The sequence below is a fragment of the Xanthocytophaga flava genome (genome assembly GCF_030068545.1).
Lineage (GTDB): Bacteria > Bacteroidota > Bacteroidia > Cytophagales > 172606-1 > Xanthocytophaga > Xanthocytophaga flava.
The window spans coordinates 115,343-173,013 of the sequence record NZ_JASJOR010000012.1 but is presented as its reverse complement, the minus strand read 5'-3'; the positions used below and the strand labels follow the sequence as shown (position 1 = coordinate 173,013).

Annotated in this window: 50 protein-coding genes (1 of these 50 cut by a window edge); 14 read left to right on the top strand and 36 right to left on the bottom strand. The window is 38.4% G+C overall.

Features of this window, described 5'->3' with window-relative positions; translation table 11 throughout:
- The 5 genes from QNI15_RS18650 to QNI15_RS18630 form a co-directional block, all read right to left on the bottom strand.
- Window positions 1–102 carry the 5' end (the start) of an ABC transporter ATP-binding protein gene (locus QNI15_RS18650; RefSeq protein WP_313997489.1) on the bottom strand. The gene continues 759 nt to the left of window position 1, outside the view, so 102 of the gene's 861 nt are visible here — the first part of the coding sequence; it begins with the start codon at window positions 100–102; the stop codon falls past the left edge of the window.
- Between the two features lie 48 nt (window positions 103–150).
- Window positions 151–801, bottom strand: coding sequence for a DoxX family membrane protein (locus tag QNI15_RS18645; protein WP_313997487.1), 651 nt, complete (start codon window positions 799–801; stop codon window positions 151–153).
- Between the two features lie 219 nt (window positions 802–1,020).
- A complete protein-coding gene (locus QNI15_RS18640; RefSeq protein ID WP_314032959.1) occupies window positions 1,021–2,973 on the bottom strand; it encodes a sensor histidine kinase in 1,953 nt (650 codons plus the stop codon).
- A gap of 291 nt (window positions 2,974–3,264) precedes the next feature.
- Entirely contained in the window at window positions 3,265–6,219 is a 2,955-nt protein-coding gene (locus QNI15_RS18635; protein ID WP_314032957.1) for an FAD-binding and (Fe-S)-binding domain-containing protein, read from the bottom strand.
- Window positions 6,220–6,591: 372 nt separating this feature from the next.
- A complete protein-coding gene (locus QNI15_RS18630; protein ID WP_313997481.1) occupies window positions 6,592–7,038 on the bottom strand; it encodes a Rid family detoxifying hydrolase in 447 nt (148 codons plus the stop codon).
- Window positions 7,039–7,098: 60 nt separating this feature from the next.
- Here QNI15_RS18630 and QNI15_RS18625 point away from each other — a divergent pair, with 60 nt between their 5' ends.
- Both QNI15_RS18625 and QNI15_RS18620 read left to right on the top strand, forming a co-directional pair.
- Window positions 7,099–8,232, top strand: a complete 1,134-nt coding sequence (locus QNI15_RS18625) for a tetratricopeptide repeat protein (RefSeq protein WP_314032956.1) — start codon at window positions 7,099–7,101, stop codon at window positions 8,230–8,232.
- Between the two features lie 40 nt (window positions 8,233–8,272).
- Entirely contained in the window at window positions 8,273–8,872 is a 600-nt protein-coding gene (locus tag QNI15_RS18620) for an IMPACT family protein (protein ID WP_313997478.1), read from the top strand.
- On the opposite strand, the gene QNI15_RS18615 is transcribed toward QNI15_RS18620, so the two are convergent.
- Complete coding sequence (locus QNI15_RS18615; RefSeq protein WP_313997476.1) at window positions 8,860–10,362, bottom strand: hypothetical protein; 1,503 nt, start codon at window positions 10,360–10,362, stop codon at window positions 8,860–8,862. The genes QNI15_RS18620 and QNI15_RS18615 overlap by 13 nt on opposite strands.
- 190 nt (window positions 10,363–10,552) lie before the next feature.
- Between QNI15_RS18615 and QNI15_RS18610 the strand changes: the two genes are divergently transcribed.
- From QNI15_RS18610 to QNI15_RS18595, 4 genes are all read left to right on the top strand, one after another.
- Window positions 10,553–10,801, top strand: a complete 249-nt coding sequence (locus QNI15_RS18610) for a YiaA/YiaB family inner membrane protein (protein ID WP_313997474.1) — start codon at window positions 10,553–10,555, stop codon at window positions 10,799–10,801.
- Window positions 10,802–10,928: 127 nt separating this feature from the next.
- Window positions 10,929–12,281: an MFS transporter gene (locus tag QNI15_RS18605; protein ID WP_313997472.1), complete on the top strand. Its 1,353-nt coding sequence runs from the start codon at window positions 10,929–10,931 to the stop codon at window positions 12,279–12,281.
- Between the two features lie 207 nt (window positions 12,282–12,488).
- A complete protein-coding gene (locus tag QNI15_RS18600; RefSeq protein WP_313982961.1) occupies window positions 12,489–13,037 on the top strand; it encodes an inorganic diphosphatase in 549 nt (182 codons plus the stop codon).
- A 149-nt stretch (window positions 13,038–13,186) separates the two neighbouring features.
- Window positions 13,187–14,536 (top strand): lysophospholipid acyltransferase family protein, encoded by a 1,350-nt coding sequence (locus tag QNI15_RS18595; RefSeq protein ID WP_313997470.1) that lies wholly within the window; start codon window positions 13,187–13,189, stop codon window positions 14,534–14,536.
- A 3-nt stretch (window positions 14,537–14,539) separates the two neighbouring features.
- Here the strand turns inward: QNI15_RS18595 and QNI15_RS18590 are convergent, their stop codons facing one another.
- The 9 genes from QNI15_RS18590 to QNI15_RS18550 all read right to left on the bottom strand — a co-directional run bounded on the left by QNI15_RS18590 (window position 14,540) and on the right by QNI15_RS18550 (window position 25,529).
- Window positions 14,540–15,316 (bottom strand): Rossmann-like and DUF2520 domain-containing protein, encoded by a 777-nt coding sequence (locus QNI15_RS18590; RefSeq protein WP_313997468.1) that lies wholly within the window; start codon window positions 15,314–15,316, stop codon window positions 14,540–14,542.
- Window positions 15,317–15,441: 125 nt separating this feature from the next.
- The gene (locus QNI15_RS18585) at window positions 15,442–16,182 is read right to left on the bottom strand and encodes a GLPGLI family protein (RefSeq protein ID WP_313997466.1); all 741 of its coding nucleotides are present in this window, start codon (window positions 16,180–16,182) and stop codon (window positions 15,442–15,444) included.
- 53 nt (window positions 16,183–16,235) lie between these two features.
- A complete protein-coding gene (locus tag QNI15_RS18580; RefSeq protein ID WP_314032955.1) occupies window positions 16,236–19,043 on the bottom strand; it encodes a TonB-dependent receptor domain-containing protein in 2,808 nt (935 codons plus the stop codon).
- Window positions 19,044–19,427: 384 nt separating this feature from the next.
- The gene (gene ccsA, locus QNI15_RS18575; RefSeq protein WP_314032954.1) at window positions 19,428–21,953 is read right to left on the bottom strand and encodes a cytochrome c biogenesis protein CcsA; all 2,526 of its coding nucleotides are present in this window, start codon (window positions 21,951–21,953) and stop codon (window positions 19,428–19,430) included.
- Window positions 21,954–22,027: 74 nt separating this feature from the next.
- Window positions 22,028–22,468 (bottom strand): cytochrome c maturation protein CcmE domain-containing protein, encoded by a 441-nt coding sequence (locus QNI15_RS18570; RefSeq protein WP_313997460.1) that lies wholly within the window; start codon window positions 22,466–22,468, stop codon window positions 22,028–22,030.
- Window positions 22,469–22,511: 43 nt separating this feature from the next.
- On the bottom strand, window positions 22,512–22,736 hold the full coding sequence (locus QNI15_RS18565) for a CcmD family protein (RefSeq protein WP_313997458.1): 225 nt from the start codon (window positions 22,734–22,736) through the stop codon (window positions 22,512–22,514).
- A gap of 50 nt (window positions 22,737–22,786) precedes the next feature.
- On the bottom strand, window positions 22,787–23,482 hold the full coding sequence (ccsA, locus tag QNI15_RS18560) for a cytochrome c biogenesis protein CcsA (protein ID WP_313982947.1): 696 nt from the start codon (window positions 23,480–23,482) through the stop codon (window positions 22,787–22,789).
- A 289-nt stretch (window positions 23,483–23,771) separates the two neighbouring features.
- Complete coding sequence (locus QNI15_RS18555) at window positions 23,772–24,803, bottom strand: hypothetical protein (RefSeq protein WP_314032952.1); 1,032 nt, start codon at window positions 24,801–24,803, stop codon at window positions 23,772–23,774.
- A gap of 54 nt (window positions 24,804–24,857) precedes the next feature.
- On the bottom strand, window positions 24,858–25,529 hold the full coding sequence (locus QNI15_RS18550) for a heme exporter protein CcmB (protein ID WP_313982945.1): 672 nt from the start codon (window positions 25,527–25,529) through the stop codon (window positions 24,858–24,860).
- 188 nt (window positions 25,530–25,717) lie between these two features.
- Between QNI15_RS18550 and QNI15_RS18545 the strand changes: the two genes are divergently transcribed.
- The 4 genes from QNI15_RS18545 to QNI15_RS18530 all read left to right on the top strand — a co-directional run bounded on the left by QNI15_RS18545 (window position 25,718) and on the right by QNI15_RS18530 (window position 29,538).
- Complete coding sequence (locus QNI15_RS18545) at window positions 25,718–26,749, top strand: vWA domain-containing protein (RefSeq protein ID WP_313997454.1); 1,032 nt, start codon at window positions 25,718–25,720, stop codon at window positions 26,747–26,749.
- A 300-nt stretch (window positions 26,750–27,049) separates the two neighbouring features.
- A complete protein-coding gene (locus QNI15_RS18540; RefSeq protein ID WP_314032951.1) occupies window positions 27,050–27,745 on the top strand; it encodes a CoA transferase subunit A in 696 nt (231 codons plus the stop codon).
- 26 nt (window positions 27,746–27,771) lie between these two features.
- Entirely contained in the window at window positions 27,772–28,431 is a 660-nt protein-coding gene (locus QNI15_RS18535) for a 3-oxoacid CoA-transferase subunit B (RefSeq protein ID WP_314032950.1), read from the top strand.
- A 141-nt stretch (window positions 28,432–28,572) separates the two neighbouring features.
- Entirely contained in the window at window positions 28,573–29,538 is a 966-nt protein-coding gene (locus QNI15_RS18530) for a methylenetetrahydrofolate reductase (protein WP_314032948.1), read from the top strand.
- A 23-nt stretch (window positions 29,539–29,561) separates the two neighbouring features.
- Here the strand turns inward: QNI15_RS18530 and QNI15_RS18525 are convergent, their stop codons facing one another.
- Window positions 29,562–30,494 (bottom strand): DUF2167 domain-containing protein, encoded by a 933-nt coding sequence (locus QNI15_RS18525; protein WP_314032946.1) that lies wholly within the window; start codon window positions 30,492–30,494, stop codon window positions 29,562–29,564.
- A 169-nt stretch (window positions 30,495–30,663) separates the two neighbouring features.
- Here QNI15_RS18525 and gldC point away from each other — a divergent pair, with 169 nt between their 5' ends.
- A complete protein-coding gene (gldC, locus tag QNI15_RS18520) occupies window positions 30,664–31,008 on the top strand; it encodes a gliding motility protein GldC (RefSeq protein ID WP_313982934.1) in 345 nt (114 codons plus the stop codon).
- A 51-nt stretch (window positions 31,009–31,059) separates the two neighbouring features.
- Here the strand turns inward: gldC and QNI15_RS18515 are convergent, their stop codons facing one another.
- Window positions 31,060–32,178 (bottom strand): TerC family protein, encoded by a 1,119-nt coding sequence (locus QNI15_RS18515; RefSeq protein WP_314032944.1) that lies wholly within the window; start codon window positions 32,176–32,178, stop codon window positions 31,060–31,062.
- A 184-nt stretch (window positions 32,179–32,362) separates the two neighbouring features.
- Here QNI15_RS18515 and QNI15_RS18510 point away from each other — a divergent pair, with 184 nt between their 5' ends.
- Window positions 32,363–33,103 (top strand): glycosyltransferase family 2 protein, encoded by a 741-nt coding sequence (locus tag QNI15_RS18510; protein WP_313982931.1) that lies wholly within the window; start codon window positions 32,363–32,365, stop codon window positions 33,101–33,103.
- A 51-nt stretch (window positions 33,104–33,154) separates the two neighbouring features.
- Here QNI15_RS18510 and QNI15_RS18505 read toward each other — a convergent pair whose 3' ends face one another.
- The 10 genes from QNI15_RS18505 to QNI15_RS18460 form a co-directional block, all read right to left on the bottom strand.
- A complete protein-coding gene (locus tag QNI15_RS18505; protein ID WP_314032942.1) occupies window positions 33,155–33,901 on the bottom strand; it encodes an endonuclease III domain-containing protein in 747 nt (248 codons plus the stop codon).
- Between the two features lie 117 nt (window positions 33,902–34,018).
- Window positions 34,019–35,689: an ArnT family glycosyltransferase gene (locus QNI15_RS18500; RefSeq protein ID WP_314032939.1), complete on the bottom strand. Its 1,671-nt coding sequence runs from the start codon at window positions 35,687–35,689 to the stop codon at window positions 34,019–34,021.
- Window positions 35,690–35,774: 85 nt separating this feature from the next.
- On the bottom strand, window positions 35,775–36,632 hold the full coding sequence (locus QNI15_RS18495; RefSeq protein ID WP_313982925.1) for a 2OG-Fe(II) oxygenase: 858 nt from the start codon (window positions 36,630–36,632) through the stop codon (window positions 35,775–35,777).
- A 107-nt stretch (window positions 36,633–36,739) separates the two neighbouring features.
- Complete coding sequence (locus QNI15_RS18490) at window positions 36,740–37,393, bottom strand: phosphatase PAP2 family protein (RefSeq protein WP_314032937.1); 654 nt, start codon at window positions 37,391–37,393, stop codon at window positions 36,740–36,742.
- Between the two features lie 120 nt (window positions 37,394–37,513).
- Entirely contained in the window at window positions 37,514–37,951 is a 438-nt protein-coding gene (locus QNI15_RS18485) for a response regulator (protein WP_313982921.1), read from the bottom strand.
- A 1-nt stretch (window position 37,952) separates the two neighbouring features.
- Entirely contained in the window at window positions 37,953–39,437 is a 1,485-nt protein-coding gene (locus QNI15_RS18480; RefSeq protein WP_314032935.1) for a sensor histidine kinase, read from the bottom strand.
- 397 nt (window positions 39,438–39,834) lie between these two features.
- Window positions 39,835–42,543: a malto-oligosyltrehalose synthase gene (gene treY / locus QNI15_RS18475; protein WP_314032933.1), complete on the bottom strand. Its 2,709-nt coding sequence runs from the start codon at window positions 42,541–42,543 to the stop codon at window positions 39,835–39,837.
- A 55-nt stretch (window positions 42,544–42,598) separates the two neighbouring features.
- Window positions 42,599–44,455: a malto-oligosyltrehalose trehalohydrolase gene (gene treZ, locus QNI15_RS18470; protein WP_314032931.1), complete on the bottom strand. Its 1,857-nt coding sequence runs from the start codon at window positions 44,453–44,455 to the stop codon at window positions 42,599–42,601.
- Window positions 44,456–44,579: 124 nt separating this feature from the next.
- A complete protein-coding gene (gene glgX, locus QNI15_RS18465) occupies window positions 44,580–46,784 on the bottom strand; it encodes a glycogen debranching protein GlgX (protein ID WP_314032929.1) in 2,205 nt (734 codons plus the stop codon).
- 154 nt (window positions 46,785–46,938) lie between these two features.
- The gene (locus QNI15_RS18460) at window positions 46,939–47,754 is read right to left on the bottom strand and encodes a helix-turn-helix transcriptional regulator (protein WP_313997432.1); all 816 of its coding nucleotides are present in this window, start codon (window positions 47,752–47,754) and stop codon (window positions 46,939–46,941) included.
- A 146-nt stretch (window positions 47,755–47,900) separates the two neighbouring features.
- Here QNI15_RS18460 and QNI15_RS18455 point away from each other — a divergent pair, with 146 nt between their 5' ends.
- A complete protein-coding gene (locus QNI15_RS18455) occupies window positions 47,901–48,314 on the top strand; it encodes a nuclear transport factor 2 family protein (RefSeq protein WP_314032927.1) in 414 nt (137 codons plus the stop codon).
- Between the two features lie 297 nt (window positions 48,315–48,611).
- Here the strand turns inward: QNI15_RS18455 and QNI15_RS18450 are convergent, their stop codons facing one another.
- Window positions 48,612–48,866 (bottom strand): hypothetical protein, encoded by a 255-nt coding sequence (locus QNI15_RS18450; protein WP_313982911.1) that lies wholly within the window; start codon window positions 48,864–48,866, stop codon window positions 48,612–48,614.
- 298 nt (window positions 48,867–49,164) lie between these two features.
- On the opposite strand from QNI15_RS18450, the gene yiaA reads away from it, so the two are divergent.
- Window positions 49,165–49,590 (top strand): inner membrane protein YiaA, encoded by a 426-nt coding sequence (yiaA, locus tag QNI15_RS18445; protein ID WP_313997427.1) that lies wholly within the window; start codon window positions 49,165–49,167, stop codon window positions 49,588–49,590.
- Between the two features lie 111 nt (window positions 49,591–49,701).
- Here yiaA and QNI15_RS18440 read toward each other — a convergent pair whose 3' ends face one another.
- The 8 genes from QNI15_RS18440 to QNI15_RS18405 form a co-directional block, all read right to left on the bottom strand.
- Window positions 49,702–50,703, bottom strand: coding sequence for a c-type cytochrome (locus QNI15_RS18440; protein ID WP_313997425.1), 1,002 nt, complete (start codon window positions 50,701–50,703; stop codon window positions 49,702–49,704).
- Between the two features lie 136 nt (window positions 50,704–50,839).
- Window positions 50,840–51,298, bottom strand: coding sequence for a lipocalin-like domain-containing protein (locus QNI15_RS18435; RefSeq protein WP_313982905.1), 459 nt, complete (start codon window positions 51,296–51,298; stop codon window positions 50,840–50,842).
- A 103-nt stretch (window positions 51,299–51,401) separates the two neighbouring features.
- Window positions 51,402–52,745 (bottom strand): glycosyltransferase, encoded by a 1,344-nt coding sequence (locus tag QNI15_RS18430; RefSeq protein ID WP_314032925.1) that lies wholly within the window; start codon window positions 52,743–52,745, stop codon window positions 51,402–51,404.
- Window positions 52,746–52,786: 41 nt separating this feature from the next.
- On the bottom strand, window positions 52,787–53,212 hold the full coding sequence (locus tag QNI15_RS18425) for a hypothetical protein (protein WP_314032923.1): 426 nt from the start codon (window positions 53,210–53,212) through the stop codon (window positions 52,787–52,789).
- Window positions 53,213–53,480: 268 nt separating this feature from the next.
- Complete coding sequence (locus tag QNI15_RS18420) at window positions 53,481–54,242, bottom strand: LytR/AlgR family response regulator transcription factor (RefSeq protein ID WP_313982899.1); 762 nt, start codon at window positions 54,240–54,242, stop codon at window positions 53,481–53,483.
- Window positions 54,223–55,275, bottom strand: a complete 1,053-nt coding sequence (locus QNI15_RS18415; protein ID WP_313997422.1) for a sensor histidine kinase — start codon at window positions 55,273–55,275, stop codon at window positions 54,223–54,225. Before QNI15_RS18415 ends, QNI15_RS18420 begins: the two co-directional genes overlap by 20 nt.
- Before the next feature lie 112 nt (window positions 55,276–55,387).
- Complete coding sequence (locus QNI15_RS18410; RefSeq protein WP_314032921.1) at window positions 55,388–56,455, bottom strand: sensor histidine kinase; 1,068 nt, start codon at window positions 56,453–56,455, stop codon at window positions 55,388–55,390.
- Complete coding sequence (locus tag QNI15_RS18405; RefSeq protein WP_314032919.1) at window positions 56,452–57,576, bottom strand: sensor histidine kinase; 1,125 nt, start codon at window positions 57,574–57,576, stop codon at window positions 56,452–56,454. Before QNI15_RS18405 ends, QNI15_RS18410 begins: the two co-directional genes overlap by 4 nt.
- Window positions 57,577–57,671: the final 95 nt, after the last annotated feature.

Genomic DNA, 57,671 nt, shown 5'->3' with positions numbered 1-57,671 from the left:
AAGCAATCCATATACAGCTCCCTTAGGCAACGTAAGACTCAGATCCGTAAACAGTCGTTTTTTTCGGTTATACCCAAACGTAACACTTTGAATGTCAATCATAGATTATATAGAGTGTAGTAAAATTTCAGTAGAATACACTAGTTAAATTTATAAAGGCACTTCCGATGCTAAAGTATTGTGTACTTTATTTTGCCTCCAATGCAACACAACAGCCACAATGCCCAAACCAATCAGCAGCACAATACCCAGATTGATCAGATACATTGAAATCAGTTCACTCACAGGCCACAGCATAGCACCTGTCAACAGAATTATAAAAGCTACTCCATTACCCAAGTCCAGTCGCCAATCATTTCTCTCTATAGGATGATTCATCAAGGGTGCCGGATTATCAGAAAGAATGAATTTCAGTTTATGAAAGTCGTATATAAGTAATAGAATAGTACAGAACAGAAAGAAACCAACTACATAAGGTGTCCCCTGCCACTTCAGCGAAATCACTACAACCAGAATATTTACCAGCATAGGCATTGCCATAACAGCTCCCAGCGTAGCAAAACGTTTAGATATCAGCAGAAAGCCAATAGTCACCTGACTGAAAGCTATAAATCGTGCATACATTCCTAAACCATACTTAGCCAGTTCATCTTCCAGAAAAGGAGGGCCCATTGTATTTGGGAAGGTATTATGAGTCAGCTTCGCTAATCCGGAAGTCAAAAAAATTAACCCTAACCAAAAGCGAATAGATCCAATAGTGAATCGTATCAGTGATTGTCTTGAAGGGAATCCGATTATCATAGTGTATTACTTAAGTAGTACACTACAAATGTAAAGATTAAGAAATAAGAAAAGCAAGGGCATACTAAAACTTTTCGATAAAATGTGTTGAAAGGTAGATAATGAGGTTGAACTTGAGACGCAATATGTAAAGGTAGTTAGCTATAAATAGCCTATACAACAAAAAAGCATGAACAGTAATCGTTCATGCTTTCGAAATTCCTTAGTATACTACTATAGTTATTGTACCTTAAAGTTAGGCATCAACAGTCGAAATGTAGTTCCCTTACCAATTTCACTATCTACAGAGACACTTCCTTCCAATCGTTCAATAGTTTGTTTTACAATATACAAACCTAATCCAGATCCATCAGACTTAGGAGTTGCCCGGAAGAACATATCAAAGATGCGGGCAATATATTGTTCTTCAATACCCATCCCATTATCTTCGATGATAATTTTTGCCTGCTGCTCAGTAACTATAATCTGAAAACGCAGAAAGTTAGAGTCAGCATGCGGGTTCAGGTATTTTGCTGCATTGGAAATAAAGTTTTTAAGAATAATACCAATACGCAGTTCATCACTATGAAACTCCACTTCTTTGTCAATATTTACTTCGATATGCAGTTTTTCCAGATTAGGAAGGTAACGAAGTTCATCCGCACAATCATGAATAATTTTCTCGAAGTCGATGGGTTTAATAATAATTTCAGAGTTCAGTGTTCTGGAATGATTCAGGACAGATTTGATAAAGTCATCCAGCTTACTTACCCTATTCTCAATCAGTGACAGATAATTACGCAGTGTGTCCGGATTATCGTCCATCTTGGTCAGATTGATCAGTCCCAGAATGGAAACCAGCGGAGCTCTCAAATCATGTGATACTTTGTATACGTAGTTGTCTAGTTCATGATTACGCTTTTTCAGTTCTTTCAATGTGTGTCGCAATACATCTTCGGTCTTCTTCTGGTCTGTGATATCGTATCCGGCACAGGTAATTCCTTTTATTTTCTGGTTTTTATCAAAAGTTGGCTCAATTGTCAGCAATAGATAGACTTTTTTTCGTCCAAAGCTAAGATTGATTTCCTGAGCAGTTCCTTCGCCTGTTTCCAGCACATGTTGTTTAATGGCAGTCAGTTGTTCGGCTTCTTTTACCGGAAATATTTCAGTATCCGTCTTGCCTAATGAATCAGAGAAATGGTATTGCGATAGATTGGTATTATCATAAATCCAGGTATAACGCAGATGAATATCCTGGTTAAATACAACAATAGGAGCTTTGTTTAGGGCTGCTTTGAAACGAGACTCACTTTTACGCAGATCATCCGTTATTTTTTCACGTTTGTGAGCCTCTGCCACCAATAGATTATTAATACGCCGGATTTTTGCCATCCGGGACAATGAGATATTGGCAAATTCATTTTTTATTTTATTCAGCTGGCCATAAATAGCTGTTAGTTCATTGCTATTGGCCATTAACTCACGGTTGTTGGAGTGCAACTCTTCGTCTTTCTGCTTTAATTCTGCACTCAATGTTACCAGTTTGCCTTCGTAATAATCTTTGTTTCGGAATTTATTCCGGATCAGAATAAAACTCCCGGATATCATCAGCAGATAAGATCCGAGTACCCAGTAAATCGCCTGTGTTGTACGATGCACTGAAGAAACGTATTCTCGGTTTCGTAAAGTCAGATGATTTCGTTCTTCTGCAATAACCTCCTGCAAAACATGCTGAATATTATTCATGGCAGCACGGTTCTGAGGAGACTTATAAAGTGATTCCAGACCGGAGAGATTGTTATTATTCTTTAACAGAATAGCATACTGCATCAAATCAATCTTTACAGATGCATTCTTTTTTAGCGAGTCGATCAGTAGTCGATGATGAGTATTGGAATTAGTCAGATAATACAAGGAATCAATGTATCCTCCCACAGAGTCTATACTTCTATAATAAGGCTGCAAATCTATGCTATCATTGCTGACCACATACTCTCTTTGTCCATTCTCAGCCCTGTTTAACAGAGATAAAACTTTCTCAGCCGTATAAATGATCCGGTTGGAATGAAAAACCTGTGCAGCCTTCTCCAAAGCTACTTTGTGGTTTTGGTATATGCTAAATCCAATCCATGCCAAAACCAGTGTACTGATAATAAAAGCTGTGTGGACGATTGGTTTGGAATAACGCATCATCAATTTAAATTAGAACTTCTGCTGGTTTTATTTGAAGTAAAATTAGCTCAGAATTTTAACAAAAAATCTTGTAAAAACAACCCCTGATTATAAAAAGCCTGAAATAATTTCTGTAAGATTTTGCCAAAGCAGCCAATCATCAGACATAACACACTGATTTTAAATGATTTACACCACAAAAATAATATCATCTTAGTTTCAAAATAACTAAGTGATACTCAATATATTACTATCTGAGGGTGCAATAAAGGCAAATATCCTGGAAATTTATACTATCCTATATGATATTTATCAGACAAGAGCCTGATACAAAATCTCGACAGGATGCAGAGCCTTTCTATGTGTACCATCATGAATCTGGTGTCGACAGCTGGTACCTGGCGCTGCAATAATCACATCCTCAGGCTGTTTACGAACAGTCGGGAATAAAACCAGTTCGCCGATTTTCATCGAAATGTCATAATGCTCTTTCTCATATCCAAATGAACCCGCCATGCCACAACAGCCAGATGGAATCAGATGTACTTCATAGTTTGCAGGCAAGGATAATATTTTCTTGGTTGGAACCAACGATCCTACAGCTTTTTGCTGACAATGTCCATGTAGTTTGATCAGGCGTTTTTCCTGGGTAAACTGATTTCTCTTTAAATTACCTTTATCTAACTCTTTGGCCAGAAATTCATCAATCAGGAAAACATTTTTAGCAAGTTTTTGTGCATCAGCCTGCATACCTTCACTCACTAATTCCGGATACTCATCCCGAAACGTAAGTATGGCAGATGGCTCTATACCTATTAGAGGAGTTTCTTCTGTGATTGTGTTTTTCAGCAACTGTACATTTTGCTCGGCAATCTCTTTCCCCTTACGTAATAACCCTTTGGATAGATAAGCCCGTCCACTCTCTACATGTTTAGGGATAATAACCTCATATCCTAACTTTTCCAGTAACAGAATACCCTTTTTACCAATTTCCACATCATTGAAGTTGGTGAACTCATCACAGAAGAGATAGACTCTTCTACCAGAAGCAACCGTCTTCCGCTTGGAATGCCAACTCTTCAGCGTAGTTGAGGCCAGCAGTGGCATAGTACGATCCGGGTGAAAACCAACTATGTTATTGGCAATACGACGTAAGGAAGGAGTTTTGAAGACAAGATTATATGCCCAAGGCATAACTGAAGCAATACCTGAGAGCTTGGAGAAGTTTCCAATTAACTTACTACGCATGGGCACACCATTGGCATCGTAGTAATGCTGCAGAAACTCTGCTTTGAGCTTACCCATATCCACATTGGATGGACATTCGGACTTACACCCCTTACAACTCAGACACAAATCCATTACCTCTTTAATCTCCTCATGGTCAAATGGATTTTCTTTGGTTGAGTTAGTCAGGAACTCTCTCAGAATATTGGCGCGAGCGCGAGTAGTATCTTTTTCATTACGGGTGGCCATGTAGCTTGGACACATGGTTCCTCCGCTCAGTTGTGTTTTGCGACAGTCACCTGACCCATTACACTGTTCAGCATGACGCAGTATTCCCTGTTCCCGTGTGAAATTGAAGATGGTCTTGATTTCAGGATTCTTCTGACCTGGAGTATAGCGTAGAAACTCATTCATAGGAGGGGTGTCTACAATCTTTCCCGGATTAAAGATATTGTCTGGGTCCCAGGTCTGTTTGAGTTGCTTGAATAATTGGTAATTCTTTTCTCCAACCATCCAGGGAATAAATTCACCTCTCAGGCGTCCATCGCCATGTTCACCACTCAGTGAACCATCATATTTTTTTACCAGTAAGGCAATTTCTTCTGCAATTTTCCGGAACAGTTGATTGCCTTCTTCTGTTTTCAGGTTAATAATCGGACGCAAATGCAACTCTCCTGAACCAGCATGTGCATAGTGGACAGAATACAAACCATACTTTTCCAGAATTTGATTAAAATCACGGATATAGTCAGGCAGGTCATTTACATCAATGGCGGTATCTTCAATAACAGCAACAGGCTTGGCATCACCAGGCATATTAGTCAATAGACCCAATCCTGCCTTACGTAATGTCCATATCTTTTTGGTGTCTTCCCCATATAGAACAGGAAAATGATAGCCTAGTCCAGATGCTCTCATTTCTGCCTCCATTTCAGCTGCCAGTCTAGCCACCTCATCCTTGTCTTCACGAGCAATCTCTACTACCAGGATAGCTCCTGGATCGCCTTGTACAAAGAATCTATTTTTACTCTGTTCAATATTCTCCTTAGTACATTCCAGAATATAATGGTCGATCAGTTCACTAGCTGACGGATTGTATTTCAGGGCAATCAGGTTGGCTTTCAGTGCTTCATCAATGGTATTGAAGTGTACACAAACCAAACCGGCTACTTTAGGAGGCAGAGGTAATATGTTTAGTTTAATCTCAGTCAAAAAAGCCAGTGTCCCTTCTGATCCAGCAATCAGTTTGCAGAAATTGAAAGCCGGACTTCCTGGTGTAAAAGGTTCAGTTTCGAGCAGTAAATCCAAAGCATACCCTGTGTTACGGCGTGCAATGCTGCGTTTAGGAAACTGAGACCGGATTTCCTGTGCATTCTCTTCATTTGAGAGTATTTCCTGTACCGAACGATAAAGTTTAGTTTCCAGATCGTCTTTTGGCTTAAAGCCACGAGGTACAGTGCCTGTAGCAGGGACACCCAGGCATTTTGCTTCAAATTCGTCTATACTCAACTCATGAAAATCTACTTCCGACCCATCACTCAGCAATGCTTTCGCTGAAATCAGGTGTTCACGAGTACTACCATATACAACAGAGTTTGACCCACAGGAATTATTACCAACCATCCCTCCTATCATTGCCCGGTTGGCAGTAGAAGTTTCCGGTCCAAAATACAACCCATACTCTTTCAGAAATAGATTCAACTCATCACGCACTACTCCTGGCTGTACCCGTACCCACCGTTCTTCGACATTTATTTCCAGAATCTTATTCAGATACTTGGACATATCCACTACCAATCCACTACCTACTACCTGTCCGGCAAGAGATGTACCAGCAGTACGTGGAATCAAAGCTACTTTTTCCTTACGGGCAAAAGCAATCAGCTTTTTAAGATCTTCGACACTTTTGGGAATAGCTACTGCCAGAGGCATTTCACGATAAGCAGACGCATCAGTGGCATATAGGGTACGAATGGTATTATCAGAATAAAATTCGCCTTCTATTTGTGCAGACAGGGAGCGGAGTTTTTCGGTAATCATTTAGTCAGAAATCTGGAGACAATGGTAAAAGTGAGTAGATTCACTTATGAATCACAAATTTAAAACAGAATGTTAAAAAAATAGATTTCATCGGGAATAATATTCGGCAGACACGGTTGATACCCAAATTACATGGTTATGTCCTATAACTTTCTCAGTTTTGTATTATTTGCCAGTAAGGCAGGTGCACCATTTTTTATACCTCTACCTTCTGCCATATATGTCCACTTTGAAAATACGTCCATTGCGTTGATTAATTCAAAGCCTGAGCAAGGCTTAATTTGTTTCAACGCAACGGACGTTGCTTTCAATATAGGTCCGAACGGACGTTCGAACCAGTTCCCTTCTATTCAAAGAGATTCATTTTCTTCTTTACTTCTTTAGCACAGCGACTACGGCAATCTCTACATTGGCTCCCCCTGGCAGGCTTACAATACTGATTGTGGTACGGGCAGGCGGATTAGTACTGAAATACTTGCCATAGATGGCATTCATCTTTGCAAAATCATTCATATCCTTCAGATAGACTGTAGCATTCACTACATTCGTCAGATCCAGATTGGCGGCCTTTAAGACAGCCTTGATATTCTCAAGGGTCTGAGTTGTCTCCTGTTCAATGCCACCTTCTACCAGTTTACGGGTTTTTGGATCTACACCTGTCTGTCCTGCACCAAAGAAAAATCCATTGGCAATCACTCCCTGACTATATGGACCTACAGGTAGTGGGGCTTCTTCTGTTTTCACAATTTTTTTTTGTGCAAATACCGCTGATGTACTTAGAACAGTAATAAAGAAAATCAGAAAGGGAATCTTTTTCATAGGTTTGTACGTTGGGTTTTGTTATAGAAATACAATTTATATTGCTTAAAATCATCTGAAATGATCAGACTGTCTCAAAAGTATTATTTTTTTGTAATTATATTCTCATTCCTGTTATCTCCTGTACAGGCACAGATCCTTCAGGATAATGAAGTTCAGCAGTGGATTCATGAAGGACTTGACAAAATGTACAATTTTGAGTTTGCAGAAGCCAACCCCATCTTTGAGAAAATTCGCCAGCGTTATCCGCAGCATCCTGTATACCCCATGTTAAAATCACTGGAAACAACCTGGAAGAATATTCCGATAGGAGAAAATAAAAATGTGATTGCAACCCACAGAGCCTATCTCAACGAAGTTATTAAACGGGCTGAAGTGCTGCTTGATAAAAATGATAAAGATCCGGAAGGAGTATTTTTTGCAATGGCAGCTCATGGATTTCTGGCATTAAGCCATTCAGAAAGCGATGAAATGACCTCCGCAGTCAATGAGGCTCGCAAAACATATGGACACTTGAAAGACGGCATGAAGATGCTGAATCAGTATGCCGATTTTTATTCTCCGGTAGGCGTATATAACTATTATGTTGTGAAGTATCCGGAAACACATCCTGTTGTCAAGCCTTTTATGATTTTCTTTGCAGATGGTGACAAAGCATTAGGATTGAAACAACTGGAAATTGGTAGTCAGAAAGGTATCTTCACCAAAGTGGAGGCACTTTTCTTTCTGCTTCATATCTATATAAAACATGAATATCAGGCTGGTAAGGCCTTAGCCTGTACCCAACAACTTATTACCCGTTATCCTAATAATATTATTTTTGCCATGCGTCATGCTGAAATGCTGCTTGCCAATGGCCGATATGATGAGGCTGAACCCTTTATAACACAGGTAGGACAAAACAAGGATAAAGTTTTTCAAAGTACGGTTGCAGTTTTTAATGGCATTATACAGGAGAAACAAACAAAAAATCTACCTCAGGCAAAGATCTATTATCTAAAGGCTACTACTATGAATGCGCTTAATGTGCGTTATAACAATGACTTTCTGGCTATGGCCTATGCAGGTTTGGCACGGATTGCCATAACTGAAGGAAAGAAAGATATTGCAAAAGCCAACTACAAAAAATGTCTGGAACTTGCAGAATATGATAGCACTATTGCAGAAGCCAAAAATTATATGAAGAAGAATTAGAACTCGTCGGAAACTATCCAAACCTGAATATAAAAATAGTATGTCAGATACCTATCTTACCATTGCTGCACCATCGGAAGGATTATACAAAGAAAAAGGAAGCAAGTTTCTGGCATTTGCGTATCCGGCTCGCACAGAAGATGAGGTTAAAGATCATCTCACCCAACTTCGTAAAACATACTTTGATGCCCGACATCATTGCTATGCCTATATTTTGGGTGCTGACAAAACCAAGTACAGAGCAAATGATGATGGAGAACCCAATCACTCAGCCGGCGACCCAATTCTGGGTCAAATCCGTTCCCGCAATCTGACAGATGTACTGGTGGTAGTAGTGCGTTACTTTGGTGGAATAAAGCTGGGAGTTAGTGGTCTGATCCAGGCGTATCGTACCTCAGCTTCTGAGGCATTGGAGACTGCACAGATTATAGAAAAGATTGTGACGATGCCTTTTTCCATACAGTTTACCTATGAACAGATGAATCAGGTAATGAAGCTTCTGAAAGACTATGATGCAGAAATTATTTCGCAGGACTTTCAGTTGATTTGTCAACTTACAGCTGCAGTTCGTAAAAATCATTACGCTGAACTATTGGATAAATTTACCTTCCAACAAATAGAAGTTCTTCAAGAACTTTGAACCAACTCAAGCAACACATCATAGTATTTACGTTTTAACCATTTAGCTTTTAGCCAGGCATAAAAGTGCATAGCCTGCAAATCTTCCTGCTCTACAGGTAAGAATACAAAAGCAGCCTCTACTTTCTGATGGAATACATCATCCGTAAAAGTTTCCGGATGCTCTACCAGCTCTTTCACAAATTGCATATACATCCGGATATTACGCGAACGCTTAAGAAGCCCTTCAAATGTAGTCTCTATAGACCGGATTTTATTTACAACCAGATCTATATTTCCAAACTCATACTGAATAATCAATTCACTCAGATTTTTTCGTAACACCCATTCCATTCCCATTTTCTTCTGACACCACTGATCTGAGTGAGGAATAGTCAGCAGCAGGCGACTTGCTTTACCATACTCCTCTTGTTGAAAATAGTAAAAGGCCAGGTTGATCTGTGCATTCAACTGATCCTTAACAGATAGCAATTTACTCTGTTTCTTCAGCAACTCCTCAAGCAATACTATAGCAGCATCTCGTTTGGTGTCATACATATAATTGGCTGCCAGTAACATTACATACTTCGGATAAAATTGTCCCCAATAACTTTTCTGAGAATCCTGTAACAAAGCATACAATTGTGTCAGATATACTGTAGACTCATCAAATTTCCGATTACGATACAATGTCTGCGCAATCATATACAACATCCGAAGCTGGATATATCCATGTCTTAATTCAAACGTAGTTGCGTTGTACTGTTGAATAACATACGGTTCAAATGCATAATAGTCCTTCCGTACCAGTACTACACTTCGGGCAATATTGACTAGTTTATACAACATTGCCGGACGTTTGCTTATAACAGTGGTCAACTGATACTGCGCTAGAATGGTTGATATAATAGATTCAAAGTCAGGCACTGCCCCGGTTTGTCGGGCCTGACTCAACTGTTTGGTAATCAAAGCTTGTGCAATCACAGCCCGTTCTTCTTCTTCACAGAGAGGTTTATTCTGGTTACGCTTTTCTATAATAGATTCCAATGGATCGGCAAATTCACTATCAGATTTTTCAAGTTGAAAATGGTAGAGAGTATTTAATAAATCAAAGTGATCATTTCGTATAGCTATCTTTTCAGCTTTACGAAGCATATTCCATGCTGTTTTTTCTACTCCCCGATCAAACAGATATCTTGCCAAAGCCAGTAACTCAGACACTGAAGCTGTTGCGGATAAGTCAAACTCTCTACTCTTCAGCAAAATAAAATCTGCCAGTTGTCGCATCAATCTCTTTCGCAATGCATGATAGGCCACCAGATTAGGTTTCTTTCCATACAAATACATAGGGATGGATTTCTCCTTGTCTGGCAGCTTTTGTTTTTCTGCGAGCAATCGAAACAAGTCGATATCCTTTCGCTCTTGCTTTGATTTCAAACGCTGCAGGTAAGCCGTGAAGTCCTTCTGATGTTCTGAAGGCATAGCCTCTATGATACTTTCCAGATTGTCCATGTAATTACAAGTAAAACACGAATATAAAGTAATAGTTTTAAAGTCCTTTTTACAATTAATAACGTATTGTATATCAATTACTTAAAATCATTTTATAGAATCTTAAAAAGTCCTTTTTACAGAGAATTCCGTTTGATTTAGGGTATCCGCGCAGTATATCTTTGAATCGTTAACTAAAAACACACACAAAATGGAATCTAAAAACACAGTAGTCAATAAACCCACTCCAATGTACCGTTTTCAGGTATGGTCATCTTTTGTTTTATCTTTCTCATTGATGGTAATTGGTATTTATCATCTGCCAGTAGAGATATGGATCAAAGGATATTTGGTTATGGGTATTATATTTACCGTTGGTTCTTGCTTTACGCTTGCTAAAACGATCCGAGATGACTTCGAATCGGAAAAAATAGAAGGCAAAAAGTATGAGAATTCCTGAAAAAGATGCTTCTTATCAGTCTTATATATCTTAGTGTCAGGTTCCTCCGCAAATGGAGGAATTCTTCTGACCCAGGAAATACATCTTTGACAAGCAAGACAGAAGCAAGGAGTTAAACTATCCTGATATGAAAACAATCCAACTGCCGGAAAAAAACAATCCTAAAGTGCTCAATGCCTGGTGTAGTTATGACTGGGCCAATTCAGTCTATAATCTGACTATTACCTCAGCTATCTTTCCCATCTACTATAATGATGTTACTTCAAAAGCGCCTCCAGAAGGATTTGGAAAAAATGCAAATGGGGAGACAATGATTGATTTTTTGGGTTTGACATTTGACAGCCAGGTATTATACTCTTATGCTATCTCAGCCTCATTTCTGGTAATTGTTTTTCTGGCTCCTATTCTGTCAGGTATAGCAGATTATAGTGGAAAGAAAAAGCGTTTTATGCAGTTTTTCACCTATCTGGGATCAACAGCATGCTTAGGACTTTTCTTTTTTAAAGGTCTTAATATTGAGTACGGTATCCTATGTGCCTTTCTGGCTAGTATAGGGTATGCAGGCTCACTTGTATTTTACAATGGTTTTTTACCTCAGATTGCCACACCTGATAGGATGGACAAAGTTTCAGCTCGTGGTTATTCGATGGGATATATTGGCAGCGTTATCCTGTTAGTGCTTAATCTAGTCATGATATTCTTTAATGATGTGTTTGGGCTTGAAACAAGACTAATTGCAACACGTGTGTCTTTTCTAACAGTAGGTATCTGGTGGATTGGATTTTCACAGATTGCCTTCTATTATCTGAAAGATATTCCTACCAATCATTCCATAAGTACGGGATTACTAACTAAAGGATTTGACGAACTAAAGAAGGTATTTGCAAAAGTAAGAGCTTCCCAACATACATTCCGGTACCTGTTAGGTTTCTTCTTCTGGTCGATGGGAGTACAAAGTATTATGCTAATGGCCCCCTTTTTTGGAGAACGGACTATTGGAATGGAAGGCACAGAAATGATTGCGATTGTTTTGATCCTGCAATTAGTAGCTATACCTGGAGCTATTGCCTTTTCACGAATCGCGATGAAAGTAAGTAATACAACAGCTATACTAATTGCCATTATACTTTGGATAGGCATTTGTGTAGCAGCTTATTTTATCACAACCAAAACAGAGTTTTATATCTTGGCAGGTTTCGTAGGAATTGTGATGGGAGCAATCCAATCGGTATCACGAAGTACCTATGCTCAATTGATCCCTCAAACAACTACAGACACCGCATCGTATTTTAGTTTGTATGATGTTACTGAAAAACTAGCGATTGTTATTGGTACCTTTACCTATGGACGTGTACTGGAAATCAGCCACAATGTACGTCTTAGCGCATTGAGTATGGGAATATTCTTTATAGCTGGAGGTATATTTCTTGTGTTTGCACGCCTGCCTCGCCGGGTAAGCGATGCGGTAGCAAGTAATTAAAAGATGAAACTACTTTGCAGATACCATAGAAACAAGAGATATTTGCAGCCTGAAATGCAAAACGGTATCTAAAAAATATTTTTGCAAAGGACTAGCTATAAACGAGAGCATTAGCAAATGTGTCTATCGGGAGGCTGTTTACCATTTCAGGCTTTTTGCTATCAATAACAATCAGAAATTTCACAATTCCACATTAACCATCAAAACATGAGTAACCAATCGAATCCTTGGCATGCTGTATCTTATGGCTCCAATTCGCCTGTAACTGTAAACGGTATCATTGAAATCCCTAAAGGAAGCAAAGCCAAATATGAACTGGACAAAGAAAGTGGTCTGTTGATTCTTGACCGTGTGTTATTCTCCGCAGTACACTATCCTGCCAATTATGGATTCATTCCACAAACCTATTGCGACGACCATGATCCTCTGGATATACTGGTTATCTCTCAAGTTGATTTCCCATCTCTGTGTCTGGTAGAAGCTAAAGTAATTGGCGTAATGCGGATGATTGATCAGGGAGAAGCAGATGACAAAATTATCGCTGTAGCTCAACATGATGTGTCTGTTAATCACATTGATGACATTGACCACTTGCCTCCACACACACTGGTTGAAATGCGCCGTTTCTTTGAAGACTACAAGAAACTTGAGCATAAAGCAGTTGTGGTAGAACACTTCCTGGGCAAAAAAGAGGCATATAAAATAATCGAAGATGCCATTGCTCTGTATCGCGAAACATTCGGACAACCTGCATAATTTAGTATTCAGCTTGTAAATCCCAAATGATTCACAGGAAATAAGAATATCACACATTCACCCATCGTTCTTATTTTCTGTGAATTCTACTCTCGCCCAACATATCTCTCTTTTTATACTTTGAAGTAACCGTCAACCTCACTACTCACGTGTACTTCCTACTCAAACTCATCGCCCGCCTTGCCCTTAGAGTCTTTTTTCGTAAGATTCATGTTCAGGGGCTTACTGAAATTCCTGTGAATGTACCTTTGCTGGTTGCAGCCAATCACCCTAATACCTTCATGGATCCCATCCTGATTGCTGTATATCTCAAACAGAACATTTATTTCCTAGCTAACGGCTCTATTTTTAAAAATCCTGTAGTTGCTTGGTTTTTAAAGAAACTCCATATGATTCCCATATACCGAAAAAAGGATGTAGGAGCAGGTGAAAAAGTAAACAACAGTGCTACCTTCTCCAAGTGTTTCGAATTTTTACGTAAGAAAGGCACACTGTTAATATTTCCGGAAGGAACCAGCGAGCACGAACGTCGGCTAAGGCCTCTCAAAACAGGCACAGCCCGCATTGCATTAGGCGCTGAGGCTTCTGCCAATTTTGAACTAGGTGTAAAGATTCTGCCAGTAGGATTAACCTATACTGATCCCAAACATTTTCAAAGCGAAGTTTTTGTACACTTTGCTACTCCTATCGATGTACAATCCTATAAAGAATACTATCAGCAAGATGAGTTTGCTACAGTGGATGCCTTAACAGAGGATCTTCGCCAGCGACTTGAACACCATACTATTACTACCAGCAATGAAGAACATGACCTGCTGGTACATAATATTGAAAAGTTATATAAGAACCGATTAATTGATGAACTGGAAATTTCTGATGATCCCTCTAAGGAGAATTTTCTGATTACAAAAGGGATTGCGGAAGCTGTGACTTATTATGAAACTACTCAGCCTCAACGCTTTTTAGCGATCAGACAAAAAATTCAGGAGTATGTCAATCTGCTTAACAAGCTGGGGCTGGATGAAGAAACCATAACCCGGAAAAACCAATTTGTACACCGGCTTACACGGGGAATATTTCTGGTGCTGGGCTTTCCAATCTATTTGTATGGACTGATATTCAATTATCTGCCTTATATCCTACCGTCCAAAGTTGCAGGATGGATCTCAAAGGACGTAACCTATAGGGCACCGCTGATGATGATTACCGGAATAATTACATTCACTGGATTTTATATAACTGAAATATATTATTTCTATCAGAGGCTACCTTTACTCTGGCCAACTATCCTTTTCGCTCTGAGCCTACCTGTCAGTGGATTTATCTGCTGGTATTACTGGTTATTGGCTGAAGACTCCTATGAAAGCTGGTCATTCCGGATGCTATCTCAGAAACGCAAAACACAGATTACTCATTTACTTACTGAACGTAAAGAAATCTTTGTCTTACTGGAAGAAGCGAAACAAGAATATCTTGGTACGATAAAAGCCGAATCATAGGAACTATCCTTTGCCCATATCCTGTATACTTTCTGTCAATAACCTATAGATACGTTGTTGTAATGGCTGATCTTTCAGATAGCGTACGTGATTAGCAATTGTTTGTTCGTCGCCTCGTATAGCAGGTCCGGTTTGAACAGTAGCAGGATTATCAACGGCCAATGCTTTTGTAAACGTTTCTTCGATAAGGGGTTTGAGCAGAGAAAACTCTAACCCTTCACGTTCCACAATGTCACGCGCTACAGCCATCAGGTGATTGGAGAAGTTACAGGCAAATACAGCTCCAACATGCAGTATCTTCCGTTCGTCAGAGCTAACCAGGTATACCGTTTTACTGATACTTTGTGCCAGTGCCACAATGACTTCTTCTGTTCTGTCATTACTAGCCTCTAAACAAAATGGCACCTTCTGAACATCTACATGCCTGCTTTTACTAAATGTCTGTAAGGGATAAAAAACTCCCCGGTCAGGAAAAGGTCGCAAGGTAGCTAATGGCAATGTTCCAGAGGTATGGCACAAGATAGCACTTTCCGGAAGGATACAGCTGTCAGCAATTCGTTCTACGGTATCATCAGGAATGGTAATAAAAAAAATATCTGCATCGCTATCTGTAAAGTCAAGTGTATTTACAGCCTGAGCATCGTATAGATTTCGTGTCAATTCTTTTGCATGACGTATATCACGGCTATATACCTGCCGTATGGAGTGCCCTGCATCTTCCAGAGCCTGAGCTAAATGCCAGGCAACATTGCCAGCACCAATAAAGGAGAGTTTTGCCACGTTGTATTTCTTTCAAATTTCAATGTACAAATAAATCAAAGTTTGGTATATGTAAAAAAACAATCCCCTCCTGAATTTCTGTGTTAAGAGCTTCAGAAAGGGATTCAAACTGTCAAACTTTTATTCTAGTACCTAATCATCCAATAGGGATTGCGTTCTTCTTTTATTTTTTCTTTGATAAACTTATCAAGCATATTTTCATACGCAGTCTCTGTCAACTTGGTTCCTTTCATCTTTTTAGGCAGATCCAGTTCCTGAGTCAGCTTTTTATTTTCAATACGGGAAGCTTCAATGGTGACAGTGCCATCGTTGATATCCAGAGCCAGAATCATTCCGGGGAGCCCATATGAACGTTCCGGGCCAATATTGGAAGGAATATCCTGTGCAAACCAGGCAACAATCTTTTGCTTCTTCACTGTATCTTCTTTCATTGCCTTCATACAAATATGTCCAGCCACATCCTTCAGATCATTCATAATCTTCCAGTTTTGTGTACCAAGCGAGTCTTCAATGATATACGTTTTTCCTACCATTTCAATAATATCTACCATTGTATTCTTCTCAAAATCGCGCTTTACCACATACTGTTCCTTCCGCCAGTCATAGCCAGAAGACTCAGCCGACTTTTCATCCGAATAGGTATACTTGCTTGATTTATCATTAAAGTATAACACCATATACTCTTTCCAATCATCGCGCCCGCCCCACATATAGGCATTCCGTTCTTTTTCCTGTTTGCTCAGAAATGTAAGCTGATTGATCATTTTAGTCCAGTAGGTAGTTCGGGTATAGTGTACGATTCCTTCCTGCTGGGCAGATGCAGCAATGGATAAAAGCAGTGTAAACAAGAGCACTAATTTCTTCATAGAGATGTAAGCAGATAAATATGTAAATAGTATAAATCTATATCAAATAGCTATTACCAGCCACCATTGCTTTTCACTTTATCAGAATAACCACGTACGTTATAGGAGATGCTTAACATAAAGTAGCGGGCTAATGTCAATGCAGTTTGCTGAGTAATAATATTCTGTGAGCCATTTTGTGTAATACTTCTTCGTTTATTCAATATATCAAAGGCAGCCAGTCGCATTTCTACTTTGTTATCCTTTAGGAAAAGGCGGCGTATGGATGCATTGAAAATAGGAATATCCTGATTGAAGTTAAACCGATCATTCTGATAGGAAGTATAGTTTAGATTACTTTCAAGAAAAAACTTCTTGGCAAAATTCCATTTCAAAGAAACATCTGCTCCTTTTCTCCAAATCTCCTGATTCTGACGTTCTTCAATAGAATAATTAATTGTGTTGAAGTTAAGATTGCCACTCAATGTCATCAATAGCTTTTCATTTGGAGTCACAGTAAAACCAAGCCGCCCATTGTAACTATTGTTATTAGTCTCATTACGAATGCCATTGATAAATAGAGGAGTGGCACTTCTATTATATCCGGCACTCAGATTAAGGGTTAGTTTGGTTTTGATAATTGGCTTTCCAGCATATACTGATGTACCAAAGCTACTACCTCCCGAAATATTCTCAGGACGTGTAAATGTCACCAGAGAGTCATTAATAGTTTGGTTGTACACTACACGACTCATATAATAACTATAATTTACTGACAGATTAACATTGGTAAAAGTAGAAGGGTCAAATTTATAGAAGAAGGCGTTCACCTGATGACTTTTTTCAGGAGAAAGATCTGGATTACCAGTAATAATGTAATAGGGATTATTGTTATTTACTACTGGCTGGAGATCATTCAGCTGGGGAGCCTGTACATTTAGTGAATAACCTGTACTGAAATACATATTATTCTTCATTTCAATATCAACTCCCACATTTGGTGTCCAGGCTGTAAAATTGCGTTTGATCTGACTACGATTCTCATCCGAAGCACTGTTAGCAAACTTTCCTTCCAAATCGTATCGTAATCCAGCCATACCCAAAGATATATTTATGCCAGAGTATGAATATCGCAGACTGGTACCCAGTCGATTGTAATAAATCTGATTGGTATAATAGGCACTCAAACTATCCATACGGGCATCATTCTGCAAACGATTAAAAGCATCTTTACTTACCTCTCTGAAGTCAGAACTAAAGTTATAGAATGTCTCCCAGTAAAACTTCTTACTCAAAGGTTCTAAAAATAAAGCACTTGTCTTTAGCTGACTCTGCTTGTTGTTATTATCATTGAGTTGTCCAAGTGCTCTGATCTGATCATTGGGATCTAAAGCAGTAAGATAACGGGTAAGTGAATTTAGATTTTCGTTTCCATTAGATGAACTGGCATTAAAGCCACCACTCCAGGCAAAACTACGCCCTTTCTTTTTAAAACGATGGCGATAGATAACAGCACTGGTTAATGTAAATGAATTGAGTGTTGTTCCATTATTTATTTGTACAGCGTTTGCCAGTCCTTGTCCTTCTGTAGGATAACGCCGTTGTTGTTGTTGGTCTGTGACATCAGAGTTACTAAATCTCAGATTGCTTTTGGCAATAAGAGTATTACTTGAATCCAGCATTTGCTCTATACGCATTCCAATACTGTGATTTCCCCGAAAATCAACTTTTCTAGTAGTATCTGTCGTAAGAAAAGATGATAAGGAATCTAATAACGTTTGGTTATTTGTAAACTGGTCCAGGTTTAACCGGGTTTGGTTATAGAAGTAGCTGGAGCTAAACTTTGTTTTCTGGTGTGTATAGTTATAATTAACTCCTGCTCCGGCATTTTTAGTAAAACCTCGTCCATCGAAATTATTCAGAATTCCTCCTCCATCAGAGAAGTAGTATGTTATACCTCCACCAAATCCAAAGTCACCATTGTCGTAATTATTAAAGGAGTTATTTCCTTTAAACTCTCCGTAGTCTTCCCAGTTTACACCCGTTTCGTTAATATTATTTCCATATCCAATGACAGAAAACTGCTCTTTTTTATTAAAGCGGTTGTAATTACCACGAGCAGCCCAACGTTCTTTAGTTCCTCCCGCTAACGTAATCTTTCCAAAAGACCCTTTTTTAAATTCATCTTTCAGTTCCAGGTTCATTACCTTTTCGCGTTTGCCATCATCTACTCCTGTTAACTTAGACTGTTCTGATTTGTCATTGTATACCTGAATCTTTGATAAAGTTTCAGCTCCCAGGTTTTTAGTAGCAGCTTTAGGATCATCTCCAAAGAAAGTTTTTCCATCTACTGTCACCCGTTTAATATCTTTTCCTTGAGCTTTGATGTTTCCATCGCCATCAACTTCAATTCCAGGTAGTCGACGCAGAAGGTCTTCCACTGTCGAACCCGGAGGAACACGAAATGAAGCTGCATTGTATTCAATAGTGTCTCCTTTGATGCTTAGTGGGGCACGCGCAGCCTTGATAACCACTTCGATTAGCTCTTTAGCAATAGGTTTGACTTTTAGACTTCCCAGATCATTTACCTCTGTAGCAGAGACAGAAATAGTTTGCTGGTAAGGCAAGTAGCCAACATAGGATATTTTTAGAATATATGGGGCATTCTTAACATTCTTGAATTCAAAAGATCCTTTTTCGTCTGAGCGGGAAAAATTTACCAGAGCAGAATCTTTGGGTTGTAATAACATGACCGTTGCAGCAGGTAATACAGCTCCGGCAGTATCATGAATAATTCCTTTAATAGTCACTCGTGTAGGGGTTTGAGCCTGAACCAACAGGCAAAGCAATCCCAGACACAACGTAAGTAGTGTTTTTTGCATACAACAGGGATGGTGAAAGTGGATAAACAAATATATAACTAGTTTTTTAGTTATATAGTATAGTATTGAAAAAAAATATTCTACAGATACATTTATTTATAAGCATAAAGACAGACTACAGAAAAATAAAAATAGGTGAGAGAAATAAACCTCTCAAAAACCATGCTGAAATGCTAATAATCAGTAGTCAATTACTAAAAAACTGATATTTTCAAAAAAATAGTTTGTATACTCAAACTACTCAAGTAACATATCAGAAATACAATTACTATTCAGATGCAGAAAAAAGAGAAAAGTTGCAAACTCCTGTAAAAAAATTAGCGGGTGAAATCCAAAAAGATTCCACCCGCTAAGTCATAGGGGTAAAAGAAGTAAATTAACCTCTTATCGTTTCCATCGGAAGATAGAGATCACAAACCCTATCAGCATTACAATAGATCCAATCCAAAGAATATTTATATAGGGTTTTTCGATTGCTTTTAGAATAATAAAATCTTTCTGTGTACGACTTACGCCAAATGTAAACTCTCCTGTAGCAGGATTTACATTTAGGAAAGAAACACGCAGACCCAGGTCATTTATTGTCTCAGACATTTGTCCAACCATCCGATCTTTAATCACAAAGGTTGGTTGTGCAATGTATTCCTGTGTTTTACCCAAAATGCGAATGTTGGCTTTTACAGCTGCATCGGAGGAAGTTAGCATAATACCTGGTACATCTGTTACACGTGTCACATCGTCCAATACAGCTACATAATCATTCAAATATAATGTATCGCCTTTGTGTGCTGTAAACTCTTCCGGTTTACTCCATTCTTTCTTTTCTCCTGCCATACCTGGATCATAGTTTACGAATGTATACAGATCACGGCGGGGTTCTTTCTGAATATCCGGGGATATAGCGTATCCACCCATTTCTCCATTTTTCTGAACCCGCGGATACAAAGTAAATACTCGGCCATCTTCATCGCGGTATTCTACTTCATAATATGTATTTTCCGGATACACACGTACTGTATCTCCTTTCTGATAATATACTTTTCCTTCTTTCTCAATAGAATTTGTTGCCACAGCTCTGAAAGGAACATCCGCAGATCCCAACAACTTAGGATCTACATACCCGGGAACGCCTTTTACTTCAGCCCGCTTACCCTTATAGGTCACGATATATTTATCCATACGGGTAGGTTCGTTGATCCAAAGCAGTGTATTCTCTTTGTTTTCTTTATTATCGTCTTTTGTAAAATCTTCCCCACGAGAATACATCAACCCAGTCATATTTAGTGAAACTACTTTTGAATAACCGGATGAAAACAGGATTCCAATCAACATCAGAGCAACACCCATGTGAGATATGGCTCCACCAGACAGCTTATATCCATTCCGGATGATCATCCATAAAATACGACCATTAACAATAAGAGAGAAAGATGCTGCATATAACAAGATAATATATTGCCACTCAGCAACTTTGGCCACACTGGCAATTAATGCAGCTAATAACAAAGCAATTAATAATGGCATGACCAACCAGTTCAACGACTTAGCTGACTCATACCGCTTCCACCAGAAAAACTGTCCAATAGCGGAAAGAATAGCAATTACAATAAAGAACCAAAGTTGAAACTGTGTATAAAACTCAATCTGATCAGCAGGAGGAGCTACATTAGAAACAGCTCCAAATAATTCTACAATTTTATTCCAGACAGGAATAGAAGTAGGGACTAATACCTGAAATGCAGCCAATCCCAGTACTGTAATTCCCATAAAGATCCAGAACTCACGGGTATATACAGCCAGTTCGGCATCGGCAGAAGGAATACGTTTCCATTCCCGGATCATCAGAACAATAGCAATGAATGTAAATACCAGCAAATAAATCAGTAACTGGCCTGATAATCCAAGATCGGTGAAGGAGTGTACTGAAGCATTGCCCAGAATACCACTACGCGTGATAAAGGTAGCATAGAGAACCAGAATAAAAGTAGAAACAACCAATATTAACGAAGCTTTCAGCGCTGTTCCATTTTTGCGAGCTAACAACATTGTATGCAAACCACCTACTAATGTCAGCCAGGGAATATATACACCATTCTCTACAGGGTCCCAGTTCCAGTATCCACCAAAGTTTAGTGTTTCGTATGCCCATACACCTCCCATGATAATTCCAGTTCCTAGAATAAATACGGCAAACAAGGTCCAGGGCATAGCAGGTTTAATCCACTCCGTGTATTTTCTATACCATAGTCCAGCAATAGCAAAAGCGAAAGGTACTAATGTGGCTGCATACCCCAGGAATAAAGTAGGTGGGTGAATTACCATCCAATAATTCTGCAATAGGGCATTCAATCCGCTTCCATCTTCAGGGATAAAGTTAGGTTGAGTTTTAAAGATAGGGGCATCACTCATAGCATCCCGCAACAGGATAAACGGAGAAGATCCAATCTTTATATTTAGACCCGGTATTACCACACCCAGAATCATAGAAGCCAGGAATGCCTGGACCAGCATGAATACAGTCATAGCAGGTGCCTCCCATTGACGATTCGCAAAGATAAATACCAGTCCCAGCAATACATGCCAGAATATCCATAGAAGAAAACTTCCCTCCTGCCCTTCCCAGAAACAAGCCAGAATATATTTGGTAGGCATGCTCAAAGAAGAGTGGTCATAGGCGTAATAGTATTCAAAGTAGTGGTTAATGATGATAAAGAATAATATAGCAACTACAGCCATTACGGCGGTAAAGTGAGTAAAAAAAACGGCGCGAGAAAATCTGCGCCACTGGTTTACTTCCAGAATATCTTCTTTGCGGCTCATTTGATAATACCCATATGCCGCAATCAGAGAAGAGATAAAAGACAGAATAACGGCAAAATGCCCAAAGTTACCTATACCTTCGTGAATCATAATATAGTTTCAGATTTTGGATTCCGGAGGTCTGTTATTAATACATATTACCAGAATCCAATGCAATAATTAGTTTATAAACTTGCCTGCGAACCAGCCTTCTCTGTTCCTTTGATTTCTGTTTCCTGATACTTGGAAGGACATTTCATCAGAATTTTCTCTGCAATAAACTCATTGTTCTGCATATGTCCAATCACTACTACCTGCTCAGATCGTTCAAAGTCCTGTGGTTTGGGATTGTCATATACAACGATTGTTTCTTTGTTATCTCTGTCGATTAATTTGAAAGTAAAGTGATTAGGATCGATTTCTGGCTGATAACTCATTTCCAGAATATTGCCGGTAGCATCTTTTTTCAGCGATCCCACCACATGTACTTTAGTAGATTTACCACTGGCAGCCATGTCAGCAGCCTCTTTGAAGGTAACATAGGTACTTACATCCTTTGTGGTTGACACAATCACAGCGATTGCCACCACGATAACAATAATGCCAATAATATGAGTAATTTTCATGGGAAAACAGGCAAGGTGTTTTATATAATACTAAAGTGAGACCTTATTTTTCTTTTAATTCTTTTTCTACTCTGGAGATTTTACGATCTGTAGCAAATACAAAAGCAAGCAGTCCTATCATAACTACGGCAGCAACAGCTACTACCACATAAATCATTCCATTTGCACGCATGGCATCAGCCATTTCTATATCACCTCCCGCATTCTGAGCCCATAAATTAGTGGATGCCAGTATAGCAACCAATGCAACTATTAATTTCTTACACATCGTATGATCTAGTATTAACTCTATTTCTAAAACTATTTTCTTTGAAAAAACTATCCATTAACAGCCATTTTTTCTGATAGGGTATGCTCTACCATACGAATCCGAATACGTAGTGAAGCAATCCACAATCCTAACAAAGTCCATCCGAAAACGGCCGGATAAAATACCTTCCTTAAATTATTGTCCAGATCATAGGCACTGAACCCTGGATTTCCTCCTTGTCCCGGATGCAAGGAGTCTACTCCTTTTAATCTTGGAAGGATATATAGTAAAGGAATCAACATTCCATAAGCAAAGATATTATAGATCGCACTGATTCTGGCACGTTGCTGCTGGTCAGGTAATGATCCCCGCAAAATCAGATACGCTAAATAAATCAGCATAGCTACAGCGGCACCGTTCAGTTTAGGATCTTGTACCCACCAGTCACCCCATGTAAAACGGGCCCAGATACTCCCTGTAGTAATTCCCAACATACCAATCACTATCCCAACATTGGCTGTTTCAACAGCAAAGTCATCATTTTGAGGGGTAGGGTTGCGCAAATAGCGGATGGAGTATACAACAGAAAAAGTAAGGATGATCATCATAGCAAACCACAATGCCACATGAAAGTTCATATTGCGGATGGTTTCATGCAAGATAGGCAGTTTGGGAACAGGCATTAAGAAGCCACCTAAAATGGTGTAAAGCAACAGAATAACTGTCAGAACTTTCCACCACGATTTATAAAATAATGCTATCATAAAAGAGTATCTCAGAGAAAGGAACAACTATCAGAAGCACCAGTCAGAACAATATCTGGTAAACTCTGTTGTTACACAAATAAGTTGACCGCAAAGGTACAACCAAAATAAATGCGAAACGCCAAATAATTCAAAATCTGAAATGACAGAAATCATTTTTTGCTATCTGAAGCGTAAAATAGTCGAGTTCAGCTGATATTCTGGAGATGATAAGTGGAAGTGTAAGTATTTTTACCTTGGCAGATTAGTAACTTCCTTTAAAAGAAACGAGCTCAACTAAAGATTTATTTTAGAAACCGAAGGCCAATCGCTCCAATAAAACTGACATTGCGTCTGGATTAGCCTCAACATATTTCAGAAATTCCTGATAGACATATTTTTTGACTTCCTTTTGCATTGCTGGCATATCTAATTCCCATTTTGCACTCCCAGCAAACATCAATTCCTCTCCTCTAACACCTGCAATCAAAATCAGTTTCTTTTTTAGCTCATTTGGGGTAATTTTAATTTTCTTTCCCTTTCTTTCAGCAATTTCCTTGATAACTGCCTGTATACCGGCCAGGATACCACTTTCTAAAGAACCGCCCCGTATTAAATTTGCCTCATTGGCATAAGTGGCAATGTAGGGAACTTCAAGCCAGCCATCTATAACAAAGCTAATCTGGTAGAAATACTTTCCTATACTGGTCTGCAGATCCAAACGAATACCATTTTCAACATCATCTATACAGGTGGCAACTCTAAAATCCAGCTCATGCGCTACTCCTCTGGGATATGTATATAGATTATGTTGTGGTTGATCATTTCGAAGATCTGTACTTGTAATCTGAGAGGAAGGATTTAAAAACGCGTATTCTCGTAACCGCTGATTTATAAACTCATAGTTCAAATCCAGCTTTTTGAAAATCGTTCTGTCAATCTTAAAATTGATAATAGTATAAGGTGTATCTGTATTGCCTGAAATATTCACAAAACTATAAATTCCATTCCTGGCACCTAGTCTTTTACCGCCTGACAGGCTCCAGATAATTCCACTGAACTTTTCACTTAACGCAACCAGGTAGACTATTCCCATTTTCTCATGTGGGATATAAACCATATCTTCGGGTCTATCAAAAATAATATCTACATCTACTACAGGTAGTAAAAGCCTGATCCAATCCTGTTTACGGAACTCAATGGTTATTTTTCGTTCATTAACATTAGTAATCATTAAGTCACTTAAAATTGATTCGAGAATGTTCCTGAATCCCCGAAATAAAGTGTCACCAATATAAAGGTGTGTTCTTTTGCGAATTGACTCAATTAATGAACGTTCCATTCTGGAAAAAATCTGGACTAAAGAGGGAATAAGAAATGAGAGAAATAAAAAGAATCAACTCTTCCACAAATAGGGAAACAACATATAGGACAAAGCTACTACAATAGCGTTGAGTGCCAGTAATGTGTTTAACTCATCCATGATTACTGATCGATCCAAGCCATCCATTGCATTGCGGGAAACCTTGATGAGCATCAGTAGCATAGGTAGAATAATAGGAAAGCTCAGAATAGCCATCAGTACACTATTATTTCCAGCTTTAGAAGCAATACCCGATACCATAGTAAGTGTTGAGGCAAATCCGAAACTACCCAACAGAATAGTAAATATAAATAAGGGCTTGTCATCAACCGGATTGCCTAACATCATAGCATAGACAAAATATCCGATCAAAGCAATCAAACTCATTAGCAACGTATTGTATATAATTTTGGAAAGAATGATAGCCTGGGGACTAGCCAACGTATAATAATAAAGTAGTCGTCCGGCACGTTCTTGCATAAAACTCTTTGCTACAGCACTGACAGCAGTAAATAATAAAATAATCCAGAACAAAGCGTTCCAGGTAGGAGGACTGATACCTTCATTACGGGAGCTGAAACTCAGATAACAGATCAGAACGGTACTAACAATATATAAGAGCATGCCATTCAATGCATACTTTTGCCGCCATTCCAGCAGCACTTCTTTACGAATCAGATAAGCAATTTCCCTAATTACAATCATGGTTGGATAGAAATTTCTCTTTCTGGCATAGTTCTCTATATATAGTATTAACAGACCAAAGCAAAACGAGAAACGAAAAACTTATTTTTTTCTAAATACTGGCGTAACTTTGGGCAAAGATACATTTTGTGAGTGAATAATAGGGATAGCTGTTAACACTCTGACAACAGAATTAACTTATTTGCAAATTGACACCTGAATGGTACTCCCTTTCCTGGTTTTCACCCGATACGCTACGTAGTTTTACATGGGGTCAGAAACTCTTTTTGTATGGACTACTACTTATCCCATTTTTATTTACAGTACGGTGGCTATTATTTGTTCGCTTTCGACAGAAACTGGCACTTACAATGCCCGGCAAACGATTTTACTGGTCATTGACAAGTCTGTTACGATTTATACCAGATCTTCTGGTTTCACTGGTCGTTGCACTGATAATTATCGCATTAGCTCGTCCTCAACGTATCAATCAGCGTGTTGAACTCTCTTCCATGGGCATAGATATTATGCTGGTTATGGATGTGTCCCGTTCCATGCTGGCTCTTGACTTTCAACCCAACAGACTGGAAGTAGCGAAGAAGCTAGCTAAAAACTTTGTCAATAATCGTTTTCAGGACCGGATCGGTGTGGTAGTATTTGCAGGCGATGCCTATTCACTAGCTCCTTTAACAACAGACTATGACTTACTGAATCACTTGCTTGGAGATATCAATCAAAATATGATTCAGAATCCCGAAACAGCCTTGGGTACTGCAATCGCGGTCACTATTAACCGAATGCGGGAATCCAACTCCAAATCAAAAGTTGCTATTATCATCAGTGACGGTGAAAGTGCAGCTGGCAATATAGATCCTCTTACAGCTGCCAGACTAGCCAAAGTAAATCAGATCAAACTATACACCATTCTGGTTGGACGTGAAGGAATGGTACAGGCTGTTAACTCAGACGGCAAAATTATCCAGCAAAATAATACGGTTGATGAAACCATCATGCGTGAAATATCGCGAATCGGAGATGGACGGTTTTATCGCGCTTCCAATGCAGCTGCTTTACAAAGTATTTTTAAGCAGATCGATGCCTATGAAAAAGCTCCTATTACAGAAGCACGTTACAAAGACACAGAAGACTTTTATCAGATATATCTTCGTTGGGCTCTGGTGTGTTTAGTAGCTTGGATAGCAACCAAGTGTACCTTTATGAATAACATTCTGGAAGATTAACTTCACTTACGATCAGGCTTCTGATAGATTTCTAATCCTCATATCTATCAAGTTATTTTCTTCCCAAACCAAATTTCAACCAGACCACCGATCATCTATTGATAGAATCAGAACTCTGATACTGTTGTCATTTTATCAAAGATCTGATTATTCTCTTCTACTATCAGTATGCTGATACTCTTATATACATTCCACATCATTTATTTATATTTCATCTGAGTTTTTAAATATTTCTTCTTTAATTTCTCTTCGTACCGACAAAAATTCTATATTGTCAGTATCATTATTTTTCTTGTTGCTATGATTAATAAAGTTGTTACCAACGCAGATGCTGCCATTGCTGATGTTTTTGATGGTGCGATACTTATGCTTGGTGGTTTTGGATTGTGTGGCATTCCGGAGAACTGTATTGCAGCACTGCTACGAAAAGAAGTCAGAAATCTGACGTGTATTTCCAACAATGCAGGTGTAGACGATTTCGGGATTGGACTGATGCTTAAACAAAAGCAGGTAAAAAAAATGATTTCATCTTATGTTGGTGAGAATGCAGAATTTGAACGTCAGTTGCTTTCCGGTGAACTTGAAGTAGAGCTCCTTCCTCAAGGAACCTTAGCAGAACGTATTCGAGCAGGTGGTGCAGGTATCCCTGCATTTTTCACTCCGGCTGGCGTAGGTACAGAAGTAGCACAAGGCAAAGAAACGAGAGAGTTTGATGGAAAATTATATCTGATGGAACGCTGGTTACGCGCCGACTTCTCCATTGTAAAGGCATGGAAAGGAGATACGGCAGGCAATCTGATTTACAAAGGCACAGCCCGTAACTTTAACCCAATGATGGCAACAGCAGGCAAGATTACCATTGCAGAAGTAGAAGAACTGGTTCCAGCGGGTCAACTGGACCCAAACCAGATACATACTCCAGGTATTTATGTAAAGCGTATTTTTCAAGGATCTAACTATGAAAAACGCATTGAACAACGTACTGTTCGCAACTAATCTTCCGTATCCGAAACAAATTATGTATGCTTGATAAAAATGGAATTGCCAAACGAATTGCACAAGAAGTTCGAAATGGTATGTATGTAAATCTGGGTATTGGTATTCCAACCCTGGTAGCCAATTATATTCCTTCCTCTATTGATGTAGTATTACAATCCGAAAATGGGTTATTGGGAATGGGGCCATTCCCTTATGAAAATGAGGTAGATCCGGACTTGATCAATGCAGGGAAACAAACTGTTACTACACTCCCGGGCTCTGCGTTATTTGATTCGGCAGCCAGTTTTGCCATGATTCGGGGAGAACATATTGATCTTACCATACTGGGTGCAATGGAAGTTTCAGAAAATGGAGATATTGCCAACTGGAAAATTCCCGGTAAGATGGTTAAAGGTATGGGTGGAGCGATGGACCTTGTTGCCTCTGCACAAAATATCATTGTAGCTATGCAACATATCAACAAGGCTGGTGAATCTAAGCTATTGCCTCAATGTACTCTTCCCATCACAGGATTACGTTGTGTCAAAAAAATTGTAACAGAGCTAGCCGTACTGGATATAGTACCACAAGGTGGATTTAAACTTCTGGAACGTGCCCCTGGTATATCTGTCGATGAAATTCGAAATGCCACTGCTGGAAAGTTAATCATAGAAGGAGAAATTCCTGAAATGGAAATAGTCTAATCAGTAGACAAGTATTCTTAAATAAACCTTTTATACTCTTTTATGAAATAATCTGCTGCTGCAAGGATTTTATGCCTATTCATCTATACATTCCTTTACAAAAAACAGTATCTTGCGGGTCGCATTCAATGTAATCCACTCATGTTTTTTGATAAGGTAAAAAATAAGCAATCAGGTATTTTGCTTTATGGGATCACTCCTCCCAAAGCACAAAACACTTCAGAAAAGACACTGGAGATTTCACAAAAACGAATTGCACATATACAAAGCCTGCCTATCGATGGTATGGTCATCTATGATTTGCAGGATGAGTCGAATCGTAATTCACAGGAACGACCTTTTCCGTTTTTGCCAACTATCGATGCTTATAATTATACAACCTCTTATTTGCATGAACTTGCTATTCCCAAAATAATTTATCGGTCTGTAGGCAAACTTTCAGAGGAAGACTTATCAACCTGGGTACAGGATATTCAGCAACAACCCTGTGCAACTGTTTTTGTAGGGGCTCCATCCAGAGATCAGGTAACTCAACTTAGACTGTCAGAAGCTTATGATATATGGAATACACACAATCAGAATGCTCTATTAGGAGGTGTTACCATCTCTGAACGACATCAGAGTGGTCGAAGTGAACATTTGAAAATAGTTCAGAAGATGGAAGCAGGTTGTTCATTCTTTATTTCTCAGTGTGTATACAATGTAGAGTACACAAAAAATGTATTATCTGACTTATATTTTTATTGTCAGTCTCATCAACGTCCAATACCTACCATTATTTTTACATTAACCACATGCGGTTCCATAAAAACAATTGATTTTATGGAATGGTTAGGCATTCATATGCCTATCTGGCTAAAAAACGAATTGGCTAACTGCCAGAATATTCTTCAACGTTCAGTAGAATTATCGTTACATATCGCCAACGAACTGGTAGCATTCTGCAAGGACAAAGGCATTCCTTTCGGATTTAATGTTGAAAGTGTTTCTATACGTAAAGACGAAATTGAAGCTTCCTTATATCTGGTAAAAGAAGTAGACAAAATATTGACAACCAGCGGAGCCAGAATATCAACAAACTCTCTGGTCACAGATACAAGAGCATAAAAAAAGGGCAAAATGCCCTTTTTTTATGCCTCGCTGGTTGGCGTTTCGTCTGTTGCAGTCGCTAACTCTGTATCATCTTTCCTTCGACCTGTAAGCCATTTCCACAAAGCAGACACCCCACCAATAACTGCTACTGCAATTATTTTAAAAAACTTACCAACAAAGGCTAGTATACCTACCTTTGCCAAAACTTTTCCTGCTACTAATCCACCAACAGTATAAGCGGCCACTTCATCCACATCTGGATTAAAGTCAGAGTACTTATATCCATCTGAAAACTGAACAATGTTCAACACTTTGTCTATATTCTTATTGATGACAGGCAATTCCTGCATAGAACCAATTGCATTTAGTATCAATACCCCTTTACGTCCGAGAATACGAACATTATAGTTAAGTGTATTTACTTCTTCATCACCAAATTTGAGTTCCTTGGCCCAATGCAGGATTTTTCGATTTTCATCGTAAAAAGGTTTGTTAGCCCATCCTACAAGTTTAATCGGCTCGTATCCTTGTTCTTCACGTTCTTTATTTGCCTCAACGGCATCATTCTGCATTTCTTCTAACAATTTCTCGTAATTAATGTCATCAGCATCATCATCTTTCACATATCCCATTTCATCATACTGAATGTCGAATGCCCATGTTTTTTCGCCCAGAACACCCTGATCTTCAGGTACAATCAAACCTAAAGTAGCTTGTTTGGGATTTCCCCATAGTTCTGTCAGGACATATTCTGCCTGTTTAGGATCCAGGTATTTAAAACCTGCAGGAATAATTAACTCACCAATTCCACCTTCCAGTTTTATTTTACCATGCTGATATTTAAGTGAATGCTCAATTGAGTCAATTTTAGCCTTGTATATAGCAGTAGAATCAACGTCTGTAGCCTTACTTACCAATGAAACAAAAAGTAATAAAACTCCTCCCAATAATGTGTAATAGTTTTTCCTCATGAAAATATAAATTTTTAAGACAGTGAAAATTTCCCATTTATTCACATACCGGACAGAAAGTAAACATTACTGATCATTTAAAATATTTAGACTATTTTTGTAGTTCAGCTGGTCAAATGAACCTGAGCGATTTCAATAGCGTTTAGACAAAAACCTTAACCTTATACCTGTGAAAAAATCAGAAATACATTTTGATGTAGTATTGGACAATGACAGTGTTCCGGAAAAAATTCACTGGCATGCTACTGATAACCCTAATGAAGGTATTGACGAAACCAGAGCGGTTTCTATTGCGATATGGGATATGTATCACAAAGGTACAATGAAAGTAGACCTTTGGACAAAGGAGATGCCTGTTCAGGATATGAAACAATTCTGTATTGATATTATTGGGACACTAAGTGATACAATGCTCAGAGCTACCGGAGATGAGAAAATGTCAGATGCAATGAATGACTTGTGTCATTATTTAACAGAACTATTGAAGAAGGAAGCAGAAGAACAAGGGCAATAAAAAACTGCCTGGCAAAAGTAATTGCCAGGCAGTTTTTCTTTATTCCATCTATTAATAATTTTCCATCCAGGATTCGTCTTTTGTCTCCGGAGAGTTTTGTGGAGGTTCTTCTTTGTCTTTGATTTCGTCTTTCTTCTGAGGAAATAACAAAGATGCGCCAATGCTAATTACCAGAATAGCTAAAATAATGTAGAGTGAATATTGCGTCTTGAACCCAATCTCCTCCAGATAGTGATGTGCCAGCATCTTGCCTCCTATATACAACATCAGAAATGACAACCCTACCTTCAGGTAATGAAACAGGTGCATGATATTGGTCAGAAAGAAAAACATAGACCGCAATCCCATGATAGCAAATATATTGGAGAAATAAACGATATAGGGGTCTTTGGTAATAGAAAAAACAGCAGGTACAGAGTCTACGGCAAAAATCAGGTCTGTAAATTCGATTATGAGTACAACCAAAAATAATGGAGTAAGCATTAGCTTATGGTCTTTTCTTACAAAAAAGTGATTTCCAACAAAATTTGGTGTGACTGAGAAGTATTTTGAAGCAAATTTGACGACCGGATGATTGTGTGGCTCAATCTGCTCATCTTCATTACGGTTGATAAACATCCGGATTCCGGTAAATACCAGAAAGCCTCCAAACACATATAAAACCCAGTCTGCTTTCTGAATCAGGCTACTTCCTAAAAAGATAAAGGTGAAGCGCATCACAATAGCGCCCAAAATCCCCCAGAAAAGCACTTTCTTGTAGTAAATCTCCTTTACATTGAAGGAACTAAATATCAATAACATAACAAAAATATTGTCCACAGACAATGCATACTCCATCAAATATCCCGTGATAAATTCAAGAGACATATTATCCATGTACAGCCGCTTATTCAGTTCAAAGTCTGTAGTAGAAAACTTTACATGTTCTGAATACTTTTCTTTTATAGAAACAAGTTTAGCATTGGTATCTATGTCATGGATCAGATAGCCATAATTGTTCAGAAACACATAAAAAGCTAGTGCAAACATTACCCACACAGCACTCCAGGCACCAGCTTCCTTAAAGCTGACGATATGACTTTTCCTGCTGAAAACGCCCAGATCCAACAAAAGCATCCCAATAATGAATGCATTAAAAAGTAAAAAGAAGGTAACTTCGTTTGAAATCATGCAGAAAAAAATAGTTGTCGGATTAGTAAAAATAGTAAAAACTGCATTTCGATAGGTTTCTTTTAATCATTTTTAGCCGAAATCTACCTCATATCTAATATAAATCCCAATCAATACATAAAATAAAAACACATGCCTGCTCAAACTATTGGCGAACAAGATTGTATTCTCTAATTTTGCAGCCATGTATAATAATAAAAAAGTAGTTATTGTATTACCGGCATATAATGCCGCTCTTACATTAGAACAAACTTATCGCGAAATACCGTTTGATATTGTAGATGAAGTTGTATTGGTAGACGATGCCAGTCCCGACAATACTTTAGAAGTTGGAAAAAAGCTGGGAATTAAAACCATAATCCGACATGAACAAAATAAAGGATATGGTGGCAATCAGAAAACCTGCTATGCTACTGCATTAAGTCTTAATGCTGACATTGTTGTAATGTTGCATCCAGACTATCAGTATACTCCCAAGCTAATTACAGCTATGGTATCCATTATTGGGAACGAATTATATCCGGTAGTTTTTGGTTCCCGTATTTTGGGTAAGGGAGCTCTTAAAGGTGGTATGCCTATGTATAAGTACATAGCAAACCGCTTCCTGACTCTTTCTCAAAATATCTTAATGAATCAGAAGCTATCTGAGTATCATACAGGATATAGAGCATTCTCTGGCGAAGTCTTACGGAGTATTGATTTAACCCCTAACTCTGATGACTTCATTTTTGATAATGAAATGATTGCACAGATTTTCTACAAAGGTTATGAGATTGGAGAAGTTACCTGTCCCACTAAATACTTTGAAGAAGCTTCGTCCATAAACTTTTCACGCAGTGTTACTTATGGATTAGGTGTACTCAAAGTTTCCCTGTTTTATTTTCTGACCAAGATAGGTTTGATGAAATGGAAACTGCTGAAATAATAGTTGTATCAATAGCAGGTAAATGAATTACCTTTACCTGCTATTGGTCTGTTAATTATCAACAGGTATCTTTTCTGATTTATTAGTAGCTCTGTGCTCCTGATACCAGTTGCAAATACTGGGCAACGGACATTGGCTACACTTAGGTTCAGCCCATTTGCAAACACGCTGTCCATGCCAGTAAAAGTGTTTGTGAAAATTAAATAATACTTTGGGTTCTTTGGGTAACAAAGACAGTAATACAGGATGGGCCTTATCAGGAGTAACCTTTGATCCAATTACCCCTAAACGTTGGGTAACCCTATGCACATGGGTGTCTACAGGTAATACTGGTTTATGAAAGTTGAACAATAATACCAGGGCTGCTGTTTTTAAACCTACTCCTGGCAATGAATACAGCCATGTAAGTCCTTCCTCCAACGACATTTCTTTCAAAAAATCAATATTTGCCTCTCCCCTTTCCTTAAAGATCTGAGTTAAGATCTTTTGTATGTAGGCTGCTTTTGGCTCAGGAAACTGAGCAGGAGAAAGTGCTTTCACCAATTCTTCGTAAGGTGCATCACGAATTCCTTCCCACGTTCCAAACTTTTCAAACATACGCCAATAAGCTTCTTCTTCATTGGCATGCGTAGTTCTATGTGATAGTACTGTTGAGATTAATTCTCGCATAGGCTCTCGCCTGCTAATCAATTCCTGTTCACCATACAACGTTTGCAGGCGTAAATGGGCTTCCCATAGTTTCTGCTCTACTGTCATAGGATCAGTCAGCAGATTATCTCTATTTTCAATCCTTGTCATAGCTGTCCTTTTGTAACAAACAAATAAAAAATCATTCCTGTACAACACATACTTCTAAAAACAAAAAGCCTTCCTACTATAGGAAGGCTTTCAGGATGATATTTATGACAGGATATTTTACTTCTTCTTTTCGCGTTTATAAAACAGAAATCCGTTTTCCTCTCCTATTTTCTTCAATGTATGTATTGTATCTGTTTCTGCTTCGGAAGTGATTTTGGCTACTACATAAACATCTTTATCGATATCCCCATAATATAACCAATCCATATCATGACGTTTGGGATTGGCATGGTTTGGTTCTCTAGGATAAAAATATCGGCCATAACTCCGGAATTTATGTGTTACGACATACGCATCTTTTCCCTGTTGTGCTTCATAAAAGCGCATAGCAGCATCCTGAGAGATCCCTTCGATACGACCAATATATGCTATAAGAGTTGCCAATACGAATACTGCTGTACCAGCAAAGAAGGCAATAGCCCCTTTCATAGTTTCTTCAGGCTGGTTCCGATTCAGAAAACGAATACCTGTTACAATAGCAATAAGAAGTATTATGCCAGGAATGATGCACCACAATGACCAATTGATATTGGCATCCAGGTTAGCTAAGGCAAAAGGATCTTTTTCGACAAAAGGTCTTACTAAATCAATACGTCGTCCTAAAAATGGCAGGGCAATAGTTGCAATACAATATAACGACCCCACTGCAATTAGTCCAAAACGCATCCATCCATTGAAACGAATTTTACCTTCCCACATCTGATAAATGGTTAGTGCAGTCAGGTAGGTCATCGGAAAGTAGCACATGGATGAATAGTGCACGATCTTGGATTTCACTATTGTAAATAGAATCAGTACTACCCAGAATAGAATGATCATCCAACGTTTAAAATCACGCTGATAGTTAAATTGCTGAGGAGTATTACGGAAAGCTCTAAGCGCAAAGATAGAAGCGGGGAAACATCCTACCAGTAATACAGCAAAATGGTAACCAGGGAATCCTGCATGTCCGGCGTCAGGGGTACTGAAAAGACGGTAATTATATTTCATGAATTCATTAATGAACCAGGGGCCATGTTGCCATGTCTCTAACCCATACCATGCCAGAGTCATGACACAGGTCATGAAACTAAACAACAAGAAATGCCAGGCGTTAATGAAAAAGTAAAATCGGTTAATAAGCCAGTACACAAATAAGGTAAGGCAAACAATCAGGTACGCAACAGGGCCTTTGGTAATGACTCCTACTCCAAGCAAAAAACCTCCGAATAACAGATAGCTGTATTTATTCCGGAATAGTAGAATACCAACAAACTGATCTTTTTTCCAGTAAAAAAGAATAATACCCAATAAACCCAGAAATATAAACAGATTGAACCAGGGGTCTATAATACCTGATTTGAAATAGAGGTGCGGCAATACTGACCCAATATATGCTCCTGCCCATAATAGACCAAACCGCACATCGTATAGCTTTGCTCCAATTCTGAATAATAATACCAGCGTTATCATACCACAGATAGCATTGGGAAACCGGGCTGCATACTCTCCGATACCAAAAAGGTGCATGGCAGCCGATTGTAACCAGAAGAAAAAAGGAGGTTTTTCCCAGAATGGTAAAAAATCTACGTGTACCCGTAAATAATCATTTAATACAATCATCTCACGGGATATTTCGGCAAAGTTGATCTCATCCCAGTCAAACAGACGGACTCCACCCAAGAATGGAAGAAAGAACAATCCTGCCACCAGCGCGATCAGGACTGAATACAAAAGTTGTTTATTCAAGTGATGTAAGAGGTTAGCAGTTAAAATAATTAGGGTGTTAAAAAAGGTATATTCACCCTTCCATAACACCCTAATTAGCACTCATTTATTTTTTCTTTCCACTAAAGAAGTTTAATACTTTGCTCACAAAGGCGTCATCAATTCCAAATGTACGCTTTACCGTTGTATATGTAGCAACCAGCTTTTTATCCAGCCAGATCAGAATGGATTTAGCGCCATCCTGTGGACGAGCCTGATAGTTGGTAGAACGTAACTTTGGTGTTACAGACTCTTCTGTAAAATAATACAATGCAATAGATTTGCGGGTCATATCTTCCGGACATAAGATCGGATCAGGCAGACCATGATAAGAGTCTTCATCTGTATTAAAGACAACACAACGATTAAAAATAGGTGAAATCTTTTGAACTACTCCTTTCATCTGACGATCCCATAATTCCAGATCTCCCCTGTATTCTGGTTTCCAGTCTTTGTTAAGGTATACCAGTACATTGACACGTCTGCGCCAGTTACGCTTATGTGGATGCACTGTAAAGTCAGCATGTACGTTCAGGAAGCCATTCCGTCCGGATTGATGCAATCCTCCTCCTTCCAACATGTCATCAGGCAATAGGTTAGGAATGCCTGTCAGTTTGCTTATATATTCAACAAACTGAGGAGAGTTGAGCTCTTGAATAACAGAACGAACAAATGGAGGAAGCATGTCCATTTTGTTCAATCCATGTTTTTTCTCATTTACATGGACATAATGTATCCAACCTGCATCTTTCACAGCAGGAAATTCGGATAATGCTTCGTCAGCAGCCCATTCTTCCAGAAAGTTGTCTAAAAAGATATGGGGATAAGGGGATGCCTGCTGATAGCGACGCTGGTCTTCAGGCAAAGAAGTTTTCCAGCGTTCATAGTTAAATATAGATTTTTGAGCAGTTACGGGAGTATTCACGGATTAGTATAGTTTGTTTAGTAAGACACACACAAAAGTAATGTAATTTGTCAGATTAATGAGCATCCAAACTATTTTGACCTATTGCGGATCAGAGGTCATAACACTTAAAGACGCAAAATATTCTGTTGATACCAGTTTTTGGGATTTCGTTCAAGTAACCGTTCTATAACCAGATACATAAAAACAGTGCTACTTACACCAATCAAAGATCCAGCATAAATATCTGCAAAGAAATGCTGCCCCAGGTATACACGAGAATAAGCAGCCAGAAAAGCCAGCGTAAAAAATAGAAAACCTGACAACTGGTTCTTGAGAATAATACTCAGCAAAGAAAAGACTGCAAAAGCAGTAGTGGCATGTCCGGAAGGAAAACTATTATTGGAATGAATCTCTAACCCTGCCACCCAATGCACTGCATAGGAAGACCCTTCGAATACAGCTTTAGGACGTAAAACATCTGCAAATATAAGGCGTTTTAATCCTTGCGCCACTAGTGAACTCAGAGCAAAGCTACCCAAACCAATTAACACATACCGATACCTGATAAACAAAAACAGAATAATTACAGCAGCGAAGAAGGCTCCGTCTCCTACGTTAGTGAAATATTGAAAAAAGGTATCGGAGAATGGGTGATTAGCTCCATTAATAACTAGAAATATCTGGGTAGGTGACCATAGCACCTGCCAGATTCCTGCTGCAATCAGAAATATTCCATACAGGATAAAGAATACTTTATTTGATTTAAAAACTTCTGCCATAGTGATGTTTGAAAAAACAGACATTCAAAAATAGTGTTCTTCCTGTTATTTTTCCGTTTTAAAGGCACATTTTTTCAGCTAGGAACTAACAAACACCCTGTATGACAAGATATATAGTATTTATTGTCCCACTATTTTCAGAATATGAAACTGCATAAAATTATCCAGTGAAGACACCCGTTTCGTATTATCATTAAAATTCAATGGCTTAATCAGGTATCCCGATACTCCCAGCATCTCCGTCATCTGCCGATCATAATCTTCATATGATGTAGTCATAATAAATACTCTGATAGAAGACAGTTCCGGATCCGGATCACTTCTCAATATTCTGAGAAATTCGATCCCATTCATTCGTGGCATGTTTATATCCAACACAATTACATCTGGAAGAGGATCTATTTTAGGCATGCCATCCCCTCTGAGCATAGCCAATGCTTCAATACCATTATAAGCAGTATATAGCTGATGCTCCATATTGAGGCTATTTAAAGAACGTTGGAAACTAATTACATCCAGTTCATCGTCCTCAATCAGTAAGATAGATTTTACTTGCATATTAATTATTATTTAAACTGGTAAACTTTGGCCATGTGAACGTAAAAACAGAGCCTTCCCCTAATTGGGAGGTCAGCCATATTTCTCCTTCCTGTTCGCCAACAATTTTTTTGACAATAGACAGACCGATGCCAGTACTTTCTGCTTCGTTTTTCTCCCGCAGGGTTTGAAAAATCGTAAATATCTTTTGATGGTATTCGGGTGCAATCCCAATCCCATTATCTTTAACTGAAAACTGATAATATTCCCCCACGTCAATACAATCTATGGTAATAATACAATCTTCTTTCTTACTATATTTTACGGCATTACTTATCAGATTTGAGAATACTTGTTCCAGGTAAAGGCGTTTGGTCTGTAACACAGGCATGGCAGATGGCAGATTTACCTTACAACCGGCAGGTACCAGTAACTCTACAATATCTTGTACTATCTGGCCTACATGTACAATCTCAACAGACTCTGTTTTACGACCAATACGTGCATATTGCAACAATCCATTGATCAGACTTTCCAGTCTTATAATCCGTCCACGCATCTTTGTGTGATATTTCTTCAGTTGGTCAGATAGTTCAGATTCCAAATCTTCTTCTATCCACTGAAGAATATTGTACATCCCTCTTAAAGGAGCTTTTAAGTCATGTGAAACCACATAAGCAAACTGATCAAGTTCCTGGTTTCTTTTTGTAAGGACAGAGAAAGAATGCTGAAGTTTCTGAGACATGACATTCAAGGACAGAGATAATTGAGTCAGTTCGTCATTTTCCTGATCCTTGATAACAGAAAATGTCCCCTGTGATATTTTCTCAGCCAGACTTACCATACTATAAATCCGCCGTGTAATCGTTTTGACAACAAGGAAACCTGTAATAATGGCAATGGTAATATACCCTATAGCTAACGAAGCAGAAACAAAGTTTGTGTATCGGATAGAATCACGAAGCCTCTGCTGCCTCCTGTTACGTACGTAATATTCATATTGATCAAACTCTTTAAACTTTAACGTTATAATGTCATTTAATTGTTGCCCAACTCCCCGTCGTTGCTTTTTTTCAAAAAGATCCATATAGACTTCTTTGCCTTTTATAGTTTCCAGACTTTCCTGTTTGGCTTTAATAAGTGCATTGGCATATTCTATCCATTCGGTATGTAACATGGCAATTGAATCCAGACAACGCAATTGTTCTGCATTACCTTTTACAATCTCCCTTTCTTCCCGGAGTATAGGAGGTATTTCTTTTAGTCCTGCATAATAGGAATCCAAAAAAGTCTCTTTCTCGGCAAGAAGATATCCTCGCAAACCACTCTGCATCTGAATGATGCTTTTGTGCAGTCTATTGGAGTTACGCAAAATGGTTTCGGAACGGGAAAGAAATTCCATGTTACGAATTACTTTATTGGATAACTGATAATTTACGATCAGATCTACAATGGCAAAAAAGATCACAAACCCAAAACCGATATAGATCTTCTGGGAGATTTTCATTCTAAACTGGTGAGTTAAGTCTGATTACAGCACACAGAATATGGACATTCCAAGTGTACAGAATGGAAAAATGAAGAATTTATTGGGCTAAATTAAAGCTGATTATGTTGAAACATAACTTGGCTTTTAGGAGGTGGTTGCTGGCAAAGTAAAAAAATCAGGCTGATAAAACCAAAAATAGTGATAAAAACGAAGCGCTAAAGCCTTGTGACTATGATGAAATCAGATAGAGAGTTTTTTAATGACACAAGAGTCCAAAATCGATTAAGGATTGTCATAAGGGGGTAAGTCACTTATATAAAGCAGCTTATTAATTAAAATAGAGAAAATACAAACAATGCTATCTAAAGAAGTTAATATCTTCTTTAGATAGCATTGTCCGTCTCTTTAAATCTTGTTATTTTTTGATCCAACATCCAATTGGAAACACTGACAATAACTCTCCTATTGGCTGTCGGGAAGACAAGTGAATAGATTGATGTGTAAAAATATTTACATATTCGATTGTATCACTTTCTTCAGGCCAGCCCAGATAGGTATCTTCCCACACGTCAGTTCCAACAGGCAAACATCCGGATTCACATAAACTGACAACCTCTAATGGAAATACTACCAATACTATCTGGGACTTCCATTCCCGAATAAAAGCAGTTACTTTACGGGCATGTTTTCCAGCTGTCAATATAGGTTTGTATACACCCTGTAAAAACAACTCAGGATATTGTCGTCTTAACAATAATAGTTTATGCAATACAAATAATTTAAGCGAAGGATCCAGTACATTTTTAAGCTTTTCCTGAAGATAAATTGGATTGTCCATCTCTGTTACTATATTTTTCAGCACCTGCTTTCTGGTCTGATAGTTTACAGGTCGTCTGTTATCGGGATCAACCATACTAAAGTCCCATAATTCTGTTCCCTGATAGGTATCCGGAACGCCTGGCGCCGTAAGCCGAATCAGTGTTTGTGTAAGCGAATAGACAGCACCATAGTTTGCCACTCTTTGCACAAACGGAACAAAAGAATGCATAAATGCCTGATTACTCAGCAGGTTATCTACAAACTCAATTGCTTTACCTTCGTACACTGTATCTGGTGCAGACCAATTGGTATGCACTTTGGCTTCCTTCATTACTTTGGTAATATACTCCTTTAGACGACTGTGATAATTTTCGTTCTCCGGATCTATATGCACAGGATAGGTTCCTACTAGTGTTTGATACAAAAAATATTCATCATTAGGATCAGGTATTACAAGTCCTCCTTCTGAAAATCGAAATCCTTCTGCAATTTTCTGCCATTCCAACACCTTTGCTTTCCACTCTTCCACTATTTCACTCAACACATTGATACGTAACCGCACATCTTCACCTCGTTTGGTATCATGAGTTGCGGTGGCATTTAATGTAGTAAGGGGACGCTTCTGCATCTCCTGATGGAATTGGTAGGTGTTTACGTTCTCTTCTATATGGGGAGTATCACCTACTTCATTACGGGAAATCAATAAATTGTACATATAAAACGTCGTATCCTCTACCCCTTTAGCCATCAATGGCCCTGTAAACTGTTGTGTACGCATTAAAAAACGTAATTCTTTTGAGGTTGCTTCAATAGGTTCTGGCGCCAGGATCGGACGTAGTTCTTCAAATATAGTATCCAGTGCAGGAGCTTTTGCTTTTGCCTTAGCCTGTTCAAAAACCAATTTGAGTTGTTTGGCATTGTCTTCAGACAAAGTTTTCTCATCCAGATATAATCGATACACAGAGAAAGAGACCATCCAGTAAGCTAACACCTGGCGATAGTTACTACGCATTTCATCTGTAATAGAATACTCAGGAAATAGCTGTACCAGTTGTTCTGTCAGATTGTCCAATTCCCCTCCCATGTGATGAATCAGCATAAACAGCTTTTTTCTGTATACAGCTTCTTCAAAATCGTAGGCCAGCACATGCACTTGAGAATAAAATTCAGAGAGTGCCTCAATAGATTTATCACTTACCAGAAGGCGGTTCACTAACGACAAAAAATCATATCCTGTTGTTCCTTGTACTTTCCAATCAGAGGGAATGTATTCATTAGGGGCCAGAATCTTTTCTACAACAACATAGGTATCCTCACCTACCAGCTCGTGCAAGCAATCCAGATAGGCTTTGGGTGCATACAAACCATCTATATGGTCTATCCGCAATGCTTGAATAATATCCTTATCTATTAAGGATTTTATATACTTATGATAATGAGCAAAGGTTTGCTCATTTTCCATACGCAGACAGATTAGTTCATTAACGGTAAAAAAACGTCTGTAATTCATACTCTTATCAGCTTCTTGCCAGGCAGCAAGGCAAAAATTCTGAGTTTTTAATAAATCCAGCGTTTTAGTAGTATGTCCGGAATACTCTCTTAGCACTTTTAAGTTTGTATCCTTCTGAAAAAAAGAATCAAGCTCTGCTTTAAACTGCTCCCAACTAGTGAGATCCAGCTTCTGATCAGGTTGAATAGCAGCAAATTCTTGTGCAGATTGTATAAAATAATCAGGTACAACCACAGCAGATTGAATTTCGTTTATTTGACTCAATACAGACACATACTGCCGAAAATCAATAGGAAAACTATGTTCATAATACTGAAAATGTAGTCCCTTTGCATCATATGTAAGTGTAAGTTCTCCTTCTACTACTAATTCTTCCAGAGGTTTAGATAATAAGGGCACCATAAGTTGTCCGGGATATTTAGGATGGTGCCAGTTGATATCAAAAAAGGTATAGTAAGGCGAAAAAGGCCCTTTCTCCAGTACATCATACAACCAAACATTACTGGTTTGAGAAGACATATGGTTAGGCACTATATCCTGGAGCCATGTCATCCGATGTTCATGCAACCACTCACTTATTTCAATCAGGTCTTCTTCTGTACCTAATTCCGGATTAATGCGATGAGGATTCAGTACATCATATCCATGTGTACTACCTGGCACTGCTTCAAAAAAAGGAGAAGCATAGACAGTAGTAATTCCCAATTGATGAAGATAAGGTAGTATTTCTTTCAGGTGTCGGAGCGTAAATTCACGATGCAACTGTACACGATAAGTTGAAACAGGTATGTTCATACACAGTAAAAAATTTCAGTTTTTTTGCAGAATAGATGTTTTACTAAAAGGCAGATTACATAGCTATCTTTTTTCGATTGGAAAGATCACATTGATAGACTAAAAAGCTTTCTGCAGGTAATGAAACTGTGACAGGGTCTGTCAAAGAAATTCCATCGGTATCTTCTCGGCCAAAGAGTTGTGAATCCAGCACTAGCTCCCAGGTTCCTTCAGGTAATGCAATTTCATTGATAGACTTTCCAAAATTAGCTATACATAAGAGTACACAGTCTTCAGGTGTAATAGGATCTTGAGACCAAAGTAGTACAGCATCCTTATCAATCCAGCTCTTTACATTCTCCCGATTAAAGTTGCGGAATACAGGATGACTTTTACGTATCTGAATTAGTTTTCGATAATAGTTCCACATCTCCAGATGTTCTCCTTCCTGATATTTCCAGGAAAGCTTAGACTGCAAAAAGGTATCCTCACTTTGTGGGTCCAGATATTCCATTCCTTCTTTCTGAAATCCCATAAACTCCTTCTTTCTACCTTCTCTAACTGCCTGTATCAATTCCAGATCATAATGGCTGATGAAATAATAAAAAGGATTAGTTTCCGCGTATTCTTCACCCATAAATAAAAGTGGGACATACGGTGATAACAAATACGTTCCGGCAACAACTTTCAACATATCGAAGGAGACCTGTGTGGAAAGTCTATCACTTAGCAATCGATTTCCTACCTGATCATGGTTCTGAGAGAAGACCACAAAACGGCTATAGTCATATGCTTGTGCAGATACCCCATGAGTCCGCTTCCGATAATTCGAATACGTACCATTGTAGACATATGTTTGTTCAAACGCCTTTTGTAAATGAGTAATCTCTCCAAAATCAGCGTAGTAGTGTCCACGGTCGTTTGTAGCCAGAGTACGTAGTGCATGATGGAAATTATCCAGCCATTGGCCATCAAATTCATATCCACACTGGTCAAACGAACGTAGCACCGTTACATCATTCAGATCCCGTTCTGCCACTAGTACATACTGTTTTCTATTGCGCTCCTTTAAAGCTTTCACTTCTTCAGACAACTCCATCAGAAAATGCTTTGAGCCAAAATCAAGAATATGATCAGTAGCATCCAAACGAAGTGCATCAATATGACATTCATCAAACCACATTAAGGCATTTTCGATGAAATAATTGCGAACTTCATCGGAGTATGGTTCATCAAAATTGAAAGGATGCCCCCACACAGGAGTATACTTGGTGCTGAAATAAGGACCATAATGATGCATACAACTGCCTTCGGGCCCGATGTGATTATAAACCACATCCAAAAATACAGCTATCCCTTTCTGGTGACAGGCATCCACTAACCTCTTTAACCCCTCAGGTCCACCATACGAATTTTGAGCAGCAAATGGAAAAACACCATCATATCCCCAGTTACGATTGCCAGAAAATTGTGCAACAGGCATCAGCTCAATTGTATTGACACCTAACTCTAACAAATAATCAAGCTTCTCAATAATAGCATCAAATGTCCCTTCAGTTGTAAAAGTCCCTACATGAAGTTCATAAATAATCATTTCACTGAGAGGTCTTCCTTTCCATTGCTGGTCATTCCACTCAAAAGATTGACTGGCAATAACCTCTGACAATTCCTGAACGCCACCTGGCTGTGAACGAGACGCAGGATCAGGATAAGCCTGGCTATCGTCTAATTTATATCCATATCGGTCTCCTATAGTTACATCCTCTACTTCAAGTGTCCAATAACCAAAGTCCTCAGACTTCATAGGCAAAATCCGTTTTCCAATTTCCTGATTGGAAGAAGTTATCTCAAGCTCAACTTTACTTACTAAAGGAGCCCATACCGTAAAAGAACTTTTTCCGTTATTCCAGAATGCGCCTATAGGCTTACGCATGACTTATATTTGTTTTTCTTGATCAACACTAAATAAAAAAGAATGCTATCCTGTTCGCAGGATAGGCATTCAGAAACTCGAATTGCTTGTATTTATGTAAAATCGGTGAGGACTTTCCTATCGCTTAGGCGGGCTGACAGAATAGCATAAATGATCGGGCTGCAAGTTGCACTACAGTACCACAGGCTACTTGTTTGGAAGGTGTAACACCACCCGTTTCCGTGTCAATCCACAAATGCCAGGCAGGTTCATTCTTTTTGCCAGGTAATACAAAGGGAACTGTTTCATGATGACTATTAAATAACAACAGCAAAATGTCTCCCTTTACATGTTGACCTTTTTCGTCATATTCATCCATTACCTGACCATTTAACAACATTCCAGTGCACTTAGTCAATCCATTATGCCACTCTTCTTCTGTCATATCCTCGCCATTTGGAGTAAGCCAGCGAATATCTGCTATGTGACTACCATGGATAGGACGCCCTGTAAAAAACTTGCGGCGATGAAGCATCGGATTTTCTTTCCGGATACGAATCAGTTCCTGAACGAACTCAAACTGTTTCTTTTGATCATCCGTCCAGTTCCAGTTAAACCAGCTAATTTCATTATCCTGACAATACGCATTATTGTTTCCATTCTGTGTACGTCCATATTCATCACCACTACAGATCATGGGCACACCCTGACTAAGCAGTAACGTAGATAAAAAGTTACGCTTCTGTTTTTCACGAAGTGCGATTATCTCTTTATCATCTGTTGGTCCTTCTGCACCACAGTTCCAGCTTTCGTTTTCATTATGGCCATCCCGGTTTTCTTCTCCATTCGCGTCATTGTGTTTTTCGTTATAGCTTACTAGGTCATGTAGTGTAAATCCGTCATGTGCTACAATAAAATTAACACTAGCACTTGGTAACCGACCATTGGTCTGATACAAATCACTGCTTCCACTCAAACGATAGGCCATTTCAGCAATCTGACTTTCGTCACCTTTCCAGAACTTGCGTACACAATCCCGGTATTTACCATTCCATTCAGCCCATTGCACAGGGAAGTTACCTACCTGATAGCCTCCTTCACCAATATCCCATGGCTCTGCAATCAGTTTTACCTGTGAAATGATTGGGTCCTGGTGGATTGTATCCAGGAAATTGGAAAGCTTACCTACTTCATATAAACCTCTCGCCAGAGCCGGAGCCAGATCAAACCGGAAACCATCCACATGCATCTCTGTAACCCAATACCGAAGGCTATCCATCACCAGTTGTAAGCTACGCGGATGCAGCATATTTAGTGTATTTCCAGTGCCTGTGAAATCATTATAGTATAAGGGGTTATCCTCGACCAACCGGTAATACGCCTGGTTGTCAATACCTTTGAAAGATAATATGGGACCGAAATGGTTTCCTTCTGCCGTATGATTGTATACTACATCCAGTATCACCTCAATCCCGGCTTTATGCAGATCCTTAATCATCTGCTTGAATTCTGTTACCTGACCATACGGCTCAGTAGAAGAAGCATATTCCCGATGAGGAGCAAAAAAGCCTATGGTATTATATCCCCAATAGTTACGTAAACCTTTCTCCTGTAAGTGACTATCCTGAACAAACTGATGTACAGGCATCAATTCTACTGTTGTGATTCCCAGTTTTTTCAGGTATTCAATCGATTCAGGCGCAGCTACCCCAGCATAAGAGCCTTTGATTTTTTCAGAGATAGAGGGATGTTGTACAGTAAAACCTTTTACATGCAATTCGTATATAATTGTTTCCTGCATAGGAATAGCAGGTTTCTCATCGTCCTCCCAATCAAATGCAGAATCAATGACTACTGATTTCATAGTATGTTCAGCATTATCCTCATTATTTGTCTCGTTATACCGATCCTCTTTATCAGACAATATATTGTATCCAAACATGGAAGGGTCCCAGTTGATATCCCCCCATATAGCCTTGGCATAAGGGTCCAATAAAAGTTTGGAAGGATTAAACAACAAACCATTTTCAGGATCAAACGGACCATATACCCGGTATCCATATAATTGTCCTGGGGTAATGTGAGGCAGATAAATATGCCATACATAATCTGTCTGTTCAGTGATACGGATACGTGCAGTTTCTTTTGACGGATTGTTTATATCAAACAAACACAACTCAACAGCTTCTGCATGTTCACTAAACAACGCAAAGTTAACACCTTTGCCATCATAGGTGGCTCCTAACGGATAGGGTTTGCCTAACCAGCTATGAGGAGTTGAAAAAAATTGCTTATTATGAGTAATTGTAAAAGCTTCAGATTCAGCAACGGAGCTTGTATCGGTTTGCATAAAAAAATAGGATTAGTTAATCATTCCTAATCCCTAAATTTCTATGCCCACTTAGAGGAGACAGTAGACAATTCTTTTACAGTAAATTATTTATTACATTCAGCCTATTTTAATTAATACTCAGCTTTTTAAATGCCCTATATTTTTTGACTACTTACATTCTGGAAATTGTTTTGAGTTTTTTATCCTGAATCAAGTGTGCTGGGCGTTGACCACATACTTCCAGAAATGTATTACTAAAAGTAGCCAGACTCTCATATCCTACCTGAAGTGCTACCTGTGATACATTGTCCTCTCCGTTTTCAATGAACTCCAATGCTTTTAACATTCGTGCTACTTTGCAGTATCCTGAGAAAGGCATTCCCAGGTGAGTAGAAAATAATCGGGTCAGGCTGCGCTCTGAGTAACCAAAATGCTGAGCTAAAAATGAAATATTAATTTTCTCTTCCAGGTTATGTTGTATATATAGAAGTATCTTCGCCAGTCCTTCATGTTTTGTAGCAGGAAGATACGTTTGATGAGAATGATTCATCTCTCCTGATAAAATATCTGCGATACTTTGCAGGAAGGTTCTTTCCTGGTTAGTCTCGTCATTTAGAAAATGCCATTTTTCCGAATACCGAATCATTTCTCGTAACAATGGAGAAACAGGAAAAACAGACATTTTTTCAAAAACAGGTAGATTTAATATTTCTGGCGGGAAGGCAATACTATGCAGTATGAGATCCGGACTATGAGACCACATTTCATGCAGGGTATTGGACGGGATCCAGACTGCATGCCAGCCTGGTAGTAAAAACTGTTTTTCGGCAATACGTAAATGAATAAATCCATTTTCTGCATACACTAACTGCCCTCTGTCATGAAGATGCCAATCAGAGTGAAATCTCCCCAAAAGTTCATGGTATACAAAAGCAGGCTTTGAAACAGTAGCACTTATAGTACTACAGGATATAGATTGTAAAGACATGGCGGATATGAATAAATCTTTGTCTTTTGCGAATAAGCCAGACAAAACAGGTGAAGGTACTTTTGTAGTATCAAAACTAGTGTTTTTAACTGTATTGTAAAAGTACTATTTCAAAACTTATTGCATTATTTTAATTCACTCATTATATGACAGTTGTACATCCTAATATTGCACTGATCAACCAATTTTTCCAAGCGTATGCTCAGGGGGATCAAAATGCTATTGCACAGATTCTTTCAAAAGATATTCGTTGGGTTATTCCTGGTAAACATCCATTAAGTGGCACCAAAAATGGAATAGAAGAAGTTTTACACTACTTTGCTCAACTTTCCGAATCAGCTTTTCAGGCAGAACCTATTGTATTGGGAGTCAATGACCAGTTTGTAATTGATTGTCATCATAACTGGAGTAATCGGTCAGATGGTATTAACTTTAAAGGAATGTCATGTCTACTTTGGAAAATAGAGGGTGAAAAAATCACGGAAGTATATAATTTTCCTGGAAACCAGCAATATGTAGACCAGTTTTTCACTGCTGCCTATAGTGAACCTGAGTACTAGAAAGTATAATTATTTCGTCTCAGCGATATAAAATGGTACATATTGTTACCTATTCCCATTTTATTGGTATGCAGCAATAGTCACACACCTTTACCTATAAAGCTAACATGAATGATGGATTTTAGTTAGTTATAGCAAGTGAAGTAGTACTGGTACTTACATTACTAACGACTGGACATCTGGCAATCATAGCTGCCAGTACCAATTCTGCAGAAAGTTTAACAACTGAATGAGCTTATAAAGTAGTATCTGCACCATTCGTCAAATAATTCAGATACTACTTTATATCAATAACGTCTACTTCAAAGGCAAAAAAGTAGATGTTCTAGGCAATGCTGATTGATTCCAGATACAAGCCAGTGAGGCAATCTCGCCATTAATCTCACTATAAAAAGTCATTGACCGTGCATACAGAGATGATGCATAATCTTTCAGATACTGCTCTATCTCTTCTTTGGATTGCAGGGTTAAAGCTGCATTCACAGCAGCAGTAATAATTACTCCAGTCTCATGATGAGAATCATCGAATAGTTTTTGAATCGTTATATCCATAGCATTGTAGTGAGGACAATAAATATACCAGCAAGACAATCGAACTTTAGTATAAAGCAACAAATAGTAACATATATAACAACAGCAACACTACCCAACAAGTCACAATCCAACTGAGAGTCATAGTGTTACCAAAAACAATTAAACATATATGTAATTTACATACATTTTAGACTTTTATTGTTTATTTTTCTCTACTTTCGATCATCAATATAAAGGAGTAACCAGAAAATCCAGTAAAAGAGTATGGGGCGAAGCCGAAAAGCCAACGAGTAGGGATAATCTAACTCAAAACAAAGTGAATCAAAATCAACCAGTACAGCAACAAACTTCATTTGCTTTTGTTGCTGCATCATGGGTAGCTCTTATTGCAGGTGTTGTAGCTTACAATGTCGGATTATGGAATGCCCAGATGGCTCTAAATGAAAAGGGATATTATTTCACAGTGCTTATGTATGGATTGTTCTCAGCAGTGTCTGTACAAAAAAGTGTACGGGATCGGTTAGAAGGCATACCAGTCACAGCTATTTATTATGGCCTAAGCTGGTTTTCTACCCTGTTGGCTATATTGTTACTAACTGTAGGTTTGTGGAATGCCACCCTTACACTCAGTGAGAAAGGATTTTATGGCATTTCATTCCTTCTTAGCCTGTTTGCAGCTATTGCTGTACAAAAGAATACCCGTGATACTCAAAAGGTTGATCAGCCAACAAATTCTCAATAGACAAATATAGTTGTAAAATAGAGAGAAGTGGTTTTAATCAGATAGCCACTTCTCTTACGTTTCACTGGCTGCTTATTTTCAATGAGGATATAGCAGGTCATGAATAACAATCTACTTCTGAGCTATTTCACTCTTTGCAGGAGAGAATCGAACAGTTGGATTTTTGACAGGTTTGAGTGTTTTCAAATAGGAATAGATTGCACCCAGATCATGTTCACTCATACCACTATACATAGTCCACGGCATAATCGTTTGCTGTTCCGCCGATTTAACGGTTTGAGCCTGATAACCAGTAGCAGGATCATGCGCTTTAAACCGTTGGATAAAAGCTTCTCTACTCCATAGCCCCAAGCCAGTTTCATTATCAGGTGTCAGATTTGCAGAACGTAACACTCCTGTTGGCAGACCAAATTCCACACCACCGGCAAATTCCATTCCGGGTATTAGCTTTCCTTCTTTTGTTTTCTGGGAATGGCAGTGTTCGCAGGTACCTGCATTAACCAGATAAGCCCCATAAGCTACCACATCAGAAGTATCCGGGCGTTTCTGAAAGGTCGGCTTCTGAGGAATAGTATGTATAATAAAATTCATAGGAAAAGATGGCTCTGATTCAGGTACTTGATTTTTGATAGGTTTGATTGTCCGCAGATAAGCTACAAGTGCCACAATATCTGTTGAGTCCATTTTACCATAATAGGGATGAGGCATTAAAGGAAATAAAGGTTTTCCCTCACGACTTACCCCTGCTGAGATTGCCCGAAAGATCTCTCCATCTGTCCATTCTCCCAAGCCAGCAGGTGTTATGTTGCGTGCATAGTACACACCAGGCAACCCCAGCTCTTCCCCAAACCGTTCACCACCTTTTCCCATGGTTCCAGGCACCACCGGACCAGAGAATCGGGTCCAGTCACGGGTACTATGGCAGTCCATACATACATTGACATGGTTGGCAAGATATTCACCACGAGCAGCCAGTTCAGGAGTAGGTTTTATTTTTATTTCCGGGGCAGCACCTACATTTGGCAAGCCTACCTTTACATAGGTCAGTAATCCCGTTATACAGACACCTAACACAATTACAATAATGGCAAAAATTCTTAATACTTTTTTCATGAGTGTAGTAGTTTGAAAACTTTAACGTTTGCGAAAATACCATCAGAGAGGTTCTTGTAGCGATCTGAGACTTTTTCAGCCAACATTTTATCAGGCCAGATTGAGTATTTTCTATGATATGATAAGCTATAAATCGTTAAGGCACCGGAACAAGTTGCTGTACAAGCGTTTTTTTCACACCATTAAAAGTAATGGGGGCTTCCAGTACCATTTTTGTGGAGCTTAATTCTTTTACCAGAAAAGTACCATCTTGTCCACTTCCACTTGTCTGGTTCATAGTCAGCAGTTTAGTATCTGGATCATACGACCATGTTCCCTCACTAAAAATCTGAGGATCATTTGTATTACATTTCGTAGTTCCCTCTTCTAAAGAGTAAGAGCCTCCTGACTGATATCGAAAAAGGTCATCCTTATAACACTCATTCAAATCTGAAAACTCATCCTTTCCATCTAATGTGGCAGAAATAATTTTCCAGGGTGATTTAGAGATCATAGCATTATAATCTTTTGGTTCATCACCACTTCCTTTACAGGCAGGCAGACTCAGGATAACAGCCACAATCAGGCTGTATGCTAATAATGTTATCTTTTTCATAGTATAGTGTGTGTAATTTTTATTATTAAGTGTAGACAAAGTCTTGCCTTAGTCAATTGCCAAGCAAGACCTTAAAGAAGTAGTTATGTAAATGGATAGGATCTTAAGCAGATAGCATAGATTCTAAAGCCTGACTGGCAATGATTCTGTTCTTATGCTGTGTAATCAGATTCAGAATGTAGCGTTCACAAGTGACATTGGTGTCATATCTTTCAAACTCTTCACCCAGTTGATTCACATTTTTCTGATATGTATTATCAGATAAAACCTTGTCAACACTGTTCCGAATTTGTTGAGGTGTAGGAGTTTCTGTCTTTAAGTTTATACCTAGTTTAAAGTATCCAATTCTGGCGTTGATTTCATTTTTACCTTCATGTATACCCGCTACCACCATAGGCAGTCGGTTTTGCAGACTCAGTAACACACCACCATATCCTCCATTGGAAACATACACATCTGCAATAGGCATGACTATAGTAAAGTCTATAAAATCCTCAATCACAATATTTTCCTGTGGATATCGCTTTCTCAATTCCTGGGTTTTAGAACCGCCTGTTGTAACAATCAGTAAGTATTCTGTACCTTTGAATGCTTCAAGAGTAGGAACCAAAAGCTTTTCTGTGTCACGTTCTACAGTACCCTGAGTTGCCAGGATCACCTTCTTATATTGTTTTAATAACTCTCTGTATTTAAACTCTGCCGAGCTACCTACAGCTTTAAATGGTAATAAAGGGCCCACAAATTTTATATGAGAACTCAGATCACTGCGTTTGTATTCAAATCCAGGAACACCACTTTGCAAAAACAAATCTGCTTGCTTTACAATAATATCAAATATCAATCCTTTGGCCGGTGAAATTTGAAATTGCTCAAGTACTTTATTGTATTGCTGTGTACTATGTTTAAATAATACATTTGTTGCCAGGAAACGAAGAAAGTCTTGTTTTCTTCGTCCCCAAAATCCAGAGGAAGGAGTAAGCCCCATTCCAGCAGGTGGCAAATCAACAGATGATTCTGAAAGAGGCATAATCCCCATACTTACACATGGTACATGCAGCTTTTCACGTATAATCTGAGCTGCTGGAAAAGCATTATCATAAACAAGCACTTCAAATTCAAAATCTTTATATATCTGGAATATATCCTCCGCATATTCAGGAGCACGTAAAATAAAAATCTGATCAATATCAAATTTCAACTTACTTATTGTAGTCTTGTATTGATGGCGTTCAGGAAATAATGTATCCATGTTATATTGATTCACTTCCAACGCCTTCTTAAATGGATAATGTGGAATCTCCAGCTTTTTCAGTTTTTCAGTAAATGTATTGCCTGTATACCACCTTACATCATGTCCTTGCTGTAATAAGTGTTTAGCTAAAGAAGTAAGCGGATTAAAATGCCCATCCAAAGGCATAGTTGCAAATAATATTTTTCTAATTTTCATAGTTGTAGTTATGTATTAAGAAGAAGGGTAATTCAGATAAGTTACAGCTGGCACAATGCTGTTAAAGTAATGATACAAGACAGTGAGAGACCATTCTCATAAATCTTTGTAACAGCCCGTAATGTTTCTTCTGTCAGCTCAAGAATCTTCAAACCCGTTACAGTTTCAAACTCCTGGTCTCCAAATAATTGAATCACATTAGACAGGTCATCATACGCCCAGTTGAACAATTGTTCATGACGTTTGCCATATTCTCCTCTCAGACGGCCATCAGGTTGAAACACAATGATTTCATTACGGGTACTTTGGGGAGTATTGCTTAATAGATCAGAAAATGAATCTGTTTCTGATCCTAAAGCCAGCGAGGTAATCTGCCACTTTTTGCCAACAAAAGAAGGAATTTCAGCAGTGCTTGTTTCCGGCTTTGCAAGCCAGTTCATGTTTTTAGTGTTTACAGTAGTTGTCATAGTTGTAAATGTGTAGTATTAAAACTTTGTAGAAACCTGATATTTAACTTAGTAAAGTACTATCTATCAGCTTCGTCAGTAAAATTATACACATGTACAGGCTATATCAATTTACACTATGCCGAACCGTTACATTTCATGTTTTGATTGTTTCAATCTGTCTGTTAACTGTGCACGATTTATAGGGACTCTTAACAATATGACACATAAAAAATGGGTAGTTTAGATTGTTCTAAACTACCCATCTTTTATGTATTTTATGATTTACTTATTTTCCCATCCACTCCTTAAAGTCTGAGACTTTCTCTCTACTAACCAGCACTTCCTTATCACAGACAGGCTTTAATGTCAATGCCAACCGATTACCAAAATAGTTTTGAATCTGATCAATAGTAGTTTGTGAAACAATAAAAGATCGGTTAATACGAAAGAAGTATTTGGGATCCAACTCAGTTTCCAATTCATCCATGGTATAATCGACCAGGAACTTCTGATTAGTGCGAGTACGAAAGAAACAAAAACGGTCTTCCATAAAAAAATAAGCAATATCATTGACTTCAAATGATACCAGTCGCTGCCCTTGCTTAACCAGAAAGCGTTTACGATAGTCCCGAGTCTGTACTTGTAACTCCCTGATCAGCTTTTCAATATTGATCATCGAAGGTGAGGATTGATGCTGCAGATGATTAAACTTCTGCAAACTACGCTGCAAATCTGCTTTCTGAATCGGTTTTAACAGATAATCAATACTGTTTACTTTAAAAGCCTGAATAGCATATTCATCATATGATGTAGTAAAGATCACCGGGCTTGTCACTTCCGTCTGCTCAAATATTTCGAAACTTTGTCCGTCTGCCAGCTCAATATCCATAAGGATTAAGTCAGGTGCGGGGTGCTTATCAAGCCAAGTCACTGATTCACGCACACTACCTGCTACTCCGACAATATCAATTTCCGGATCAATTTCCTGTACAGTACGCTGCAGCTTTCGCACAGCAAGATCTTCGTCTTCAATAATTAATATTTTCATGGTTAACGCCCATTAAAGGTAAAGTTACAACACATTCATTTTCAGTAGTTTTTATAGCCACATAGGCTTTGCCTGTCAATTCGTATTTAGCAATCAGAGCTGAGAATTCCTGATCTTCATCTAAAACTTTACATTTTTTAGGTTGTAGATTATAACGGATTATCAGATCTCTCTCATGAGTTTCTACATAGAACATCAAGGGTTGTTCTTTGGAAATTACATTTTTTTTCAATGCGACATCTATTACACTCTGCAAGGTCAGCGGCATCAACAAAGCAGTATTTACGTCTGGGCTAACTAACAAAGAGTAAGTTATACCTTCCCCATACCTACTTTGCAATAAGTAAAAATAAGAATTCAGAAAATCCAGTTCTACAGACAGAGGTACCCACTCATTGGTACTACTTCGTAGCATATACCTGTATACTTTTGCCATCTGATCGAGAAACAGTTCAGCCTGCTCTGGATTGTCACCAATAAGGGCCGACAAAGAAGTAAGAGAATTAAACAGAAAATGAGGATTGACCTGTGTCTTCAGTGATTCCAGTCTTTGTTGTAATTGGGTTTTCTTCAGCTTCTCATTTTCTTTTACACGTTCCTCCCATTGTTCAAATATATATTTCCCTTCATAAATACATGTTGTTAAAATATTGGAGACTGCACCAAAGACAAGTGCCAATTTTACTCTCTCCCATGACAAAGTATACTCGAGAAAACCAATGGTCTCAAAAATCCATACAACTCCTAGCTGAATTAATACTGTCAATACAATAAAAAGCCCTGCTTCCATAAGAATACGTTGAAAGGCCTGTCCATAGTTGAAAAATCGATTCCGTATTGCCAGCGCAATTCTTGTAAAAATCTTAATAACACAGAACCAGATAAGTTGTAATACAAGACTTGCCAACAGAAATGTTTTTATATCACTGTAGTAATGTTTTCCCAATAAAAATGAATTCAAAACCAAGCTAACAAAAATGGACACAAATAGATTAATCCATTTATCCTCTCGTGTAAACTGAGTTTCCTTCATAGTATTTATCCAGCTGAGATTGAAGATACCAGCATTCTTCTGATCTATAAAATTCAGAGTAGGCTAATGCACATTTTTGACCGACAAACTGTACAATTTTATGTTTCAATTGTTAATGTTGATGTGCGATGTCTATTATCTTAGTATAGATATACTCATTGCCAATCAAAGGCATCCGGATGATAAAAAAGACATCATCTGACTCAATAACTGGTTCCGGTTGCTTAAGGAGCTGGTATTTAGTAATGATATTGTGTAATCCTACTTTGTTGGAAGCTACTTTCAGATTCTTTTTCTGCACATTATTCTGTACTACCAAATATCCTTTCTCTACATAAATCTGAATTACCAACGGTTGCTCTTTAAGTATACTATTATGTTTGACAGCATTCTCAAGCAAAATCTGTAAGGTTAAGGGTGGCAATAAATACTGTTCATAACCATTCAGATTCTCTAACTTTAACTGAATACTTTCTCCATAGCGGGTTTTGAGCAAATGGAAATACGATTCTACAAATTGAAGTTCGGTTTGCAGAGAAACCAGTTCCTGTTCATTATTTCTGAGCAGATACCGATAGACATTACTCATTTCATCCAAAAACTTTTCTGCTTGTTCGGGCTGCTCGCGAATCAAAGAAGACAACGAATTTAAACTGTTGAATAAAAAATGAGGATTAATCTGGCTCTTTAAGGACTCAAATCTTTCCTGCCATTGTATATTCAGGAGCTTTTCTCTCTCATAATACACAATTTTCCATTGATCGAATACATATAATCCCTCGTAAACACCCACATATATACAATGGTAAAATATCTGAATACCTGTTGTATAAGTATAATCTGCCAGTGTTGGCCAACCTATAGGCTGATCATTAATATACAAATGAGTAAAGTATCTGAGAAAATAGGCAATATGTACCAATAACGGAAATGCCAGGGCAATATACTTTAGCCGTTGACGGGTACGATGAAAACCAGGATATCTCTTTTGTATTGTTAGGATCACCCATCGAGACAGATTCCAGCATACGTATCCATATAGAATGGCAATCGATTGAAAACGTATTATAAAAGGTAGGTCATGTTCAAAATATATATTCAGTCTGAAAAAGAGACTTCCTATCATGAAAACCACCAAAGGTCCTATAAGCCTCAAGGTTCGGTCGTTATATGAATTCATGAATGTATAGTAGTAAACTGCGATTCTATCAAAGGAATCATTACCTCGAAAATATTCTTTGACTCTGTTATTTTTACATCCGGCTGCTTAAGGAGCTGGTATTTGGTAATGATATTGTGTAATCCTACTTTGTTGGAAGCTACTTTCAGATTCTTTTTCTGCACATTATTCTGTACTACCAAATATCCTTTCTCTACATAAATCTGAATTACCAACGGTTGCTCTTTAAGTATACTATTATGTTTGACAGCATTCTCAAGCAAAATCTGTAAGGTTAAGGGTGGCAATAAATACTGTTCATAACCATTCAGATTCTCTAACTTTAACTGAATACTTTCTCCATAGCGGGTTTTGAGCAAATGGAAATACGATTCTACAAATTGAAGTTCGGTTTGCAGAGAAACCAGTTCCTGTTCATTATTTCTGAGCAGATACCGATAGACATTACTCATTTCATCCAAAAACTTTTCTGCTTGTTCGGGCTGCTCGCGAATCAAAGAAGACAACGAATTTAAACTGTTGAATAAAAAATGAGGATTAATCTGGCTCTTAAGTGAGTCAAACTGAGTCTGTAGATTACTACGTTGCAGAGTTTCGGCTTCCTGAAGAGCAATACCATACAGATGAAAGTAGTAAATAAACTCATAGATAATACCAAGAATACAGTTGTATGCTATGCCAGAAATAAAAAACAGATAGCATACAGGAAATTGTTCAGAGGTATCACATCCGAGGAAAGCAACTGGTGCTATTTCTAATTCTTTAACCAGTTCAAAACCAACCAACCGAACAAGAAAACCAATAATAATATAGCCGGAGAAAGTGTAAATAATTCGGGGTAAAGTTTGGGCAATTTCTGAATAGTTCTTGCGGATATAGATAAGCCATATACGTGCAATTTCCCAGGCAGCAATAAGCAGGATGACTGCAGTCAGGTATAATTTGATTCCCAGTATCCAGTTGGTAGGATACATTGACGAAAACTTATATATATGAACAGGAATCGGCGCCAATGGAAGTCCAAACATTCTTAACCATTTATCATAAAGAGGCTCTATCCGATAACCCATAAAAACAGGAGAAAAGATCGTATGTAATTGCAGATTCAGTAAAGTATACAAACATTCCAATCATTATTCTGCAAACATAGTTTGTTCATAACCAACTACAAACTCTCTCGTTTGGATATACCTTATCAAATTAAAAATACTACGAT

Coding starts and splice junctions, on each gene's coding strand:
- QNI15_RS18645 (WP_313997487.1), bottom strand. CDS start 801: ATGATAATCGGATTCCCTTCAAGACAATCACTGATACGATTCACTATT.
- QNI15_RS18640 (WP_314032959.1), bottom strand. CDS start 2,973: ATGATGCGTTATTCCAAACCAATCGTCCACACAGCTTTTATTATCAGT.
- QNI15_RS18635 (WP_314032957.1), bottom strand. CDS start 6,219: ATGATTACCGAAAAACTCCGCTCCCTGTCTGCACAAATAGAAGGCGAA.
- QNI15_RS18630 (WP_313997481.1), bottom strand. CDS start 7,038: ATGAAAAAGATTCCCTTTCTGATTTTCTTTATTACTGTTCTAAGTACA.
- QNI15_RS18625 (WP_314032956.1), top strand. CDS start 7,099: ATGATCAGACTGTCTCAAAAGTATTATTTTTTTGTAATTATATTCTCA.
- QNI15_RS18620 (WP_313997478.1), top strand. CDS start 8,273: ATGTCAGATACCTATCTTACCATTGCTGCACCATCGGAAGGATTATAC.
- QNI15_RS18615 (WP_313997476.1), bottom strand. CDS start 10,362: ATGGACAATCTGGAAAGTATCATAGAGGCTATGCCTTCAGAACATCAG.
- QNI15_RS18610 (WP_313997474.1), top strand. CDS start 10,553: ATGGAATCTAAAAACACAGTAGTCAATAAACCCACTCCAATGTACCGT.
- QNI15_RS18605 (WP_313997472.1), top strand. CDS start 10,929: ATGAAAACAATCCAACTGCCGGAAAAAAACAATCCTAAAGTGCTCAAT.
- QNI15_RS18600 (WP_313982961.1), top strand. CDS start 12,489: ATGAGTAACCAATCGAATCCTTGGCATGCTGTATCTTATGGCTCCAAT.
- QNI15_RS18585 (WP_313997466.1), bottom strand. CDS start 16,182: ATGAAGAAATTAGTGCTCTTGTTTACACTGCTTTTATCCATTGCTGCA.
- QNI15_RS18580 (WP_314032955.1), bottom strand. CDS start 19,043: ATGCAAAAAACACTACTTACGTTGTGTCTGGGATTGCTTTGCCTGTTG.
- ccsA (WP_314032954.1), bottom strand. CDS start 21,953: ATGATTCACGAAGGTATAGGTAACTTTGGGCATTTTGCCGTTATTCTG.
- QNI15_RS18570 (WP_313997460.1), bottom strand. CDS start 22,468: ATGAAAATTACTCATATTATTGGCATTATTGTTATCGTGGTGGCAATC.
- QNI15_RS18565 (WP_313997458.1), bottom strand. CDS start 22,736: ATGTGTAAGAAATTAATAGTTGCATTGGTTGCTATACTGGCATCCACT.
- ccsA (WP_313982947.1), bottom strand. CDS start 23,482: ATGATAGCATTATTTTATAAATCGTGGTGGAAAGTTCTGACAGTTATT.
- QNI15_RS18555 (WP_314032952.1), bottom strand. CDS start 24,803: ATGGAACGTTCATTAATTGAGTCAATTCGCAAAAGAACACACCTTTAT.
- QNI15_RS18550 (WP_313982945.1), bottom strand. CDS start 25,529: ATGATTGTAATTAGGGAAATTGCTTATCTGATTCGTAAAGAAGTGCTG.
- QNI15_RS18540 (WP_314032951.1), top strand. CDS start 27,050: ATGATTAATAAAGTTGTTACCAACGCAGATGCTGCCATTGCTGATGTT.
- QNI15_RS18535 (WP_314032950.1), top strand. CDS start 27,772: ATGCTTGATAAAAATGGAATTGCCAAACGAATTGCACAAGAAGTTCGA.
- QNI15_RS18530 (WP_314032948.1), top strand. CDS start 28,573: ATGTTTTTTGATAAGGTAAAAAATAAGCAATCAGGTATTTTGCTTTAT.
- QNI15_RS18525 (WP_314032946.1), bottom strand. CDS start 30,494: ATGAGGAAAAACTATTACACATTATTGGGAGGAGTTTTATTACTTTTT.
- QNI15_RS18515 (WP_314032944.1), bottom strand. CDS start 32,178: ATGATTTCAAACGAAGTTACCTTCTTTTTACTTTTTAATGCATTCATT.
- QNI15_RS18510 (WP_313982931.1), top strand. CDS start 32,363: ATGTATAATAATAAAAAAGTAGTTATTGTATTACCGGCATATAATGCC.
- QNI15_RS18505 (WP_314032942.1), bottom strand. CDS start 33,901: ATGACAAGGATTGAAAATAGAGATAATCTGCTGACTGATCCTATGACA.
- QNI15_RS18490 (WP_314032937.1), bottom strand. CDS start 37,393: ATGGCAGAAGTTTTTAAATCAAATAAAGTATTCTTTATCCTGTATGGA.
- QNI15_RS18485 (WP_313982921.1), bottom strand. CDS start 37,951: ATGCAAGTAAAATCTATCTTACTGATTGAGGACGATGAACTGGATGTA.
- QNI15_RS18480 (WP_314032935.1), bottom strand. CDS start 39,437: ATGAAAATCTCCCAGAAGATCTATATCGGTTTTGGGTTTGTGATCTTT.
- treY (WP_314032933.1), bottom strand. CDS start 42,543: ATGAACATACCTGTTTCAACTTATCGTGTACAGTTGCATCGTGAATTT.
- treZ (WP_314032931.1), bottom strand. CDS start 44,455: ATGCGTAAGCCTATAGGCGCATTCTGGAATAACGGAAAAAGTTCTTTT.
- glgX (WP_314032929.1), bottom strand. CDS start 46,784: ATGCAAACCGATACAAGCTCCGTTGCTGAATCTGAAGCTTTTACAATT.
- QNI15_RS18460 (WP_313997432.1), bottom strand. CDS start 47,754: ATGTCTTTACAATCTATATCCTGTAGTACTATAAGTGCTACTGTTTCA.
- QNI15_RS18455 (WP_314032927.1), top strand. CDS start 47,901: ATGACAGTTGTACATCCTAATATTGCACTGATCAACCAATTTTTCCAA.
- QNI15_RS18450 (WP_313982911.1), bottom strand. CDS start 48,866: ATGGATATAACGATTCAAAAACTATTCGATGATTCTCATCATGAGACT.
- QNI15_RS18440 (WP_313997425.1), bottom strand. CDS start 50,703: ATGAAAAAAGTATTAAGAATTTTTGCCATTATTGTAATTGTGTTAGGT.
- QNI15_RS18435 (WP_313982905.1), bottom strand. CDS start 51,298: ATGAAAAAGATAACATTATTAGCATACAGCCTGATTGTGGCTGTTATC.
- QNI15_RS18430 (WP_314032925.1), bottom strand. CDS start 52,745: ATGAAAATTAGAAAAATATTATTTGCAACTATGCCTTTGGATGGGCAT.
- QNI15_RS18425 (WP_314032923.1), bottom strand. CDS start 53,212: ATGACAACTACTGTAAACACTAAAAACATGAACTGGCTTGCAAAGCCG.
- QNI15_RS18420 (WP_313982899.1), bottom strand. CDS start 54,242: ATGAAAATATTAATTATTGAAGACGAAGATCTTGCTGTGCGAAAGCTG.
- QNI15_RS18415 (WP_313997422.1), bottom strand. CDS start 55,275: ATGAAGGAAACTCAGTTTACACGAGAGGATAAATGGATTAATCTATTT.
- QNI15_RS18410 (WP_314032921.1), bottom strand. CDS start 56,455: ATGAATTCATATAACGACCGAACCTTGAGGCTTATAGGACCTTTGGTG.